The 57,671-nt window shown below is 49.1% G+C and carries 50 protein-coding genes, 1 tRNA gene and 1 pseudogene (1 of these 52 only partly in view); 2 read left to right on the top strand and 50 right to left on the bottom strand.

What is annotated here, in order from left to right; translation table 11 throughout:
• From DXB18_RS07550 to DXB18_RS07520, 7 genes are all read right to left on the bottom strand, one after another.
• On the bottom strand, nucleotides 1-211 hold the 5' end (the start) of the coding sequence (locus DXB18_RS07550) for an ABC transporter permease (protein WP_118706933.1). It extends 965 nt beyond the left edge of the window; only the first 211 of its 1,176 coding nucleotides appear in the window; it begins with the start codon at nucleotides 209-211; its stop codon lies off the left edge, out of view.
• Nucleotides 195-902, bottom strand: a complete 708-nt coding sequence (locus tag DXB18_RS07545; RefSeq protein ID WP_118543749.1) for an ABC transporter ATP-binding protein — start codon at nucleotides 900-902, stop codon at nucleotides 195-197. The genes DXB18_RS07550 and DXB18_RS07545 overlap by 17 nt, the downstream gene beginning before the upstream one ends.
• Nucleotides 903-1,001: 99 nt before the next feature.
• On the bottom strand, nucleotides 1,002-2,831 hold the full coding sequence (locus tag DXB18_RS07540) for an HlyD family efflux transporter periplasmic adaptor subunit (RefSeq protein ID WP_347560870.1): 1,830 nt from the start codon (nucleotides 2,829-2,831) through the stop codon (nucleotides 1,002-1,004).
• Nucleotides 2,832-2,844: 13 nt separating this feature from the next.
• Entirely contained in the window at nucleotides 2,845-3,942 is a 1,098-nt protein-coding gene (locus DXB18_RS07535) for an S-layer homology domain-containing protein (RefSeq protein WP_118706929.1), read from the bottom strand.
• Nucleotides 3,943-4,102: 160 nt separating this feature from the next.
• Nucleotides 4,103-4,176 (bottom strand) — tRNA-Asp (locus DXB18_RS07530).
• Between the two features lie 135 nt (nucleotides 4,177-4,311).
• On the bottom strand, nucleotides 4,312-4,788 hold the full coding sequence (locus DXB18_RS07525) for a flavodoxin (protein WP_118706927.1): 477 nt from the start codon (nucleotides 4,786-4,788) through the stop codon (nucleotides 4,312-4,314).
• Nucleotides 4,789-4,806: 18 nt separating this feature from the next.
• Complete coding sequence (locus tag DXB18_RS07520) at nucleotides 4,807-5,550, bottom strand: carboxymuconolactone decarboxylase family protein (RefSeq protein WP_118543753.1); 744 nt, start codon at nucleotides 5,548-5,550, stop codon at nucleotides 4,807-4,809.
• 242 nt (nucleotides 5,551-5,792) lie between these two features.
• Between DXB18_RS07520 and DXB18_RS07515 the strand changes: the two genes are divergently transcribed.
• Entirely contained in the window at nucleotides 5,793-6,239 is a 447-nt protein-coding gene (locus tag DXB18_RS07515) for a MerR family transcriptional regulator (protein WP_118543754.1), read from the top strand.
• Between the two features lie 119 nt (nucleotides 6,240-6,358).
• Here DXB18_RS07515 and DXB18_RS07510 read toward each other — a convergent pair whose 3' ends face one another.
• The 14 genes from DXB18_RS07510 to DXB18_RS07445 form a co-directional block, all read right to left on the bottom strand.
• Nucleotides 6,359-7,846 carry a glutamate synthase subunit beta gene (locus tag DXB18_RS07510; RefSeq protein ID WP_118543755.1) on the bottom strand — a complete coding sequence of 496 codons (1,488 nt, stop codon included), beginning with the start codon at nucleotides 7,844-7,846 and terminating at the stop codon, nucleotides 6,359-6,361.
• 12 nt (nucleotides 7,847-7,858) lie between these two features.
• Nucleotides 7,859-12,442, bottom strand: a complete 4,584-nt coding sequence (gene gltB / locus DXB18_RS07505; RefSeq protein WP_118706925.1) for a glutamate synthase large subunit — start codon at nucleotides 12,440-12,442, stop codon at nucleotides 7,859-7,861.
• A 456-nt stretch (nucleotides 12,443-12,898) separates the two neighbouring features.
• Nucleotides 12,899-13,165 (bottom strand): HPr family phosphocarrier protein, encoded by a 267-nt coding sequence (locus DXB18_RS07500; protein ID WP_118533218.1) that lies wholly within the window; start codon nucleotides 13,163-13,165, stop codon nucleotides 12,899-12,901.
• Nucleotides 13,166-13,229: 64 nt separating this feature from the next.
• Entirely contained in the window at nucleotides 13,230-13,895 is a 666-nt protein-coding gene (locus DXB18_RS07495) for an epoxyqueuosine reductase QueH (protein ID WP_118706923.1), read from the bottom strand.
• 46 nt (nucleotides 13,896-13,941) lie between these two features.
• Nucleotides 13,942-15,072: an RNA polymerase sigma factor RpoD gene (rpoD, locus tag DXB18_RS07490; RefSeq protein ID WP_118543758.1), complete on the bottom strand. Its 1,131-nt coding sequence runs from the start codon at nucleotides 15,070-15,072 to the stop codon at nucleotides 13,942-13,944.
• Nucleotides 15,073-15,172: 100 nt separating this feature from the next.
• Nucleotides 15,173-16,111, bottom strand: a complete 939-nt coding sequence (locus tag DXB18_RS07485; RefSeq protein ID WP_118706921.1) for a YegS/Rv2252/BmrU family lipid kinase — start codon at nucleotides 16,109-16,111, stop codon at nucleotides 15,173-15,175.
• A 33-nt stretch (nucleotides 16,112-16,144) separates the two neighbouring features.
• A complete protein-coding gene (gene mutY, locus DXB18_RS07480) occupies nucleotides 16,145-17,260 on the bottom strand; it encodes an A/G-specific adenine glycosylase (protein ID WP_118706919.1) in 1,116 nt (371 codons plus the stop codon).
• A complete protein-coding gene (locus DXB18_RS07475; RefSeq protein WP_118706917.1) occupies nucleotides 17,247-18,227 on the bottom strand; it encodes a biotin--[acetyl-CoA-carboxylase] ligase in 981 nt (326 codons plus the stop codon). Before DXB18_RS07475 ends, mutY begins: the two co-directional genes overlap by 14 nt.
• A gap of 3 nt (nucleotides 18,228-18,230) precedes the next feature.
• Entirely contained in the window at nucleotides 18,231-18,536 is a 306-nt protein-coding gene (locus tag DXB18_RS07470; protein WP_118706915.1) for a DUF6637 family protein, read from the bottom strand.
• A gap of 3 nt (nucleotides 18,537-18,539) precedes the next feature.
• Nucleotides 18,540-19,529: an ornithine carbamoyltransferase gene (gene argF / locus DXB18_RS07465; RefSeq protein WP_118543763.1), complete on the bottom strand. Its 990-nt coding sequence runs from the start codon at nucleotides 19,527-19,529 to the stop codon at nucleotides 18,540-18,542.
• 130 nt (nucleotides 19,530-19,659) lie between these two features.
• The gene (locus DXB18_RS07460) at nucleotides 19,660-20,601 is read right to left on the bottom strand and encodes an SPFH domain-containing protein (RefSeq protein WP_118543764.1); all 942 of its coding nucleotides are present in this window, start codon (nucleotides 20,599-20,601) and stop codon (nucleotides 19,660-19,662) included.
• A 42-nt stretch (nucleotides 20,602-20,643) separates the two neighbouring features.
• On the bottom strand, nucleotides 20,644-21,084 hold the full coding sequence (locus DXB18_RS07455; RefSeq protein ID WP_118706913.1) for an NfeD family protein: 441 nt from the start codon (nucleotides 21,082-21,084) through the stop codon (nucleotides 20,644-20,646).
• A gap of 19 nt (nucleotides 21,085-21,103) precedes the next feature.
• Nucleotides 21,104-21,982 carry an RNA methyltransferase gene (locus DXB18_RS07450; protein ID WP_118706911.1) on the bottom strand — a complete coding sequence of 293 codons (879 nt, stop codon included), beginning with the start codon at nucleotides 21,980-21,982 and terminating at the stop codon, nucleotides 21,104-21,106.
• Nucleotides 21,979-23,994, bottom strand: a complete 2,016-nt coding sequence (locus DXB18_RS07445) for an NAD(+) synthase (RefSeq protein ID WP_118706978.1) — start codon at nucleotides 23,992-23,994, stop codon at nucleotides 21,979-21,981. Before DXB18_RS07445 ends, DXB18_RS07450 begins: the two co-directional genes overlap by 4 nt.
• A 244-nt stretch (nucleotides 23,995-24,238) precedes the next feature.
• Between DXB18_RS07445 and DXB18_RS07440 the strand changes: the two genes are divergently transcribed.
• A complete protein-coding gene (locus DXB18_RS07440) occupies nucleotides 24,239-24,670 on the top strand; it encodes an Rrf2 family transcriptional regulator (protein ID WP_118543846.1) in 432 nt (143 codons plus the stop codon).
• 103 nt (nucleotides 24,671-24,773) lie between these two features.
• On the opposite strand, the gene DXB18_RS07435 is transcribed toward DXB18_RS07440, so the two are convergent.
• The 29 genes and pseudogenes from DXB18_RS07435 to DXB18_RS07300 form a co-directional block, all read right to left on the bottom strand.
• Nucleotides 24,774-27,026, bottom strand: coding sequence for a DUF6449 domain-containing protein (locus DXB18_RS07435; protein ID WP_118706909.1), 2,253 nt, complete (start codon nucleotides 27,024-27,026; stop codon nucleotides 24,774-24,776).
• On the bottom strand, nucleotides 27,001-27,900 hold the full coding sequence (locus DXB18_RS07430; protein ID WP_118706907.1) for an ABC transporter ATP-binding protein: 900 nt from the start codon (nucleotides 27,898-27,900) through the stop codon (nucleotides 27,001-27,003). Before DXB18_RS07430 ends, DXB18_RS07435 begins: the two co-directional genes overlap by 26 nt.
• Nucleotides 27,897-28,268: a GntR family transcriptional regulator gene (locus DXB18_RS07425; protein ID WP_118543843.1), complete on the bottom strand. Its 372-nt coding sequence runs from the start codon at nucleotides 28,266-28,268 to the stop codon at nucleotides 27,897-27,899. Before DXB18_RS07425 ends, DXB18_RS07430 begins: the two co-directional genes overlap by 4 nt.
• Before the next feature lie 135 nt (nucleotides 28,269-28,403).
• Nucleotides 28,404-29,075: a hypothetical protein gene (locus DXB18_RS07420; protein ID WP_118706905.1), complete on the bottom strand. Its 672-nt coding sequence runs from the start codon at nucleotides 29,073-29,075 to the stop codon at nucleotides 28,404-28,406.
• A 104-nt stretch (nucleotides 29,076-29,179) separates the two neighbouring features.
• The gene (locus tag DXB18_RS07415) at nucleotides 29,180-29,512 is read right to left on the bottom strand and encodes a helix-turn-helix transcriptional regulator (protein WP_243035363.1); all 333 of its coding nucleotides are present in this window, start codon (nucleotides 29,510-29,512) and stop codon (nucleotides 29,180-29,182) included.
• Nucleotides 29,499-29,894: a response regulator gene (locus tag DXB18_RS07410; RefSeq protein WP_243103266.1), complete on the bottom strand. Its 396-nt coding sequence runs from the start codon at nucleotides 29,892-29,894 to the stop codon at nucleotides 29,499-29,501. The genes DXB18_RS07415 and DXB18_RS07410 overlap by 14 nt, the downstream gene beginning before the upstream one ends.
• A gap of 66 nt (nucleotides 29,895-29,960) precedes the next feature.
• Nucleotides 29,961-30,176 (bottom strand): annotated as a pseudogene (locus DXB18_RS07405) (transporter substrate-binding domain-containing protein); the annotation flags it as partial.
• Nucleotides 30,177-30,207: 31 nt separating this feature from the next.
• Nucleotides 30,208-31,575, bottom strand: a complete 1,368-nt coding sequence (locus DXB18_RS07400; protein WP_118706899.1) for an MATE family efflux transporter — start codon at nucleotides 31,573-31,575, stop codon at nucleotides 30,208-30,210.
• A 24-nt stretch (nucleotides 31,576-31,599) separates the two neighbouring features.
• A complete protein-coding gene (locus tag DXB18_RS07395; RefSeq protein WP_347560869.1) occupies nucleotides 31,600-32,625 on the bottom strand; it encodes an MATE family efflux transporter in 1,026 nt (341 codons plus the stop codon).
• A gap of 132 nt (nucleotides 32,626-32,757) precedes the next feature.
• On the bottom strand, nucleotides 32,758-34,458 hold the full coding sequence (locus DXB18_RS07390; protein ID WP_118543838.1) for a S8 family peptidase: 1,701 nt from the start codon (nucleotides 34,456-34,458) through the stop codon (nucleotides 32,758-32,760).
• 181 nt (nucleotides 34,459-34,639) lie between these two features.
• Nucleotides 34,640-34,771 carry a hypothetical protein gene (locus tag DXB18_RS16715; RefSeq protein ID WP_279220832.1) on the bottom strand — a complete coding sequence of 44 codons (132 nt, stop codon included), beginning with the start codon at nucleotides 34,769-34,771 and terminating at the stop codon, nucleotides 34,640-34,642.
• Entirely contained in the window at nucleotides 34,768-35,409 is a 642-nt protein-coding gene (locus tag DXB18_RS07385; RefSeq protein ID WP_118706895.1) for a nitroreductase family protein, read from the bottom strand. The genes DXB18_RS16715 and DXB18_RS07385 overlap by 4 nt, the downstream gene beginning before the upstream one ends.
• A 243-nt stretch (nucleotides 35,410-35,652) precedes the next feature.
• Complete coding sequence (locus DXB18_RS07380; RefSeq protein WP_118706976.1) at nucleotides 35,653-37,269, bottom strand: carboxypeptidase M32; 1,617 nt, start codon at nucleotides 37,267-37,269, stop codon at nucleotides 35,653-35,655.
• Nucleotides 37,270-37,388: 119 nt separating this feature from the next.
• Nucleotides 37,389-37,610 (bottom strand): hypothetical protein, encoded by a 222-nt coding sequence (locus DXB18_RS07375; protein WP_207665772.1) that lies wholly within the window; start codon nucleotides 37,608-37,610, stop codon nucleotides 37,389-37,391.
• A 166-nt stretch (nucleotides 37,611-37,776) separates the two neighbouring features.
• On the bottom strand, nucleotides 37,777-39,603 hold the full coding sequence (locus DXB18_RS07370; protein ID WP_118706891.1) for an ABC-ATPase domain-containing protein: 1,827 nt from the start codon (nucleotides 39,601-39,603) through the stop codon (nucleotides 37,777-37,779).
• Nucleotides 39,604-39,772: 169 nt separating this feature from the next.
• Nucleotides 39,773-41,146 carry an FAD-dependent protein gene (locus tag DXB18_RS07365; protein WP_118706889.1) on the bottom strand — a complete coding sequence of 458 codons (1,374 nt, stop codon included), beginning with the start codon at nucleotides 41,144-41,146 and terminating at the stop codon, nucleotides 39,773-39,775.
• A 180-nt stretch (nucleotides 41,147-41,326) separates the two neighbouring features.
• Entirely contained in the window at nucleotides 41,327-41,779 is a 453-nt protein-coding gene (locus tag DXB18_RS07360; RefSeq protein WP_118533268.1) for an NUDIX hydrolase, read from the bottom strand.
• Between the two features lie 115 nt (nucleotides 41,780-41,894).
• On the bottom strand, nucleotides 41,895-44,180 hold the full coding sequence (locus DXB18_RS07355; protein ID WP_118543832.1) for a molybdopterin cofactor-binding domain-containing protein: 2,286 nt from the start codon (nucleotides 44,178-44,180) through the stop codon (nucleotides 41,895-41,897).
• 3 nt (nucleotides 44,181-44,183) lie between these two features.
• Nucleotides 44,184-44,642, bottom strand: coding sequence for a 2Fe-2S iron-sulfur cluster-binding protein (locus DXB18_RS07350; RefSeq protein ID WP_118543831.1), 459 nt, complete (start codon nucleotides 44,640-44,642; stop codon nucleotides 44,184-44,186).
• 1 nt (nucleotide 44,643) lies between these two features.
• Nucleotides 44,644-45,420 (bottom strand): FAD binding domain-containing protein, encoded by a 777-nt coding sequence (locus tag DXB18_RS07345; RefSeq protein WP_118706887.1) that lies wholly within the window; start codon nucleotides 45,418-45,420, stop codon nucleotides 44,644-44,646.
• A 59-nt stretch (nucleotides 45,421-45,479) separates the two neighbouring features.
• Nucleotides 45,480-46,931, bottom strand: a complete 1,452-nt coding sequence (locus DXB18_RS07340) for a penicillin-binding transpeptidase domain-containing protein (protein WP_243035362.1) — start codon at nucleotides 46,929-46,931, stop codon at nucleotides 45,480-45,482.
• Complete coding sequence (locus tag DXB18_RS07335) at nucleotides 46,918-48,243, bottom strand: FtsW/RodA/SpoVE family cell cycle protein (RefSeq protein ID WP_118706885.1); 1,326 nt, start codon at nucleotides 48,241-48,243, stop codon at nucleotides 46,918-46,920. Before DXB18_RS07335 ends, DXB18_RS07340 begins: the two co-directional genes overlap by 14 nt.
• 6 nt (nucleotides 48,244-48,249) lie before the next feature.
• Nucleotides 48,250-50,670 carry a DUF3656 domain-containing protein gene (locus DXB18_RS07330; RefSeq protein ID WP_347560868.1) on the bottom strand — a complete coding sequence of 807 codons (2,421 nt, stop codon included), beginning with the start codon at nucleotides 50,668-50,670 and terminating at the stop codon, nucleotides 48,250-48,252.
• A gap of 189 nt (nucleotides 50,671-50,859) precedes the next feature.
• Nucleotides 50,860-52,677: a cell division protein ZapA gene (locus tag DXB18_RS07325; RefSeq protein ID WP_118706883.1), complete on the bottom strand. Its 1,818-nt coding sequence runs from the start codon at nucleotides 52,675-52,677 to the stop codon at nucleotides 50,860-50,862.
• A gap of 288 nt (nucleotides 52,678-52,965) precedes the next feature.
• On the bottom strand, nucleotides 52,966-53,970 hold the full coding sequence (gene ruvB, locus DXB18_RS07320) for a Holliday junction branch migration DNA helicase RuvB (protein ID WP_118543826.1): 1,005 nt from the start codon (nucleotides 53,968-53,970) through the stop codon (nucleotides 52,966-52,968).
• 103 nt (nucleotides 53,971-54,073) lie between these two features.
• Nucleotides 54,074-54,697, bottom strand: a complete 624-nt coding sequence (ruvA, locus tag DXB18_RS07315; protein ID WP_118706881.1) for a Holliday junction branch migration protein RuvA — start codon at nucleotides 54,695-54,697, stop codon at nucleotides 54,074-54,076.
• Nucleotides 54,698-54,970: 273 nt separating this feature from the next.
• Nucleotides 54,971-55,432: an SseB family protein gene (locus tag DXB18_RS07310; protein ID WP_118706880.1), complete on the bottom strand. Its 462-nt coding sequence runs from the start codon at nucleotides 55,430-55,432 to the stop codon at nucleotides 54,971-54,973.
• Nucleotides 55,433-55,542: 110 nt separating this feature from the next.
• The gene (locus DXB18_RS07305; protein WP_118543823.1) at nucleotides 55,543-55,926 is read right to left on the bottom strand and encodes a VOC family protein; all 384 of its coding nucleotides are present in this window, start codon (nucleotides 55,924-55,926) and stop codon (nucleotides 55,543-55,545) included.
• Nucleotides 55,927-55,969: 43 nt separating this feature from the next.
• Entirely contained in the window at nucleotides 55,970-57,463 is a 1,494-nt protein-coding gene (locus DXB18_RS07300) for a hypothetical protein (RefSeq protein WP_118706879.1), read from the bottom strand.
• Between the last annotated feature and the right edge of the window lie 208 nt (nucleotides 57,464-57,671).

Here is a 57,671-nt window from a genome sequence, read left to right as displayed (position 1 = left end):
CCGACCTGGACGGAAGATTGATCAGATTCACCGTGATCTGGTTTGTTCCCATACTGGCAAAGCTTTCTGTCATATAGGACATATAAGCGTTCACCAGACTTACAAGAATGATCACCGACGCCACGCCAATGATAATGCCGAGCATCGTCAGAAAGGATCGCATCTTGTTGCTCCAGATGCTTTTCATCGCCAGTTTAAATGATTGCAGCATAGTCTTTCACGTCTCCATTAAAATTAATCTTTCCATCCTGGATCCGGACCACATGCTTTGCCTCTAAGGCAATGGAATTGTCGTGGGTGATCATAACGATGGTGTTGCCTTCCTCATTGAGTTCCTTCAAAAAGTTTAATACTTCCCGGCTGGTTTTGGAATCCAGCGCTCCTGTTGGCTCATCCGCCAGGATCAGGGACGGGTTTCCAGCCAGCGCACGTGCAATGGATACTCTCTGCTGCTGGCCTCCAGAAAGCTGGTTTGGCATGTTTTTCCATTTATCTGCCAGCCCTACCCGCTCCAGGGAACGCATGGCGCGCTCCCGTCTTTCTTCTGCCGGAACCTTTGCATACAGCAAAGGCAGCTCCACATTTTCCAGCAGATTGGATTTTGGAAGCAGGTTATACTGCTGGAAAACGAATCCGATCATGCGGTTTCGGATATCTGCCAGCTGGTCATCGCTCATCTGGTCTACATCTTCGCCGCCCAGAAGGTAACTGCCGGATGTTGGTACGTCCAGCGCCCCAATGATGTTCATAAGCGTGGATTTTCCGCTTCCGGATTTTCCCACGATCGCCACGAATTCCCCGCGGAAAATAGTCAGAGAGATGCCATCATTGGCGCGGACTTCTTCATCTCCCATATGATAAATTTTATAGATATCTTTTAGTTCGATCAGAGGTTCCGCCATGTCTGCTCTCCTTTTCCATTTTTACATGTACGGCAGGTCCATCGCACGCAGTCTGCTCGGCAGCACAAAAGCCTGCTCATGTCTTTTTTCATCATAGATTTACGGCATGCCTCCACGGTTACCGCCTCCATTGCCTCCGCGGTTTTCTCCCTTCTGGCCGCCACCGCCGCCGTTTCCGCCTGGAGCGCCGCCCATTCCGCCGTTAGGACCGCCCATTCCGCCCATCTGGAACATATTGGTGGAATTGTTTGTTGCAGCATCGACGTAAACCTCGTCGCCTTCTGACAGTCCGCTTGTGATCTGCACATAATCGTCATTGCTGATTCCGGTTTCCACTTCTACTGCTTTAAAACCGGCCGGTGCATTTCCCTTCTGCTCTGTCACGCTGTCATCCCGCACATAAACGCGGTTGCCGCGCATCAGGGAATCGACCGGGATCATCAGTGCATCATCCACCTGGTCGAGAATGATGGTTCCGTCCACATTCATGCCAGGAAGCAAATCCCCAACCTCATCCAGCGTAACGGTAACCGGATAGTTGGTGACACCGTTTGACTGGGAGCTCTGCAGGCTGATGTTCGTTACCTTGCCCGTAAAGGTCTTGCCCTCGATCGCATCTGCTGTGATATTCACGGACTGTCCAACCTTTACACGGCCCACATCAAGCTCATCCACCGACATTTCAAATGTCACCTCTGACAGATCATAGATCACAGCCAAAGTCGAAGTGGAACTGCCGGAACTGCGGTCGATCTTATCGCCTGCTTTCACGGTCTTGGTGATCACCTGACCGGATATAGGCGCTGTAATGGTATAATTATCGTAGGTTTCCTGCTTGTTGTCGGCATTGCTCTGCGCAGACTCAATCTTTTCCTGCGCCTGGTCTACCGCATCCTGATAGGATTCCAGGATATCTTCTACATCTTTGCTCTTGATCCGAAACAGCGGGGTCCCGGATGTCACATAATCTCCTTCATGGACCAGAAGTTCTTCCACCTCCAGACTTCCGTTTCCGGTGACCGATGCCTTCATGGTTGTATCGGTCACCGGTTCAAAGGTTCCCTCACTGCTGCACACAAATTCCCCGATTGTCACCGTGGCGCTGTGTGAAGTGGTAAGCCCGCCCGGATTGGCCACTTCCATTGTGACATAGCGGACCAGACGGCCGCCGTCCAGCACCTCATCCATATTGCTGACAGCAGTTACCACACCTGAAAGCTGCTCCTCTGTATCTGTCAGCGTCACAGCCGCCTGGTTTCCCACTGCGATCGCAGCTGCCTCACCCGATAAAAACGGCACCTTTAATTTCATGGTCTGGTCATTGTAAAGCTCTGCCAGATCTGTGTTGGAACCAACCTTATCACCAACCTGGATATTCAGCTTCTTGATAAATCCGGTTCTGGTTGACTTATATGTATTTCCGCTGTAATCACGAACGGCTTCCTGATAGTTCTCCAACGCCTGCTGGTAATTTTTATTGGCACGCTGCAGGGAATTTTCCGAGGATTTCAGATCGGATTCCACGGAAGAAGAATCGATCTGGTAAAGCACCTGTCCTTTTGTCACCTGGTCGCCTTCCTCAAAATCCGCAGTCAGCACCGTTCCCTCCACCAGGGACGTGATCGTGTAAGTATCTTTGGGGGAGATCGTGCCCGATGAAGTCAGCTCGGAAGTCAGGGTTCCTACGGTTGCCGTGGCTGTTTTCTGTTCCCCGGCTTTTGTGCCGGTCAGCTTTGTCTTTGTGCTGTGACTATTCCAGAAGATGCCTCCGCCAGCAAGCACAGCCACACCCAAAAGTGCAAGCACGACCCGTTTTTTTCCAATTTTTCCCTTAAGGCGTTTTCCGCCTTTGCCGTTTTTCCCCGCCCCCGTTTCCGTTTCTACATTGGAAGCCGTTCTTCTAAATTTAGCTGATATTTTCTCAAACATATCCGGTCTCCTTTTAATCTTCCACATAATCTACAACCGTATAGGTCGCATCGCCATTGGAGTTTTCACTCTTCTCACAGATCAGGGTAACCCGGTCTCCAACGCGGATAGAACCGTAAACAGAGAACGCAAACTGCATTTCCGAACTGCTCAGCTTATACTCCTGCCCGTCATCTAACGTGATAGACGTCGGCGGCATGACATCGCTGGAGCTGTAATAAATATTTTCCACGGTTCCACGCACCGCACAGCGCCCGGTCTGCACGTCCTCGTCCGCAATATAAGCCCAGATGGTCTTTGCCGTCTGATTATAGTAAATAACCACGTAACTGCTGGAAATATAACTTTTCAAAGCTTCGTAACTGGAAGCATCCCCATTTACAAAGATGCTGGCTTCCTGCACATTAAATGGAACATAATCTCCAAGCTGGGATCCCTTCTTCACGACCTTCGGTCCCTTCAGGTTGGTATCCGCAAGTCCGAGCGGGTTCACCTCGCCGTCGGAATTCAGTTCACAGCCAAGCACAGTTGCATAGGCTTTTCCGGTTGTTTTGCTATCCGTCTTCAGCAGATTATAAAACAGGTTGATGCAATCCGTGCGGGTTAACACTTCATTCGGCTTCCGGTCCAGATTTTCGTTTAACTCCAACGCATAAAACTTCGCCATGCGGGCACTGGAAAGATTGCTGCCAAAGTCCTCGCTGGTATAACCAAGGAGCACCAGGATTCCCCTGGCCGCCTCCTGCATGGTAATGGGCTGGTCCGGCTTGTACAAACCACCAAGATAGCCGGTCACCCAGTTCTGCTCTGCAGCGATGCGGATACTGGAAGCATACTGGGCAGTAGCCGGAACATCGGCATAGACGGAAACATTGCTGGTGGTCGGAAGATAATCCCGGTATGTGGATGCCTGCACCAGCATATTGGCAAATTCCGCCCTGGTAATCTGTTCATTCAGCCCGGTACTGGTGTTGTTCATAATTCCGGCAATGCCGACTACTTTTCTCCGGTAATCCATATTGTTATCCGCAGCCAGTGTGGTCATGGACGGCAGGATCAGCATTCCCGCTGTTACCCCTGCCATCACGGCCGCAAGCTCTCTCATCCTCATAACATGCTCCTCTCTGAATCGGTCTTTCGTTTTTATAAACATATCAGGAGAATGTGTTCATTTTGTGAGAGAATCGGGATTTTTTTGTGAGGGAATTTCAAAATCCGATCTGATTTTGAAACAAAAAAAGAGGAGTCCGCAAAAGACTCCTCTAAAACAGCGACCCGGATGGGGTTCGAACCCACGACCTCCGCCGTGACAGGGCGGCGCTCTAACCAGCTGAGCCACCAGGCCATTTTATAAATTGTATGTATTGCTCATGCAATAACAACATTATATAAGATGACCTTTCTCCTGTCAAGCGTTTTTTTAGGGACCTCCAATTTTCATGCCAATGCTTCTTGATTTTTCAGAATATTTACAGTTTCTTTACAGCGACTTCACCCAGTCTTTTAAGTCAGCTTCCTGGACTCTTCCGTTTAACAGGCGGCCTTCCACGATCTGGGCCGATGCGGAAACACTGTTTTTCAATGCAGAGGCCGTCTTTCCAAAGCCGCTTCTGCCAGAGGTCGCAAACAGCACGATCTTCTTGCCGGAGAAGTCATACTGCTCCAGAAACGTGTTGATGATAGTCGGTGCAACATACCACCAGATCGGGAATCCAACAAATACGGTATCATACTGATCCATATGTTCTACTTTATTCGCGATCTCTGGTCTGGAAGACGAGTCTGCCATCTCCACACTGCTGCGGCTCTTTTTATCCATCCAGTTTAAATCCGCACTGGTATACGGTACTGCCGGTTTGATCTCATGAAGGTCTGCGCCTGCTGCCTTAGCAAGCACTTCCGCTACTTTTCCAGTCACTCCACTTGCTGAAAAATATGCTACTAATGATTTTGCCATGATGTTTTCCTCCTTTGATTACTCACCCAGCTTTGCGTATACTTCATCGGTTACCGGCTCCAGCCATTCATTGGATGTTTCCTCGCCTGGGCACTCAACTGCCAGATGGGAGAACCAGCTTCCGGCCTTCGCACCATGCCAGTGTTTTACCCCGGCCGGAATGGTAACGACATCACCCGGCTTTAAGCTCTGTGCCGGTTTTCCCTCTTCCTGGTACCAGCCCTCGCCGTCTACGCAGACAAGAAGCTGTCCGCCGCCGGATTTCGCGTGATGAATGTGCCAGTTGTTGCGACATCCCGGTTCGAAGGTTACGTTTGCGATAAATACGGTCTTTTTCGGATCGGTCAGCGGTTTTAAATAGCTGTTTCCGATAAAGTATTTTGCATAAGCCGTGTTCGGCTCACCCTGTCCGAAGAAGCCGCCGTGCTCCTCTTTGCCGCAGTCATCCTGGTATACTTCCTTTGCCATGCGGAATGCAGCCCAGGCATTCGGCCATCCTGCGTAAAATGCAATATGGGTCAGGATTTCTGCCATCTCGGTTTTTGTCACACTGTTCTTTCTGGCGCTCTCCAGATGATATTTTAAAGAGCTGTCCACAATGCCTTTTCCGATCAGTGCGGAAATGGTGACAATAGAACGCAGCTTTAAGGAAAGCTTGTCCTCTCTGGACCATACCTCACCAAAAAGAACATCGTCGTTTAACTGTGCAAATTTCGGTGCGAAATCATTTAAGGCATCTCTGCCTGCTGTCTGTTTTACCATACGAATCATCCTCCTGTTCTTCTCTGAAATCCACGCGGGCATATTTCCAGCCCCTGCTGTGTATTATATCCCCTAAAGTTGACTTTACGTCAAGCGTTTACTGATATTTCAGGCATTTCTTGAGTACTAACCGTTTACTCCTGATTAAGAGAATGGTTGACTTTTCTTCTCCCCCATGCTATCGTAACCTTAACTATAACTTTAGGTTTGAATCATTTATTTTTATATAGAGGAGAATGTACATGTATACCATCGGACAGGTATCGGAGATGTTCCACCTTCCCATCTCCACCTTACGCTATTATGATAAGGAAGGACTTTTCCCGTATTTAGAGCGTACCTCCGGCATCCGCCGCTTCAGTCAGCGCGAAATCGATGCGTTGCACCTCATCGAATGCCTGAAACGTGCCGGTGTGGAGCTGAAAGATATTAAGCAGTTTATGGAATGGTGCGCAGAGGGACCATCTACCTACCAGAAACGCAAGGTCTTTTTTGAGCAGCAGAAAGCCTCAGCAGAAAAAGAAATCGAAAAAATGGAGCGCGTGCTCGATATGCTCCGTTTCAAATGCTGGTATTACGACCAGGCGATCGCAGACGGAAATGAAGATCGGATCCACACTATGATGCCAGACAAATTACCGGACGAAATCCAGAAAATCTATGACCATGCACATAAAGATGCGGAATAGGCTGTGCTGTGCGCAGCATCACCAAACAAAAACAGGACCAGGCAAAATCAAAATGCCTGATCCTGTTTCGTTTTCTTTCATTGCATATCGGGAAGTGCCTGTGGCACATCCACTGCTTTTTATGCCAGATTCGTATATCCCATCAGATATTTATCGACTTCTTTTGCCACATCGCGCCCCTCATGAATGGCCCATACGACCAGGGACTGTCCGCGGTGCATATCGCCTGCCGTGAAGACTTTCTCGACATTCGTTGCGTATTTCCCGGCTTCGGTCGCCACGTTGGTGCGTGCATTTAACTCCACGCCAAACGCATCGGCTACATATGCCTGGGCACCTAAAAATCCTGCTGCGATCAGCACCAGATCTGCCGGTACTTCCTTCTCGGAGCCCTCCACCGGCACCATGGACATGCGTCCGGTCTCCGGGTTCTTCTCGGCTTTCAGGCTCACTAAGATGGCTTTTACCAGCTTCCCGCTCTCATCCTTCACAAACTCTTTCACGGTTGTCTGGTAGATGCGCGGGTCATGACCAAACACGGCAATGGCCTCTTCCTGGCCGTAATCGGTCTTTAAAATGCGCGGCCACTCCGGCCAGCTGTTGTTTTCGGCGCGTTTTTCCGGAAGCTTCGGCATCATTTCCAGCTGGGTCACAGATGCGCAGCCATGACGGATCGCGGTTCCGACGCAGTCATTTCCGGTATCACCTCCGCCGATGACGATGACGTGCTTATCCTTCGCGGAGATATAATTGCCATCCTCTAAATTAGAGTTTAACAGGCTCTTGGTGGTAGATTTCAAGAAATCTACCGCAAAGTAAATGCCCTCTGCGTCACGCCCCGGCACATTGATGTCTCTCGGGTTGGAGGCTCCGCATGCAAGCACAATACTGTCATACTCTTTTAAGAGCTTTGCTGCCTTGTAGTTCTTTCCGACATTGGCCCCGGTGACAAAGGTCACGCCCTCTTCTTTCATCACGTTGATCTTACGGTCAATAATCTGCTTTTCCAGCTTCATATTCGGAATGCCGTACATCAGAAGTCCGCCAACCCGGTCTTCCCGCTCAAACACGGTTACATTATGACCGCGCTTATTTAACTGGTCTGCCGCAGCCAGTCCGGACGGACCGGAACCGATAACGGCGATCTTTTTGTCGGTACGCAGCTTCGGCGGTCTCGGACCTGCCTTGCCGGTTTCGTATGCCTTCTCAATGATGGCGTGCTCATTTTCCTTGATGCTGACCGGACTTCCGTTTAAGCCGCAGGTGCAGGCTGCCTCACACGGAGCCGGGCAGACACGGCTGGTAAATTCCGGGAAGCTGTTGGTCTTCTTTAAGCGGTTGTAGGCCTGCGCCCAGTTGCCGGTGTATACCAGATCATTCCATTCCGGCACCAGGTTATGGAGCGGGCATCCGGATACCATGCCGTTCATCATCATGCCGGACTGGCAGAAGGGGACGCCGCATTCCATGCAGCGTGCACCCTGTTTTCTTTGCTGTTCTTCGGTCAAAGGAGTGTGGAACTCATTGAAATTCTTGATGCGCTCCAGTGGTTCTGCCGCCTTGCCGTTTACTCTGTCATATTCCAAAAATCCTGTTGGCTTTCCCATCGTTACTCCTCCTTACTTTCTCTGGTTTGCGTAGAATGCCTCGATCTGCGCCTGCTCACTGCTTAAGCCCTTCTCTTCCATCTGCACAATGGTATTCATCATGCGGCGGTAGTCATGAGGCATTACCTTCTTGAATTTCGGCAGGTACTCGCCAAAGTGATCCAGAATTTCTTTTCCGCGCTCGGAGTTGGTATATGCCACATGTTCCTGGATCATCTCTTTTAATTCCTGGACATCGTACTTGTTGGTTACTTCCTCCAGGGAAACAAGATCTTTGTTCAGGCGCTTATAAAAATCGCGTTTTTCATCCAGCACATAAGCAATACCGCCGCTCATGCCGGCTGCAAAGTTCTTTCCGGTCGGTCCGAGTACAACCACGCGGCCGCCGGTCATATATTCACATCCGTGGTCACCAACACCCTCTACGACGGCGGTTGCACCGGAGTTTCGGACACAGAAACGCTCACCCGCGACACCGTTGATATACGCCTTGCCGCTGGTCGCTCCGTAAAGAGCCACGTTGCCGATGACGATATTTTCTTCTGCCTTAAAGTTTGCTGCTTTTGGCGGATATACGATCAGCTTACCGCCGGATAAGCCCTTGCCGAAATAGTCGTTGCTGTCGCCCACCAGTTCCAGGGTAAGCCCCTTCGGAATGAACGCACCAAAGCTCTGTCCGCCGCTGCCGTTGCACTGGATCGTGAAAGTATCCTCCGGCAGTCCGTCCGGATACTGTCTGGTGATTTCCGAACCGAAGATGGTTCCCAGGGTACGGTCTACGTTGGAGACATCGATCTGGAGGCTCTTCTTCTGTCCCTTGTTCAGGGCAGTCTTTAACTGCTTTAAGAATACCTGCTCATCGATCGTCTGATCCAGCTTGAAGTCGTATTCCAGCTTATCGCGGTAGCCGCGGAAATGCACACCCTCATACGGATTGTCAAGGATATTGCTTAAATCCACTTTGTTTGCACGCTCAGACGAAATGTGTTCCTTCTTCTTTAAGAAATCGGTACGTCCCACCAGCTCATCTACGGTGCGGACACCCAGCTTTGCCATGTATTCGCGCAGCTCCTGTGCCACAAAGTGCATGAAGTTTACAACATACTCCGGTTTGCCCTTGAAGCGTTTTCTCAGCTCCGGGTTCTGGGTCGCAATGCCGACCGGGCAGGTATCGAGGTTGCAGACACGCATCATGACGCAGCCCATGGTAACAAGCGGAGCGGTCGCAAAGCCAAATTCCTCCGCACCCAGGATGCAGGCGATTGCCACATCACGGCCGGTCATCAGCTTACCGTCGGTCTCAAGGATAACTTTATCGCGCAGGCCATTCATGATCAGGGTCTGGTGTGCCTCAGCCACGCCAAGCTCCCACGGAAGTCCGGCATTGTAGATGGAGTTTCTCGGCGCCGCACCGGTACCGCCATCAAAACCGGATACCAGGATGACCTGTGCGCCTGCCTTTGCAACACCGGCTGCCACGGTACCAACACCAGCCTCGGATACCAGCTTGACAGAGATCCTTGCGCGGGTGTTTGAGTTCTTTAAGTCATAGATCAGCTGGGCCAGATCCTCGATGGAGTAGATATCATGGTGCGGTGGCGGGGAAATTAAGCCGACACCGGTTGTGGAGTGACGGGTCTTTGCCACCCACGGATAAACCTTTCCGCCCGGAAGCTGTCCGCCCTCACCAGGCTTTGCGCCCTGCGCCATCTTGATCTGGATCTCCTGTGCACTGACCAGGTAACGGGAGGTTACGCCAAAACGTCCGGATGCCACCTGCTTGATCGCAGAGCAGCGGTTATTGTTCTTCGGTCCCGGAACCAGACGGTCCAGACTCTCGCCGCCCTCACCGGTGTTGGACTTGCCGCCCAGACGGTTCATGGCGATCGCCAGCGTCTCATGTGCTTCCTGGGAAATGGAGCCGTAAGACATTGCACCGGTCTTAAAGCGCTTTACGATGGAATCGACACTCTCAACTTCATCGATCGGGATGCCGCCGTTCTCATCGAAATTAAAATCGATCAGGCTTCGCAGGTTGATGGTCTGCTCCTCCTCATTGAGCACATGGCTGTACTCTTTGAAGATCTCATAATTTCCGGTCCATGCCGCCTGCTGCAGCAGATGAATGGTGCGCGGATTGTACAGATGCTCCTCCTGGCCGGAACGCTCCTTGTGACTTCCCACACTTTCCAGCGTCAGGTCAACGTCCAGTCCCAGCGGGTCAAATGCGGTGGAATGCAGCACATCCACGTCGTTTGCGATGTCTTCCAGCGTGATGCCGCCCACACGGCTGACCGTGTTGGTGAAGTACTTGTCGATGACTTCTTTGGAAATACCGATCGCCTCAAAGATCTGTGCGCCCTGGTAAGACTGGATCGTGGAGATACCCATCTTGGAAGCGATCTTTACAATGCCGTGAAGCACTGCAGAGTTATAATCATTGACTGCTGCGTAATAATCCTTATCCAGCATTTTCGTCTCGATCAGGTAATGAACCGATTCCTGCGCCAGATATGGGTTGATGGCACTGGCACCAAAGCCAAGCAGGGTTGCAAAGTGATGTACCTCTCTCGGCTCGCCGCTCTCCAGGATGACTGCCATGGAGGTTCGCTTTTTGGTTTTTACCAGATGCTGCTGCAAGGCAGATACCGCTAAGAGTGACGGGATCGGCACATGGTTTTCATCGATGTCGCGGTCAGACAGGATGATGATGTTGACACCGTCGCGATGCGCACGGTCTACCTCCAAAAATAACCGGTCAATGGCTTTGGCCAGAGAGGTATTTTTGTAATAGGTAATCGGGATTACTTCAACTTTAAATCCCAGTTTCTTCATATATTTAATCTTCAACAGATCAGTACAGGTTAAGATCGGGTTGTCCACCTTTAAGATGTGGCAGTTTTCCGGAGCTTCCTCCAGAACGTTGCCTTCCTCGCCGACATAAACCGTAGTGGATGTTACGATCGCTTCACGGATCGCATCGATCGGCGGGTTCGTTACCTGCGCGAAGAGCTGTTTGAAATAGTTGAACAGCGGCTGATGCTTTTTCGAAAGCACGGCAAGCGGGCTGTCAGCACCCATGGCAGATACCGCCTCGGCACCGTTCAATGCCATCGGCAGGATCATGGTCTTATACTGCTCATAGGTGTAGCCATAGGTCTTCTGCAGCTGTGCACGCTGCTCTTTTGTCAGTTCCGGCACGCCCTTATTCGGAATCGGCAGATCCTTTAAGTCTACCATCTGGGCATCCAGCCATTCCCCGTACGGCTGACGGGATGCATAACGGAGTTTTAACTCCTCGTCTCCAACCAGCTCGCCTTTCACGGTATCGATGAGGAGCATCTTGCCAGGTCTTAAGCGTTCTTTCTTAATGACATGGGACTGGTCGATGTCGATCGCACCAACCTCAGAAGCCAGGATCACCTGGTCATCGTCTGTAATATAATAGCGGGACGGACGCAGACCGTTTCTGTCCAGCACGGCACCCATGACATCGCCATCGCTGAACACGATGGATGCAGGACCATCCCACGGCTCCATCATGGTTGCGTAATAGCGATAGAAATCCTTTACCTCCTGCGGCATGAACCGGTCATGCTGCCACGGAGCCGGAATCAGGATCATGACTGCCATCGGCAGCTCCATACCGCTCATGACCATAAACTCCAGGGCATTGTCCAGCATCGCGGAGTCGGAACCTTCCTGATTGATGATCGGCAGTACCTTGTACATGTCGGATTTGAAGAATTTTGTCTCCATGTTCTCCTCACGCGCCATCATCTTGTCGACGTTGCCGCGGATGGTATTGATCTCACCATTATGTACGATAATGCGGTTCGGATGGGCACGCATCCAGCTCGGATTGGTGTTGGTACTGAAACGGGAATGCACGGTTGCGATTGCGGACTCGTAATCCGGATCCTGCAGATCCTCAAAGAACTGGCGCAGTTCTTTGACCAGGAACATACCTTTGTATACAATGGTGCGGCTGCTCATGGATACAACATAGGTATCATCGTTACTCTGCTCAAACACACGGCGTGCTACATAAAGACGACGGTCGAAGTCCAGTCCCTTCTCCACGTCCGCCGGCTTTCCGATGAAGCCCTGCATGATGTAAGGCATTTTTTCAACGGCCTTATCGCCAATCTTCTCCGGGTGGATCGGAAGGGTTCTCCAGCCAAGAAACTTCAGTCCTTCTTTCTGGACGATAACCTCCAGCATCTTTTTCGCCTGGTTTCTGGCGAGTTCATCCTGGGGGAAGAAGAACATGCCGATGCCATATTCACGCTCGTCGCCAAGCTCGATGCCAAGCGGTTTTGTCACTTTCTTAAAGAACTTGTGGGAGATCTGCAGCATGATGCCGACACCGTCTCCGGTCTTTCCTTCTGCGTCTTTCCCGGCGCGGTGTTCCAGATTCTCTACAATGTGGAGGGCCTGCTCCACGGTGCGGTGAGTCTTGATGCCTTTGATATTGGCTACGGCACCGATACCGCAGTTGTCATGCTCAAAACTCGGATCGTAAAGACCCGGAAGCACGATCTGGGAAGCAGATTCGTTGGGGGATTTTGTTAAGGTTCTCTGATCGCTGTCCATAATCATTTCCTTTCCTGTAAAATCATCGGATGCGCCATTGGCGTCTCCCTGGCAAACAACGCAATGGTTTTATTTCACAAGATGTCTATGAAATAAAAAAGGGCACGAAAATTCTTTTTTCGAATTTCCGCACCCTTGCGTTTTGTTTTATGTCATGATTTTTGTATTGCCTTTTTAAGCTGTTACGATAATACTACACTTTTTCTCATTTGTAAATTCCTTTTTTATTTTAAATTGTCAGATTATTTGTCATTATCCTTAATTCATGTAATTTATCTGTCAGTTTACCGTATTTGTTTCATCAACCCTACATCACTGGCGCCTCCCAGATATGAACTTACACGGAAAAAGAATTGTTTCATAGGACGCATTTTCCCACGAAAGGAAAAAGGTACTTTCCAGAATTGTGTTCCGGAAAATACCTTTTCTTTATTTCTTTATGTGTACTAAGAAGACTTACATCTCGCCAAGACCGCTCTCGATTGCCTTGCTCACGGTCTCCATAGCTGCTGCCTCGTCCTCACCGTCGCAGATCAGGGTGATCTCGGTACCGGATTTGATACCTGCTGCCATTACGTTTAATACGCTCTTCGCAATGATTCTTTTCTCGCCGCACTCAATGATGACATCACATTTGAATTTCATAGCAGTCTGAGATAAAACTCCTGCCGGTCTTAAATGTAGTCCAGACGGATTTACAACTGTTAAATTCTTACTAAGCATAGTTCACGTCTCCTTTAGAATTGGTTTCAATCTGTATAAATTTTATTACAAATCACGACAAGTGTCAAGGCATTGTGCCGATCTGTGATTCTTTTTTTGTCGTTGCTTCCCGCTGCTGCTGTTCCAGTTTTGAGAAGACACATCCGCAGTAATTCTGCCGGTAAAGTCCATATTCTGCCGACAATTCCACAGAACGTTTGTATCCGTTTTTCTTTTTAAAATCAGACGGAAGATGTTCCACTTTATAGATTCCGGACAATTCTTCTCCGATTTCATTTAGCTTCTGTGCATTTTTCAGCGGACTGATGGTCAGTGTTGTGGCAAAATAATCATAACCGCCTTCTTCTGCCATTCTCGCTGTTTCCTCAAGCCGCAGGCGGTAACACCGGAAGCAGCGCTCTCCGCCCTCCGGAACTGTTTCCAGACCCTTGCTGAAAGCATAAAAGCGCTCAGGTTCATAATTTCCCACAACCAGATGAATCGGATGTCTGACCGGTAATTCCTGAATCAGATGTTTTTGTTCCGCCACCCGCTTTTCATATTCCTCCTCTGGAGAAATATTGGGGTTATAATAAAATACCGTGATTTCAAAATAATCGGAAAGATATTCCAATACATAACTGCTGCATGGAGCACAGCAACTATGTAAGAAGAGCCGGGGGACCCGACTCTTACTCTGATTTTCCTTTATGACTGCTTCCAGCTCACGCTGGTAATTTCTGCGGTTCATAATTCTGACCTCTCTGCTGCGCAGTTCTTCCGCTCTGATCTGGGTTTTACAGGAAATCCCGAATCCGCTTGCTTCGTACCGGATTACGCAGCTTACGGAGTGCCTTCGCCTCAATCTGACGAATTCGTTCACGCGTTACATTAAACTCCTTACCAACTTCCTCCAGAGTACGCGGGTGTCCGTCCTTCAGACCAAAGCGCAGTTCAATAACCTGGCGTTCCCGGTCTTTTAAGTCCTTTAACAGCGCGTCAATGTGCTCTCGGAGCATCACATTTTCCACGTTGCCCTCCGGAGTTACCACATTGCTGTCTGCAACGAAATCGCCCAGATTGGAATCGTCTTCCTCACCGATCGGAGTCTCCAGAGATGCTGGTTCCCTGGCGATCTGCATGATCTCCATAACTTTGTCCTCTGACATCTCAAGCGCATCTGCAAGCTCTGTCACAGACGGCTCATACCCCAGTTCCAAAGTTAACTTTCTCTGCATCTTGGACATTTTGTTGATGGTCTCAACCATATGCACCGGAACACGGATCGTTCTGGCCTGATCCGCGAGTGCACGGGTTACAGACTGTCTGATCCACCAAGTCGCATATGTACTCAGCTTATATCCTTTTGTATAATCGAACTTCTCGACACCTTTAATCAGACCAAGGTTACCCTCCTGAACCAGGTCAAGAAAGCTCATGCCGCGGCCGGTATAACGTTTTGCAATACTTACAACAAGACGCAGGTTTGCCTCGATCAGACGTTCTTTCGCGTACTCATCGCCCTCTGCCTTGCGCTTTGCAAGGGTCAGCTCCTCCTCTGTCGTAAGCAGCGGAACCGTTCCGATCTCCTTCAGATACATACGGACCGGATCCTCTGTTCCAATACCCTCAAGCAGGTCTACTGCATCCAGCTCGATATCTTCGGAGTCTTTCATGAAGCTGTCATCCATATCTACATCATCGTCATCGAGAAGCAGATTGTCTTCTGCAAGGGCAGCATCGTCAATAACAGGGACTACGTCAATATTTTTGTCCTCGAGGAAACTGTAAATCTGTTCCATCTGCTCAGGACCAAGGTTATCCCCTTTGAAAAAGTCATTGATTTCCGTGATGTCCAATGCATTATGCTTTGTTTTGGCAACTTCTACCAGCTTTTTCAGCTTATCTAAAAAATTGTCTTTTTCCACAGTAACATCCTTTCATTTGAAGGTCTATGAAAGCCTACACATCAAATCATTATATAATATCCGGTGTCAGATTTCAACAATTATTTTCATTATTCTCCGCTTATTTTTCATTTTGTACACCATTCCGGCTTTTGGAAGACGACGGGCACAAAATCTCGATCTGCTGCTGCAGATTTTCTATGGACACCTCGGTTCTGGTTCCGCCAAATTCACCGTCCAGTACCCAGTCTACCGGCTCATATGCCTGGATATGCAGACTTTTGGTTTTGAACTTATAAACCAGCTCACTTTTTTCTTCTTCCCGCATCAAAAGACCGGTAACAATGCCGCTGAGTTCCAGAGGAGTCTTCGGAGTACGGATCAGAAGTACCTCAAACAGTCCATCATTCAATGCCACATCCTGGGTTACCAGCCCTTTAAAGCCACCAACGCTGACCGTGTTCGTGACCATGCCGTAGATAAATTCTCCTTCCAGCGTTTCTTCCGGACTTGTAATTTTCATCGGATACGACTTGATCGAAGCGAGGCTTTTCACCCCTTCCAGCACATAAGCCTGATGCCCCAGCAGATTTTTCTTATCCTGCGGTGTCAGATAGGATACTTCCGTGAAAGCACCAAATCCGGCTACATAAACAAAATACCGGTCCTTACAGAACCGTCCGATATCAATTGCGCCTGGTACTCCGTTTACTGCATTCAGCGCAGCCGGCATCATCTGTTTCGGCAATTTTAAGCTGGATGCAAAATCATTGGTAGAGCCGGCAGGAATATATCCCAGCCGCACAGGCTTTTTCAGTTCCATCATTCCCGAAATGACCTCATTGAGCGTACCATCTCCGCCGCTGCATACGATCAGGTCTTTCCTGGATCCATATTTGAGTACGGCATCACGTGCATCCAGTGCTTTCTGGGTCACGTAAACCTGGATCTGATATCCCGCGCCTGTATAGGCATCCAGAATATCCAGAAGTTTTAAACGGATTTTCTCTCTGCCCGATCTTGGATTAATAATCAGAAGCATCTGTTTTTTCTTAACCATAGGAATCGATCTGCCTCCTTCTCATCATTATCCTCATTTTATCATCTTTGTATACCTGCCAAACGCATTCGGCAGTGCATAGATTGTTTTCAGCTCATTCTTACCAGCTGCAATGTAACTGTCTGGAATTTTTTCCTTTAATTTTACCCGGTAGCCAATCATATGCCATTCTACGTGGGAAAAAATGTGTTTTGCCGGACCGATTTGTTCCAGTTCGACGATGTTCTCCGGATCCAGTCCAAAAGCCTCCGGCACGTCCTCCGCTTCCAGATACCCTTCGCAGTTTGGCAGTTCATAAAGCGATGCCAGAAGCCCGGTATCATCCCGTTTTTTCAATGCCACCTGACCGCCGCATTCCAGAATACACACCGTCTTATCTTCCAGACGTCTTTTTTTCGGTGGCGTTTTTACCGGAATTTCCGCGATCAGGTTTTGTTTTTTCGCCAGGCAGATGGATTCCAGAGGACACTCCCCACAGTGCGGCTGACCGTTTGGCACACATACAATGGCTCCAATTTCAATGAGTCCCTGATTGAAATGACTTGCCCGGTCCTTCGGCATCGTTTCGCGCAGATGCTGTTCCATCCACTTTTTGGTGGACACCTTTAAAATATCTTCCCGGCTGGCTGTCACCCTCGAGATCACGCGGAGTACATTTCCGTCTACCGCCGGAACCGGATGTCCAAATGCAATGGAAGAAATTGCTCCTGCCGTATAACTTCCGATTCCAGGCAATTTCAATAACTCCTCATACGTTTCCGGCATTTTCCCGCCGTACTCTTCCAGGATGATTCCGGCAGCTTTCTTTAAATTGCGCGCCCGGTTATAGTAACCGAGGCCCTCCCAGAGTTTCATCAGCCGGTCATCTTCCACCAAAGCCAGCGATTTCACATCCGGCAGCGCCTCAAGAAAGCGTTCAAAATATGGTTTGACCGCCTCCACCCTGGTCTGCTGCAGCATAATTTCGGAAATCCAGACCCGGTAACCTTCCGGATTTTCTCTCCATGGAAGAATTCTTGCATGCTCCTCATACCAGGAAAGCAACGGACCATTCATGGCCCGCAGCCTGGTATCCAGATCCAGCATTTCATTCTCGCGCTCAGCGACCTTCAGACGGTCATATAAATGTTTTGCATCATACATATCCATAAATTCCTCTTACCGACACCTCGCCGGAATTCACTTCCCGGATGGTGCCGTCTGCAAGCTCTACGATCAGCTCTCCTGTGTCATTGATCCCTTTGGAAATCCCTGTGTAATCGCCGCCAGGAGCAAGCACTTTCACTTTTCTTCCCACATTGACCAGTTCCTGATTATAAAGCTTTTTCAGCTGACTTAAATCCAGCGTCTCCTCGAATATCCGGTAATACTCCTCAAAGGCACACATAACGCCATTGATCAGCTCTGTCCGGCGCACCGGATGCCCCAGCTCCAATGCCAGTGATGTTGCAGTAGTCCGGATTTCTTCCGGGAATTCCGGTGTATTGGCATTGATGCCGATTCCAACTACCACATAACGGATAGCATCTTCCTCCGTACTCATTTCCGTAAGGATGCCGCAGACCTTTTTCCCATTTACTACAATATCATTCGGCCATTTGATCTGGCTTTCCAGACCCGTCGCATCTTTCACCGCTTTCTGCACTGCCATGGCTGTCAGAAGCGTCAGCATAGATGCATATGTCGGTGCAAAATCAGGGCGCAGCAGAAAACTGTGCCAGATTCCGCTTCCTTTTGGAGAACTCCAGCTTCGCCCTCTTCGTCCTTTTCCTGCAGTCTGGATTTCCGCCACTGCAAGCGTCCCGGAAGGGGCTCCCTGTTCCGCCATGCGGCGCACTTCGTTATTGGTAGAATCAATTTCCTCCAGGAATTTTACCGGATGCCCCAGCCACTTTGTTGTCAGTGCTGCACGGATTTCTGCTTCATTCAGGATATCTGCACTGTCATGCAGACGGTATCCGCGGTTGCGGACAGCTTCGATCTCATAGCCTTCTGATTCGAGCTGCCGGATTGCTTTCCAAATGGCTGTGCGGGATACCCCAAGGCGTTCACAGAGTTCCTGTCCGGAGACATAACCATCTGCCTCTTTTAAAAATTTTAAAATTTTGTCTTTCAAACCTTACCTCCAGATACTGACGGCGCTTAACACGCCCAGCGTTATAAGAACTGCCGCCAGCAGGCACTGCAGCGCTCCTCCTGCCTGTTTTTTCCTATCATGCCCGCTAAAACGCAGCCGGAATCCGCCCATCACACCGTTCAGTACAGCAGCAAGCCAGAAAATCACGGGGAACAGAATACTGTTCCCCTCCGGATCCAAAAACGCTAATATGGCACAGATAACCACAAGAATACCGATCACGATATGCAGCAGATCCAAAACCAGCGCGCTGCTGCGCGGATTGCGTTTTTTCTCCTGTCCTGCCATCTTTTATACTCCAAGTGTTGCCATCATCACTGCTTTGATGGTGTGCATACGGTTTTCTGCCTCATCGAATACTCTGGACTGTGCAGACTCAAATACCTCATCCGTTACTTCCATATCGGTAATGCCGAAACGTTTGCCCATCTCAGCACCGATCTTGGTCTTTAAATCATGGAATGCCGGCAGGCAGTGTAAGAAGATCGCCTGTTCCCCTGCATTCTTCATGACATCAGCTGTTACCTTGTACGGAGTCAGTTCACGGATACGCTCCTCCCATACTTCATCCGGCTCACCCATGGATACCCATACATCCGTATAAATAACATCGGCGTTTTTGGTTCCCTCTTCCACATTCTCGGTCAGGGTAATGGTAGCACCGGATGCCTTTGCATATTCCTCGCACTGTGCAACCAGCTCTGCGTTCGGGAAATACTTCTTCGGTGCACATGCCACAAAGTGCAGACCAAGCTTTGCGCAGACGATCATCAGGGAGTTACCCATATTGTAACGGGCATCGCCCATGTAAACCAGCTTTACACCTTTTAATCTGCCGAGCTGCTCACGGATCGTCAGCATATCAGCAAGCATCTGGGTCGGATGATATTCGTTGGTCAGACCGTTCCATACCGGAACGCCTGCATACTTGGCAAGTTCCTCCACGATTTCCTGTCCAAAGCCACGGTACTCTATACCATCATAAATACGTCCAAGAACACGTGCCGTATCTGCAATGCTCTCTTTCTTACCGATCTGGGAACCTGACGGATCCAGATAGGTAGTACCCATTCCCATATCGTGCGCTGCTACCTCGAAGGAGCATCTGGTTCTGGTACTGGTCTTTTCAAAGATCAGTGCTACATTTTTTCCTCTGTAGTTATCTACCGGGATTTCCTCTTTTTTCTTACGTTTTACTTCCGCTGCAAGATCCAGCAGATACAGGATTTCCTCCGGTGTGTAATCTTTCAATGTTAAGAAATGTCTTCCCTTTAAATTCATAATCATCTCTCCTCTGTACATTTTTATGTTAATTTTAATAACATGCTTTTGGGAAACCGTCATTCCAGAATGGTTATCTTTTTCAATCTTTTGTTTTCTGAACTTTCCAGTTTTCTATATTTCCAGGTTTCTATTCTTGCGCCTGTGTCGATGATGTCTTTGCGATCTCTGCCACAGAAGTCACCAGACCAGCCATATTCTGGATTTCCGACGGAATGATGATCTTGGTTGCCTTGCCGTCTGCTGCCGCTGCAAATGCTTCCAGACTCTTAAGCTGGAGCACTGCCGCATCGGCTCCGGCCTCTTTTAAGAAGCGGATACCATCTGCCTTCGCCTGCTGTACCTTTAAAATTGCCTCAGCTTCACCTTCTGCCTCGCGGATGCGGCGCTCTTTCTCTGCCTCAGCATGAAGGATTGCAGCCTGCTTATCCGCCTCTGCATCCAGAATTGCGGATTCCTTTTTACCTTCCGCAACCAGAATGGTGGACTTTTTCTCACCCTCTGCACGCAGGATTGCCTCACGGCGCTCTCGCTCTGCCTTCATCTGTTTCTCCATGGCATCCTGAATGGCTGCCGGAGGGATGATGTTTTTGAGCTCCACACGGTTAACCTTAATGCCCCACGGATCGGTTGCCACATCCAGGGATGCGCGCATCTTGGTATTGATGGTCTCGCGGGAGGTTAAAGTCTGGTCCAGTTCCAGGTCACCGATGATATTTCTCAGTGTCGTTGCAGTCAGGTTTTCGATTGCCATGATCGGATTTACCACACCGTAAGCATACAGTTTCGGATCTGTGATCTGGAAAAATACCACGGTGTCGATCCGCATGGTAACATTATCTTTTGTGATAACCGGCTGCGGATCAAAATCCACAACCTGCTCCTTTAAGCTGACCTTTTTTGCGACACGGTCAACAAACGGGACCAGAAAATGCACACCTACAGACCAGGTGTCAAGATAGGCGCCAAGACGTTCCACGACCAGAGCCTGCGCCTGCGGGACAATGCGGATGCAGGATGCCAGAACCGCTAAAATTACGATCAGTAACGGAAAAATGAACAGAATACCCATTAAGATTCCTCCTTTACGATTTGCCGCAACTGTTTGCTTTTCTCACAGTCGCGCTTTTTCATTGCTTACAATCAGTTTCACACCCTGGATCTCACGGATCCAGACTCTGGTTCCTTCCGGATAAACCACATCCTCCTCTGCGGAACGTGCCGTCCATTCCTGCCCCTGGACAGAAACACTCCCGCACTCTTTTGCATTGTTGATCTCAGCCGTTACCCTGGCTTCTTTTCCGATCAGGCTGTCCACATTTGTTTTGACGGTAGAAGTATTGATATACTTCACAGCCAGCGGACGGGTCAGGAAAAGTAAAATGAATGAGATCACCACAAATACCAGAAGCTGGACCGGTACCGGTGCACCAAAGACAGCCGCAAAAAAGGCGATCACGGCACCTCCTGCAAACCAGATCGTTGTCAGGGCTGTGGTCATGATTTCAATGCCCACCAGAATCACAAATGCAATGAGCCAGTAAATCGCTGCCATAACAAACTCCCCCTTATTTTTATTGTTTTATTGTTGTTTCTCTTCCAGCTGTTCCGGCACTGCGGCGCTGCCGCGCTGCCTCAAACATGAGAACCGAAGCCGCGACTGCAGCATTTAAAGATTCCACACGTCCCTCCATCGGGATGCGGACATACGTGTCTGCCATGGCTGCAGTTTCGTCGGTCAGACCATTGCCCTCGTTCCCAATGAGAAATGCAGTATTCCCGGTATAATCTTCCAGGTCGTACGCCTGTTTTCCTTTTAAATGAGCCGCAAACAGCCGGATATTCCTTTTTTTCAGTTCCTGCAGCGTTTCATGAAGATTCTCCACATAAACAAATGGCATACGGAGCACAGAACCCATCGTGGAACGGATTACCTTTGGGTTATAAATATCGGTGGTGTTTGCGTCCATCACCACCCCGGTCACACCGGCACCCTCGCCTGCGCGAAGGATCGTTCCCAGATTTCCCGGATCCTGAATCGTTTCCAGCACCATGAGAAGCGCCGGTTTTGTCTGCATTTTTTCCGCTTCATCTGGTTTCTGCGCCGATACCCCGGAAACTTCTTTCGAGTTTTTTCCAACCACCTCGTCCAGCGTATAATGATACTGCTTCACCAGTGCCAGAATGCCCTGCGGCGTCTGTGTGTCGGAAAGGCTCTTAAACACATCATCCGTCACCAGTTCGACATGTTTTACCCCTTCCTTAAGTGCCTTGCATTCCTTTGTCCTGCTGAAGCTTTCCGATATATAAAGTGTGTGAACGCGGTCCTTCGGAATTTCAGTGCACATGCGGAGTCCCTCTGCCACGAACAGATCTTCCTCTCTTCTGGTTTTTGCTTTTTTCACCAGGGCATTCACAAATTTCACCTGTTTGTTGGTTGTACTGCTGATCACGCTTTTGTATTCTCCTTTAATTTGATGCTTTCTAAATCATCCATCCAGATCCGCCTTGCTGCGTCACTCGGCATGCGCAGATCGCCGCGCGGGGAAACTGCCACGGAACCTACCTTCGGACCATCCGGCAGACAGGAACGTTTAAACTGCTGTGCAAAAAATCTGCGGTAAAAAACGTTCAGCCATTTGTAAATGACTTCTTTCTCATATTCTCCCTCAAATGCCTGCAGAGCCATCCGGTAGATTCTGGAAGGCTTAAAGCCAAATCTCAGCACATAGTAAAGGAAGAAATCGTGAAGCTCATATGGTCCCACCAGATCCTCTGTTTTCTGGGAAATGACACCATTTTCCGGCGGAAGCAGTTCCGGACTTACCGGAGTATCCAAAACATCCAGGAGAACTGCTTTCAGTTCTTCTTCCCCGCACACATCTGCATAGTAACGCACCAGATGGCGCACCAGGGTTTTCGGCACGGAAACATTGACACCGTACATGGACATATGGTCTCCATTGTAGGTTGCCCAGCCAAGCGCCAGCTCTGACATGTCTCCGGTTCCGATGACCATGCCGCCCACCTGGTTTGCAATATCCATGAGAATCTGGGTACGCTCCCTGGCCTGACCGTTCTCATAAGTCACATCGTGAACCGTAATGTCATGACCAATATCTTCAAAATGTCTTGTTACCGATGCCTTGATATCAATTTCTTTTAACGATGCCCCCAGCTTTCTGGTCATCTGGCAGGCATTCTGGTACGTCCGGTCCGTGGTTCCAAAACACGGCATAGTGATCGCATGGATCTGGCTGCGCGGAATATCCAGCATATCAAATGCTCTCGCCGCTACCAAAAGCGCCAGCGTGGAGTCCAGTCCGCCGGAGATTCCAAGCACGACGTGACTGCAGCCGGTATGCTCCAGACGTTTTTTCAGTCCCATAGCCTGAATGGTAAAAATTTCCTCACAGCGCCGGCTGCGCTCCCGCATATCGTGCGGAACGAAAGGACGGTTATCAATATAGCGGAGCAGCTTTTCATCCGTCTGTATGTCAGAAACAGCTTTGCCGGTTTTCTGCTGGTCCTGCCCGTTTTTACATTCGCTGCTGCGCTCTGCTCTGTTTCCAGCGCCAAGAGAAAAACGGATTGTCTGGTAAGCACTGCGGTCCGGTGCCGGATACGTAGTCGTGCGGCGCCGCTCTGCGTTTAAGCGTTCCAGATCCAGGTCTGCACAGACTGTTTCCGGCGCAAAGCGTTTGGATTCTGCCAGACGGGTTCCGTTCTCCGCAATGATATTGTGACCGCCAAACACCAGATCCTGCGTAGATTCACCTTCCCCGGCATTCGCGTAAACATAACCGCAGATGAGTCTTGCAGACTGTCCGCAGATCAGTTCTCTCCGGTAAGAATCCTTTCCGACCACTTCGTCACTTGCGGAACAGTTTACAATAACCGTTGCACCTGCAAGTGCGTGGCGGATACTTGGCGGACACGGAACCCATACATCCTCGCAGATTTCTGCTGCCACGGTCAGTTTCGGGTACTCTTTGCAGGTAAATAAAAGATTGGTTCCCATAGGTACCTGGGTATCCAGCCAGTCTGTCATAACCGGAGTTTCCATACCCGGAGTAAAATGACGCAGTTCATAAAATTCAGAATAGTTTGGCAGATTTGTCTTTGTAACCAGTCCAAGAAGCTCGCCGCCGCAGATCGCTGCAGCTGCATTATAGAGCTTGCCTTCATGCTCCCACGGGAGTCCCACAAATACCAGCATATGCCGGTCCCTGGTAAACGATACGACCGTTTTCAGTTCGTCTTTCACCTGTTCCAGCAAAACCTCCTGTAAAAACAGGTCGTTACAGGTATATCCGGAAAGGCACAGCTCTGGAAATACCAGAAGCTCCACGCCTTTCTTTTCGGACTCTTCTATGATCTTGCAGATTTCCTGCCGGTTATGGACCGGATCTGCAACCTTAATCTTTGGTGTGGCTGCCGCTGCGCGGATAAAGCCGTCTCTCATGTTCATTTCCTCCTGACGGAATGTATATGCAAGAAACAGATCCATTTCAGTGCATACTATTGCAGACAGTATAGCATATCCTGCATCAAAAATAAAGCATGAGAAACTTTCAATTCCATTTACATTCCGCACATTTTCCTGTACAATGACATACGATGATTGCCGTTGCTGTTTGCGTAATGCGTGGGCAGCAACACTTGCCGGGCACATACACGTGAACGGCAGCATACAAGGAGGAATAACCATGAGAGTATCAACCAAAGGACGTTATGCACTGCGTATGATGATCGAATTCGGACTGAATCCGGATGAGTGCACCAAGATCAGTCAGGTGGCCGCACGCCAGGGCATTTCCGATAAATATCTGGAGCAGATTGTTTCCCTTCTTCATAAGGCTGGCTACGTGCGAAGCATTCGCGGGGCCCAGGGCGGCTACATGCTTACCAGAAAGCCGGAGGAATACACGGTCGGCATGATTCTCCGCGCTGCCGAGGGAAGTCTCGCACCGGTCTCCTGTCTGGACGAAGACATCAACCACTGCGAGCACGCCGGGCGCTGCACCACCCTGACTGTCTGGCAGAAATTAAAAGATGCCATCGACGACGTTGTCGACCACACCACACTGGCTGACCTGATCGAGGAACAGCGGAATATGCCGGAAGCCAACCTGATGTAAATTTTATCAGCTGCATAATTATGCAAAATTTAATTCCTATGCAAAGCAATCCAAAAGGAGTACCGCACTGCGCCAGCTGCGCTTTCTGCGATACTCCTTTTTCTTAAAATCCCATCCGTTCTTTTACAATAGCAGGAATCTCTCCTTTTTTGAAAAAGCTGTAATAGGTATTCTGGATATCATCTTCCTGTTCTGTTTTTTCCGATGTGTCTGCCACAGTCACTTCTACATCAAAATCCTCCTCCTCATACATCGGATCATAATACAGCAGCCGCTCATTCCGGGTTATATCTCCAAGCGCGCTGATCTCTAAAGGATCCGTAAACGTGATTGTCTGATACTGATCACTTCCCGGTGCATACCCACGCACCGTCACAGAAACGATTCGGTCAGAAATACTGTCATCCGCAACGGATACGCCTGCCTGCTTCAGCAAAGCCATCGTTTTTTTGAAAGAAGGATAAACCGGATAAAATGCTTCATTCCGCACATCATTACTGTACAAATACTTCGATGGGTACATTTCAATCTGACTGCGGTTTTCTTTCTGGTTCCACCACGCGATCGCCTGTTCTTCCTCTTCTGTCGTAAAACGGATCAGTCCTGTTGGCATCTCTTTTTTCATCTCGTCAAGTGTCAGGGCGGCAAACTCCTGCTGATACGTGTGGAGCAATTCCTCACGCTGGGAAGCAGTCAGATTTTTCAGATTCTGATCTCCCGTAGAACGGCTCTTCCGATAGCGGACGCTGACAAACTGTTCCGGTCTGGCAGCAAGAAGCGGATAAGCTGCATTCTGGTACTCCTCATCCTGTTCCAGCTTTTTCAGCAATTCATAACTTTTTGTCATATCAATCGTATAATTCCGGCTTACCACGCGTCCACTCTTTAATGTATAACAGATGGTTGCCATCGTGTACAGCGGCCGGGTGTACGTTTCGGCTGTTTCTGCCGGAACTGCCAGTTCTGCCGTACCCAGAGTTTCAACGCTCCGTGCACCTTCTTCATTCCACGCTTCCTTCAGTCTCCGGTTTTCTTCAATGCCTGCTGCCGCAAGATTCAGAACCGTATTCAGGTCCGTACATTGCATGTGTTTTGCAATGTAATTTCCGGACAGTTCATCTGCATATGTGTAGCCCATATTCGGTCCGTCATTTTCTTTCTCAACGGATCCGTAAGAAACCCAGCGGTTCAGCATGCTGACATCCACTGCCGCATACTGGACTTTTGTGGCGGACGGCAGATATGCATCATAACCGAACAGATCAAACCGGAACGAGAACACTACAGCGAGTGCTGCTGCCGCGCAGCATATAAGCTGCAGTTTATGCGCAAACAGCTTCCGGAAATCAAAATGATAAATACTTTCAACCACGCAATGGGCAATGATGCTTCCGCAAATAACGCCAAATGCCATCCACCCGTTCGAGTGCTGCATCGACCAAAGGAAACCACCCATGCCAAGTCCGCTTAGCACGGTAATGAGTACCCGGATAACCGGACAACTGATTGAAAAAGCCATAGCACGGCCCGCTGCTTCCGACCGGCGTTTCCGGTAAAGAAACAGCGCTGCTGCTGCAAGGATCACGGAAACCAGAAAAGCGGCTCCTGCTGCCGGCCAGACCGGTTTCCCATCCGTATAGCAGGATATGGAGTGGATATATTCCATGACAGGAGAAACGCGGGAGAAGGATTCGGTTATCCCGTTATGATTTTCGTAACTGTAAGACAGAAAAAACGTGTTGAAAAACGTTTCCACAATTACCACTGCCAGAGGTACATAAAACATCAGTACCATGCTCCCGAAAAATCCTACCACCAGATGCCCCGTCAGCATGGACGCGATCACCACAGTCGTATAACACAGGATATAATAAATCAGGTGAAGCAGATAAGCACTGACTGCCGTCCCGCACAAAAGCTCTGTGCTGATTCCGTTTGCCGCACAGACGATCACGGAAGCAATCATCGCAACCGCGTATGGGATTGCCGGCATCAGGATCCCGTCCAGATAATGCACAAGAAACAGTTTTTCGCGCCGTACCGGAATACTGTGGTAAAAATCCACACGGCTTTTCGAATTCAAATAGGAAAAGCTGCTGAGTCCGCAGATCAGGGATATAAGCACAACACCAAACACCGTCATGCCATTTTCAAAGGACAGCCACTGGATTGCTTCCGTTGTAAACCACCGAAGCCCTGCCTCCACGGTATCATATTCCCGCAATGCCCTTCCTGCCAGAAAAGCCAGAAATACCGGATAGAGGAAGAAGCAGCCAAGCGCAATGAGAGCCGGTGCCCACAGGCGGTTTTTCCAGTCCTCGCGCATAAGCTTAAAATATAAGTTTTTTGACGTCATAACCGACTACCTCCGTTTCGCTGATAAAAATTTCCTCCAAAGACAAAGGGATGGTCTCATAAAATACCGGCTCTGCCTTTTGCATAAGATATTCCACACGGCTTAATTCCCCACGCACCGTCAGGGTCAGAAGCTTTCCGCGGCGCTCCGTTTTTAAGATTTCAAGACCGTCTATATCTTCCGGCTTTGCGCCTTCTTTTAACACACACTGCACCTTATGCAGATTCATCTTCATTTCATCGAGGTCGCGGCTTAACAGGATACCACCCTTGTGGAGCAGTCCGACATGATCACAGATGTCTTCCAGTTCCCGCAGGTTGTGGGAAGCAATGATCGGTGTTAAGTTCCGCTCTTCCATATCGTTGGCAAAAATACTCTTGACTGCCTGGCGCATGACCGGATCAAGGCCGTCAAACGTTTCATCGCAGAACAGATATTCCGTTCCCGCACAAAGACCGCAAAGAATGGAAACCTGCTTTTTCATGCCCTTGGAAAACGTATTGATCTTGCGGTTTTTCTGCAGACCAAAACTGTTCATAAGGCTGTCAAAGCGGGATGTATCAAAGTTCGGGTAGACAATCCGGTAATAATTCATCATGTCCTGCGGCGTCGCATTTCCAAAGAAATACTGATCATCGGAAATATAGAAAAACTTCCGTTTCGCTGCCTCGTTCTCATAAACCTCCATGCCATCCACCGTAACGGTTCCTTCATCCGGCTTTAAGACTCCTGCCGCCATACGCAAAAACGTACTCTTTCCTGCTCCGTTAGTTCCGATCAGCCCAAAGACATTTCCCTCCCGGATTTTTGCGCTGATATGATCCACTGCAAGAATATCATCAAATTTCTTCGTGAGATTGGTTGCTTCTATCATAATGCTTCTCCTCCAAACTGCTCTTTTGCCATACGGACAAATGCTTCCTCATCCATCCCCAGGCTCTTTGCTTCCTCTGCAAGCACAGCCACCTTTTCTTTCAGTTCCCGCTGCTTTGCTTCCCTAAGTCTGCCAATGCTTCCCACAAAGCTTCCGCGCCCCTTCACGGAATAAAGAAAACCATTCCGTTCCAGTTCCGCGTAAGCGCGCTGTATGGTGTTGGGGTTAATGGACAGTTCCGTGGCCAGGGAACGCACAGAAGGCATCTGGCTGTCTTCTTCCAGAACACCGAGAATCATCAGTTCTTTTAAGCGGTCCGCCACCTGCTCATAGATGGGACGGCTGTCTTTATAGTCCAAATGAATCATTCTGCTTCACGCCTCTCCTTTATGATATAAGTGTATTAATCTTCTTAATACACTTATATCATAAGTCCTATCGAAATGCAACCACATCTTTCCTAAAATATTATGATATTCCACCCGTTGTACGAACAATCATCTCTAAAACCTGGTCTGAACCAGTTCCCGGTAGAGAGACTGGCTGCAGCTTAAATCGATCTTTCCCATTTCGTCCGAGAGCAGTCCTGGTTCATAGTTTCTTCCAAAATCCAGATCATGGACATAATAAGAGATTTCCCCTCCCTGGTCGCGCATCAGAAGTTCCAGAAGGTGTATGATATGGTCTTTCACCGGGACCGGGATTTTTTCTTCGTTTCGCAGTGTTTCCAGAATATTGACAAATTCCGTTTCTTCCACCGGCGGTTCCGAGGCATCCATTCTGCGGTAAATCACCTCTGCCGGTTCCTGCCCGCAGATAATCAGCATAGTGTCTGGATGGAGCATGCCTCCTGACCACAGTTTTGGTCCGCCCTCATTCACCAGATAGCAATATTCTTCTGCATTCAGCTTTTTTAGTATTTCCGTAAGATCTTCACTGCCAGACCAGATTTCCGTAAGTTCTGAAACGTTCTTCACCGTCTCTTTTTCCTGTTTCTGGACAAAACGCACCACAAAACAGTCAAATTCATATACGGAGCGGAAACCACCATGGCGGAAACAATTTACAATATGCATACCTCCCCCAGTCCTTACCGGGCGCATATCGCAATCGATTTTGCGCGTCACATAATAGGTTCCGTCTTCATCTGCATAAATCAGTCTTCCTTTTTTCATAAAAAAACCTCCTGTCATTACCAAATCGGTTATGACAAGAGGATAAAACATTTGTTCACTTTTGTCATTGGACGGATAGTCCAATACCTGTTCCGTTTATGCTATTATACCGCTTTCCGAAATTTTCCAAGATAAGACAACAGATATTGCTTTTCCAGAAAGATTTCCCCGCAAACAGGATTTTCTCCACCGTCTGCCAAAAGTTCTTCCATATGTACCCCAAAAAGGCGGCTGAGTGCATAAAGATGATCCACGGACGGCAGCGCCTTGCCACGGAGCCAGCGATAAACCGGCTGGGGACAGGAAAGGACAAGATAATCCTGAATTTCCCGGACGCTGAGTCCTGACATGTTCATCCGGTAACGGAGCAGGATTCCGCTCTGTTTTAAATCCAGACCCGGATAGGATCGCATTTTTTCCATATTACCTGTTTTCACCCTCCGTTTCTCCTTCATCTGTCGTAATTTCCTGTCCGAAGATCTGATCAAGCATACGCATGATTGCTTCCCGGTTGATCGGCTTTGAGATATGAACATTCATACCTGACTCAAAGTCCTTCTTTTTATCTTCCTCAAACGCATTGGCCGTTACAGCAACAATCGGGATATTGGCCTTTTGGTTATCTCTGAGTGTCCGGATTTCCCTTGCAGCCGTGTAGCCATCCATTTTTGGCATCTGAATATCCATGAGGATCAGATCATAACGGGATGCTTCCACTGTTTCCATTCGTTCTACTGCATCGGTTCCATCTTCCACCGCCTCCACATAACCCTTGCGGATGGATGCAAACAGATCTTCTGTTGTCGCAAAACAGTTCACCTGCTTAACCTCTGGAAGGCTGGAGTCGATCTTGTGCAGAAAAAGTTCTGCCGCCCTTGTCGTAGCCTAAACACCAATTTTCTTATCCGCGAGATCGGCAAACGTCTGAACAGCACTCTCTGTGCTGACTGCAATCACCTGGCGACTGTACAGATATGGTCCAGCCCACTGATAATCTGCTTCGCGGTCATTCATGGAATAGCAGCTCCAGATACAGTCAATCGTTCCATCTGCCAGATATTGATTCTTCTCACTCCACGGAATGATCTGAAACTCTGGTTCATAACCATATTCTAATTCTGTATTTTTTCCATTACTTCTCCTTTTCCATGCGTTTCAGCTCCGGGAGCACCGTGCAGAGCATTGTAGCAAAACACAGACTTCCGCCAATGACATTCGATACCGGTTCCGCCAAAAACACACCATCCGTTCCCATATGCAGCACATACGGCATAAAATAAGTGAGTGGAACAACAATGAAAACCTTTCGAAGCAGCGAAAAGAAAATCGCATGCTTCTTTTTATTCAGGGACTTAAATACCGTCTGCCCCAAGTACTGCAGATCCATAAAGATAAATGCTGCAAAATACTGTTTCAGCGCCGGGACCGCATCCTGCAAAAGGACCGGATCGGAACTGAATATCTGGATCAGAATATCCGGTACCAGAATGATGACACTCCACATAACTGCCGTATAGCAAAGCATCATGAACCCCATCACAATCCCTGCCTTTTTGACGCGTGCCGGCCGGCGGGCGCCATAATTATAGCTCAGAATCGGTGAGGAACCATCGTTGATCGCAGAGATTGGCGTTTCGACCAGCTGCCGTACACTGGAAACAATGGTCATGACCGAAATATAAATATCGCCTCCTGTGCCGGAAAGCACATGGTTGCAGCAGATCGTTACCAGGCTGTTCGTCAGCTGCATCACAAAACCGGCTGTGCCAAGGCTGACAATATCACGTGCATAACCGGCACATGGTTTTATCTCCCGTTTTTGAAGGAAACGTACCTTCAATTCTGACTTCCTGGTCAGGAAAAACAGGACAAAACCTGCAGATATGTACTGCGAGATAACCGTAGCGATCGCGGCACCGCTCACACCAAATCCAAGGATAAAAATAAACAGCGGGTCCAATACAAGATTGGCTGCTGCTCCGATCGCAACCGAAAGCATTCCAATCAGGGAGTATCCCTGCGCATTGATAAACGGATTCATGCCCACTGCGATCATAGAAGGCAGCGTGCCGAGCAGATAGATCATCATATACGGATGCGCATAAACCATAGCGCTTTCGGAAGCGCCAAACAGCGCCAGAATCGGGCGCATAAACAAAAATCCGGCAAACATGAGCACAATGCCAGTTAAGCAAAGCATGGTAAACGAGGTATTCATGATCGCGTTTGCTTCACATTCTTCTTTTTTGCCCCTGCGGATAGAAAATAAAGGTGCGCCGCCGCTTCCATATAAATTGGAAAATGCTGTAATGATCACAATCAGCGGGAAGCACAGACCAACCGCGCCGAGTGCCGCTGTTCCCACTTTTGGGATGCGGGCAATGTAGATCCGGTCTACAATGTTGTAAAGCAAGTTAAGCAGCTGTGCTACCAGCATGGGGACCGCCGCCCCAAGAATATTTCCTGTCACCGTGCCATGTTCAAAATCAATTCGTTTCATTTTTTAGTAAATCCATCCATTTTCTCAAATTTTTCTGTTTTTCTCCGATACTTTTGCTGCCCATACTTTTTTTCTCACAAAGTAAAAACATAACACCTGCATCACAATGGTGATAAACCAGGAAGCCGGATAAGAAATAAACAATACATATAAGGACCTGTGCTGCGGGAAAACACCAAAAATCCAGATCAGTCTTGTTCCAACGGTTCCAAGCACAGACAAAATCATCGGTACACCAGAATGTCCCATGCCGCGCAGGGAACCTGGGAACAGATCCATAATCCCGCACAGGAAATAGGGAATTGTGGTAATGGACAGGATCTCCATCCCGTACCGGATCACTTCTTCTTCCTCCGTGTACACGCCAAGAACCTGCGGACCAAATGCATAGGCAAAGGTCCCCATCACGCCTGCGGTAATCACGGTAAAGATCAGGCAGTCTCCCAGTACCCGGTCCATTCGCTTAAATTTCCCTGCGCTGTAGTTCTGACTGGTAAAACTCATGCAGGCCTGTGTCACAGAATTCACCGAAACATACATAAAACTTAAAATATTGTTAGCCGCCGTATAGCCAGCCATTGCGGTAGCGCCGAAGGAATTGACCGATGACTGCAGCAGTGCATTGGAAAGATTGATCACGGTGCTCTGGATTCCGGCCGGAATTCCAACCTGAAAAATCTGCTTCAGGTAATCGCCCCGGATCTTCAGCTTTGCCAGATGCAGCCGGTAACTGCTCTCCGATCTCATGAGACAGGACAAAACCAGTACACTGGAAATCAGCTGGGAAATAACCGTTGCAATCGCTACCCCCGCCACATCCAGATGAACGCAGACTACCAGAACTACATTTAATGCCGCATTGGTCACGCCGGAAATGATCAGGAACAGAAGCGGCCGCTTCGTATCTCCCACCGCACGCAGAATCGCGGCTCCATAGTTATATAACATAAAAAATGGCATGCCAAGAAAATAAATCCGCATATAAAGAACAGATAACCCAATCACGTCCTCCGGAGTTCCAAGGATCTCCAGTGCAGGCGGCAGCTCCAACTTCCGAAATCCGTGCAATATTGATACATTTTACCACATTATACAACAGATTTCGTATTTGGGCTACCTGGATAGGAACTGCTGCAAAAATTTTGTTGCCGGGTTTTCTGCTGCACACAGAAACATAAATCCTTACATTTTGGGCAAACTCTGCTCCACACAGAGTCTCCCATACCCCACCATCGGATTCGGATACTCCGTAATTCCTGGTAATTTTCCTGCCCCTCTTCTCAAATATGCTTTTACTTTCTCCCCATACAAAAACAGGTCATTTCCATTCACAATCCCCCACTGCATCAAAAGCGCTGCCGAACCAGCGACAACGGGTGTCGCAAACGAGGTTCCTGTGACGGACTGGTACCCTCCATTTACCGCCGGAGCCATGATCCCGACTCCCGGAGCTGCAAGATCCGGCTTGACCTGATTCGTCAGACGTGTAAACCCGCGCCCGGAAAAATCTGCATAGGAATTGTAATAGCTGTTATACGCGCCCACCGTGATGACCTTCGATGCGGTAGACGGAATCGTCAATGTCGTATCGGGTGTCGGCCTAAGGAAACGGGTGGCTGTATTTAACCCCCCGGCAGAGGGAAGCCAGAAATCGTATCGCCTGCTTACGAGACTCACCGGTCTTAAAAAGAACGTCCAGATTCCTTCTTCTACATAGGTTCCCTCATCCGGAATAAAATCGAAATAGATTTCCTGTTCTGTGCTGAAAGGTCCTGGTTTTCCATAATACAACAAGATCTGTGTTCGGCGGTAACGAAAACGTGCCGGACCCAGATTTTCTGAAAACGGACCAAACTGCTCTCCTGACGGTGCCTGCAGGCTGATCTCAAACTGGTCGCTGTAGGACTTCCAGAGCTGGATGCTGAAGCTGCTCTCATAAGAAGAAACCGTAAATTCTACCGTTTCCGTGGTCCGCAGCTGCAAAATGCCGGAAGTATGACCACTCGCAGCGCCTTCGTTTCCGCTTCCCACCACAATCGTCGTCCGACCGTAATTGCCAATGTCATCTAAAAAAGTTTCCAGAAGACTGGTTCCATCGTGAGAGCCATAGGTATTTCCAAAGCTGATATTGATCACCAATGACAAAAACCGGTCTGCGGCAAACGAAACCGCGTAGTTCACGGCCCGCATTAGCTCTGTCGTCCGCGGAAAGCCACCGGGTCTGGCCGTTCCAAGCTTCACGACCAGAAGATCGCTTTCATAGGCGATTCCGCGATATGCTCCATCGAGACCCGCCGCGATCCCCGCAACCGCTGTTCCATGGCCGCTCACATCCACAGAAGGAACGATCTGTCTGGCTGCAGCCCTGTTCCCGCTTTCCAGTGCCTTGTTGATTTCTTCCGATGTATAAATTCTGTTCTGGATCTGATCCCACAACTCCAGAATTCTTGTGGAACCGTCCTCCTTTCGGAAGGCTTCATGAAAATAATCGATCCCGGAATCCAGCACAGCAATCAAAACTCCGCGCCCGCTTAAGTTCGGTGGTGCTTCCTGCAAAATATTCACACAAGAGGCTGCCTTTGCCTGATTGATGGCAAAGAACAGCCTCTTCGGTTTTTCGATATATTCAATTTGTGGAAGCGCACTGATGAGTGGTATCTGGCTTTCTTTCACAGTAAGAATCGCATATTCATTGCGCATTTCTTCCACGATCGCGCCAAGACTTCTCACCTCATCCAGATTTCCCGAGTACTTCACGATCAGCTCCCAGGTGTTTTCTTCCGGATTAAAACCAGTTTCTAATTCCGAGGAACGGCTTCGTTCCTCCGCATTCGTATCCAAAGCAAGATTTAAGAGGTTTTCCAGTTTCTGATCAACAGACATCGCAAATGCTCCGTTTTTCTAACCATCCTATTCATGCCTTTTCGGAAACATGACACCGTTTCGCCGCACATCCTCCTGATTTTTTCTTTTGCGAAATCATGAAACCCGCAAATATGAGCAGTACGCCGAACACGGATACCGGTGTTGCCTTTTCATGCAGGATCAGCAAATGCTTCATCTGTCACGCCTCTTCACTCCGGTCCGGCATCTTCGATGTCAGATCGATCGTCTTTTGCAAAACCCCGATCAGAATCTTTCTGCTTTTTTCAAAATCAGCCGCCAGCTGCTCAATCTGTTCTTTTGCGCCCATCATTTTACCTTATGTCCGGTAACAACCTCGAAATGATACTTGGCGATTCCAAGATCAATTTTAGAATAAAAACCTCCGAGTGATTTCGCTGTTACCGTTCCATCTTTCAGTTCAAAGAAAAATTTCTGCTGGTTCATGGCTGTCGGCGCAAGGCAGACTGCTTCCATGCCTTTCTGAAACCAGTCGGTCTCCTGGTCTGCACGGCAAAGCGTTTTCACATCTTTGCTCTTATGTGGAACACCTTGATTTTCCCCATATCCAAGAGACAAAATGATGAGAAGTTTCTCACCCATTTTCTTCTCCACACGCGCTTTTCCATGGGTCATTGCTACCCAGCAGGTATTTAAGCCAAGCTCCTGACATTTCAAAACAAGCTTTTCTCCATAATAACCGGCCTTTTCTTGCTCGCTTCCCTTTCCAACAATCACAATGTAATTGTTCACATGCGAAAATTTTCCGTAATGCGCCATAAAAGAGTCAAAACACTTCGGCTCATCATAAAACACCTGGATGTTTAAGCCACTCTCCGCATTGATCTCCTGGATACAGGAATCGATCTGGACCCGTTTTGAGGGTTCGATTGCCTGTTCTTTGTACTGGCGGACGCTGTGTCTGCTTTTTATGATCTCTAACATTTCCATAGGATAGCCTCACTTTCGTTGATTGGTTTAAACCAATCATACCACAGATTTGGAGAAAAGTTTCCATTCCTTTCATCGGCGCCATCAGCCATATTACACTGCGCGTGATCCTCTCCTGGATCCTGATCAGGCAGTATCAGCTGAAGGCCATGGCTGTCGCAAGCGGAATCGGTTGGATGCTGGTGAACGTCTTCTGGAGTGTGATACTGAGACGAGGTAACAGTATAAGTATATGACAAATTGTTATATTGCGTACAGCTTCCTATATTTTTCTTCGAGATACTCCACGTAATACCGCGGCTGAAACTCCTCCCCGGTCATATCCCTTAAAATTTCCCGGCTGGTCTTCATCTTTCCATAGCGGTGTACATGTATTCTCAAATACTCCCGGATCACATCCAGCCGTCCTTCCTCCAGAAGCTTTTCAAAATCCATTTCTTTTTTCATCTGTGCCAGCATCTGTGCGCCAAAGGCACTTCCAAGAGCATACGACGGGAAATATCCGAAGGATCCCTGCGCCCAGTGGATGTCCTGCAGCACACCTTCTGCATCATTTTCCGGACGGATACCAAGATATTCTTCATATTTATCAGCCCAGAGTTTCGGAAGTTCTTTTACATCCAGATTTTTCTCGATCAGCATTTTTTCCAGTTCATAACGAACCAGAACATGAAGACTGTAGGTCAGCTCATCCGCTTCGGTGCGGATCAGACCCGGCTGTACTTTGTTGATGGCGCGGACAAACATTTCCCGCCCTACGCCCTTTAACTGCTCTGGGAACAGCTCTTTCAGCTTGCCGTATACCGGGATCCAGAAAGCTTCGCTCCGACCGATAATATTTTCGAAGAAACGGGACTGGGATTCGTGCATCCCCATAGAAGTTCCCTGCCCTGCCGGTGTCTGGCTCAGCCGGTCATCGATACCAAATTCATAGATGGCGTGTCCGCTCTCATGAATCACGGAAAATGCCGAGGAATCCACACGGGATTTGTAGTGCGTCGTGATGCGCACATCACGGTTATGAAGGTTGGTTGTAAAGGGATGTGCACTGACTGCCAATACGCCTTTGGAAAAATCAAAGCCCACATAGTTTGCCAGATACTCTGCCAGCTCGCGCTGTTTTTCTTCCGGATAATCTCCATCCAGAAAATCGTCCTGGATGCGGACTGGACTTTCCATAACCTGTTTTAAGAGCGGAACAATATGCTCTTTCAAAAGACCAAAGAATTCATCCAGCTTTTCCATGGTAAACCCTGGTTCAAACGAATCCAGCATGACATCGTAAAGCTTCTGCCCTTCTTTCTGACGGTAAGAGGCGAATTTTTTCTGGTAATCGATGATTTCCTGCAAAACCGGCGCAAAAGCTTCAAAATCGTTTTCTTTCCGTGCTTTGGTCCAGATACGGGTCGATTTTGCAGTCAGTTCCTGATAAGCGCGGTATTCTTCCGGCGGAATGCAGGAGACTTCCTCGATCTCGCGCTTTGCGGCTTTCAAGATAGCACGGCGGATGTTTTCTTCCGTAAGTTCTGTATCATCTGTCCTCGTGGAACATGCCGCTCCATTTCCTGCCGTCTGCAGATGTTCTTTTTCTTTCGTTTCCCCGTCCGAAACCGTTTTTCTGCTTTTCTCCAGTTCATCTAAGCATCGGTCCACCAGTTCTTTCACCCGCGGATCCATCATGATTCGCTGATAAGAAGCGGAGAGCACGCCCTGCATCCGGGCAGTGCGGCTTCCTGCTGCTTCGGGAGCCAGCGTCTCATCGTCCCACTCAAACAGGATCAGGGCAGTCTGATATGCCTGAGCCTCTTCTAAATACTTCATCAGTTCTTCGTAATCTGAATTTTTGTTTTCTGTATTCATATCGTCCTCCTGAGCCATCATCATCCAATGTTTTTATTTTTTCCTTCTTCCACTGATCCTATTCTGCTGTAACATCGTTTCTGCTGTTTGCAAGCTCTGATTCTGCTGTTAGCGGTTCCTCAAGCGTCTCTTTTGTCGCTTTTCTTCCGGAAAGCACTGTTTTGCCGGAAGCTGAGGTTGTTTCCGCAGTTCACAAGCACGGAAAAAAATGCCGCACTGACCGAAATATGGCGTTCTGAAAGCCGGTAGCCCGCTGCATTCATCCGGGATGCAAAGCTGTCCCAGTAATCCATCCGCATATATTCCAGCTCATCACTGACCGCTAAGACCAAACCAGCCAAAAGTGGAAGGAGCAGCCTTTCCATTTTTTGCTATTCTTCATTCTTGTCCTGCCTGGTTCGGTCTTGTCCAGTACTGTTTTGTAGTACACTTTTAATCTTATCTCTTATGTTGTTCCACATGGTAAATCAGAAGACGCTTCTCTGACGTCTTTTCGTCATGCAATGTTTATCCCCGGTATCGGTTTAGTGCTGCAAACACCTCCTGGATTCTCGGCCTTGCAAGTCCACCCGGCACATAGGATCCGGTTAAATGGTTCCAGCCCTTTGCCGCATACTGTGTTTCCAGTTCTTTCGCGATCTGGCACAATGTCCTCTTTCCGTCTGCAAGCTGCTCCAGCGCATAGCGGGTCAGATAGGCAAGCGCCGCGGTCTGCTCTGAGTCCGCAAGCTGTTCTACATAGCGCAGGTCTACGGTTTCGCGGTCGAGCGAGAACGAATCTTTGCCGAATATTTTCACCTTGCTGCGTTCCTGTGTACGACCTGCACCGTGTCCACGTTTTCCGCCGCGTTCCTGTGCTACATCCACGCTGCGTCCACTTTTTTCGCTGTGTCCCTGCATATAGCCTGAGCCTGCCTCACCTTCTCCCATGCCCTTCGCATCGCTCATTGTCCGCACTGCACCGGAAGTTTCTTTCCCATACGCCACCGTAAACTCTGGCAATACAAAACCAGGCGCCTCCGTTCTCGGTGCCTTATGCTCCTTGCAGAGTGCCTTCACCCGGTTTGTAATATCCACCGGGCGGTAGCAGTCCATCTGAATGATCTGGTCTGCAATATAGAAAAAGGCTCCGGAGCTGCCTGCTACCAGAATAGTTGAAATCCCGGCCTTTTCATATAAATCCCGTGCCCGCTCCAGAAACGGGGTGATCGGTTCTTTTTCCCGGCTGATGACCTGCTGCATAAAGTCATCGCGCACCATAAAGTTGGTTGCAGAGGTATCTTCGTCGATGAGGAAGAGTCTGGTCCCGGCTTCGATTCCTTCCACAACACCCGCCGCCTGGGAAGTGCTTCCGCTGGCATCGGTGGTGGAAAAGCTTCTGGTGTCCTTGCGGTTTGGCAGATCGTTGATAAATAATGAAATATCCGTATTTTTGATGGAGCGTCCTTCCTCTGCCCGCAGCTTTACTGCCGTGTCATCCGCCAGGACAAACTCCCGTCCATCTCCCGCGATGTGGTTGTAAACGCCCATCTGCAAAGCAGAAAGCAGAGTTGATTTTCCATGATAGCCGCCTCCCACGATGAGGGTAATGCCCTCCGGCACCGCCATCCCGCGGATTTCGCCGTGATGCGGCAGCACAAAAGAAGCTTCCATGCTCTTTGGGGAAAGGAACGGCACACTTTCCTTCATAGGCTGGTCGGAAACACCGCTTTTGCGTGGTAAGATGGCTCCGTTTGCCACGAATGCAGCCAGCTTTCGCTCCCGCAGCTGTCTGCGCAGTTCCTCCTGGTCTTCTGCTATCCATACGGCCTCCTGCACTGCCCGGCGGTCCAGATTCTTTGCAACAAAGCTCTTTTCCACTGCCTTTGGCAGAAACTCAAACAGGATCTTTTCCAGCCCGCCCGCATCGATGGTACGTCCAAATGCCGGAAATCCCACATGAAAGCGCACCGTAATGGTGTCACGTCTGATCTCACAGGCACTGCGCTCTAAAACCTCCTGACCGCAGCGGCTGATAGAAATCAGACCGCTCTTGCCAGAGCCCTTTGTCTGGAAGCTGAAGCGCTCTGTCTGGGCATAAAACAGCCTCGTCAGATGATCCTGCAAAGCAACACGCTTGCACACCCGGTCCCGCAGGTTTTCCGCAAAGCCAGATACCTTCCACGGGATTTCCACATGAACCGAAGAAGGGGACGCAAAAGGATCTCCCTGGACATGGTCGATCACCAGAATATAGCTTCCAAACTGATATGCCCCGGCCAGTGCTTTGTATGCCGGATAGCTTTTCCGGTCAATGCCCCGCAGCATCGTGCGAAGTTCATTGAATGATTTCATACTATTCTCCTCATATACGCGATTACCGGACGTCTGGCTGCAGAATTCTCTGCTTTGCACAAACGTCCGGCAACCATTTTTCTGATCAGAAGTGCAGCAAAATTCCTACCTGTAAACAGTAACATTTTCCCAATATTACAACCAGGGAAAACCGCACTTCATCGATCTTTTATAAACTTTCTGCAATCTTTCTTGCTACGTAAACGCCGCTTGCCGATGCATGGGACAGGGAGTGGGTCACACCGCTTCCGTCACCGATGATGTAAAGGCCTTTGTGGCGGCTCTCCAGATTCTCATCGACATCTACTTCCATGTTGTAGAATTTGACCTCGACACCGTAAAGTAAAGTATCGTCATTTGCGGTACCAGGTGCAATCTTATCCAGTGCATAGATCATCTCGATGATGCCGTCTAAGATACGCTTCGGCAGTACCAGGCTTAAATCGCCCGGAGTTGCAGATAAGGTCGGCATAAACATATTCTCCTCGATACGCTTCTGGGTGCTTCGTCTTCCGCGCACCAAATCACCGAAACGCTGTACGATAACGCCGCCGCCCAGCATGTTGGACAGACGCGCAATGCTCTCGCCGTAGCCGTTGCTGTCCTTGAACGGCTCAGAGAAATGCTTGGATACCAGCAGCGCAAAGTTGGTGCACTCGGTCTGCTTAGCCGGGTCCTCGTAGCTGTGTCCGTTTACGGTTACGATACCGTTGGTATTCTCATTTACGACAATGCCTCTCGGGTTCATGCAGAAGGTACGCACGTTATCCTCGAATTTCTCGGTGCGGTACACGATCTTGCTCTCGTAAAGCTCATCGGTCAGATGAGAGAACAGAACCGCCGGAAGCTCTACGCGCACACCCAGGTCAACACGGTTGGACTTGGTCGGAATATCCAGTTCCTTACAGATCTTCTCCATCCATTTGCTTCCGCTTCTTCCTACGGAAACAATACATTTCCCACAGTCGTAAGACTCTTCTCCGACCCATACGCGGTAAGTGCCATCTTCCAGGCTTTCAATGTGGCTGACCGGGGACTCGAAATAGAAATCCACCTGGTCCTTTAACTCATCATAAAGCTGGCCCAGAACAACCAGGTTGATATCGGTACCCAGATGACGCACAGATGCATCCAGCAGTTTCAGACGGTTCTGGATACATACCTTCTTTAATCCGGTTCCTGCGGTAGAATACATCTTGGTACCCTCTCCGCCGTGAGCCATGTTGATCTCGTCGACATACTCCATCAGCTCCGTTGCTACTTTTTTGCCGATGTACTCGTACAGCGTACCACCGAAATCGTTGGTGATATTGTATTTTCCATCAGAGAATGCGCCAGCTCCGCCAAATCCGCTCATAATGGAGCAGGATTTGCACTTGATGCAGGCCTTGATCTTATCTCCATCGATCGGGCAGTGACGCTTCTTCAAAGAATAACCGGAATCGAACACTGCGATCTTCTTGCCGCTGCACTTTTTGGTAAGTTCATAAGCGGAATAGATACCGCCCGGACCTGCTCCTACAATGATGACATCATACTTCATATTTCTTTCAAAACTCCTTCTTATACTTCTCCGTTTTCTTTGCTATGCGTCACGTATGCAGAGGTAAAACCTGCTTTGCGGATCTTATCTGCTGCGCGGCAGTCCTCAAATGTAGTCATACCGCATTCGTCGCGCACAAAAACAGAGAATCCATTGGATTCCCTGTTTTTATAACCAGTCTTAAAAATACTTCTTGCTGCCCCAGAGGTTCGCCTTTTTTAAATCCCGGTACTCGTTGTAGGCTTTTTCCAGGATCTGCTTCTCGTTGGAGAATTTCAGAAGATGGTACGCCTCATAAAACTTGTAATACCCGGAATCCACAAAATGCTCTTCCCGTTGTGGTTTACTGTAATAGCTGTCTGCCATCATCAGATACCAGTGTACGTCTTTCTCCACCATATCCTGCGGCGTGTTAAAGGAATAAGAGCTCTTTCCGATATACTTGATAATGGAAGCGCTGACACCGGTTTCTTCTTTGACCTCGCGAAGAGCGGTCTCCTTGTATTCCTCTCCTGCTTCTACAGTTCCCTTTGGAAGGACCCAGCCCTCATACTTGTTCTTGTAATTCTTATAGAGAACCAGGATCTTGCCGCGAAATATAACCACACCTCCACAGCTCGTTGCTTCTATCATTGCAATTCCTCCTGTTGCACCGTGTCACAAACACGGTGTTGGTGTGTCGCATAGACTGGCTTTAGTATACCTCTATTTCGGACAACTTGCAAGTTTCTTATTGCGTTACTTTATTTTATTTATGAAGCTCACGGAAAATCTTCTCAGGTGTGACCGGAAGCTCACGGATCTGCACGCCGGTCGCATTGGCTACCGCGCCTGCGATCGCCGGGGATGGCGTGTTGATGACAACCTCACCGATGGATTTGACACCAAACGGTCCGGTCGGCTCGTAGCTGCTCTCAAACTCCACGCGGATATTGCCGACATCGACACGGCTCGGAAGCTTGTACTGCATAAAGGAATTCTCATAAACCTGTCCTTTTTCGGAGCGGGTCACATCCTCAAACATCGCCATACCAATGCCCTGTCCCAGACCACCTTCGGTCTGGACGCGGACCAGTGCCGGGTTGATCGGGGTTCCACAGTCTACGACTGCCACATAGTTGACCAGCTCAAAGTCACAGGTTTCCTTGTCCATCTCGATTTCCGCGATACCAACCATAAACGGAGGCGGAGATACCGGTGAAGAATGGCTTTCGGTCACCTCGAGTGCCTTTCCATTGTTCGCCATGGCACGGTTTCCGATATCTTTTAAGCTGATCGCAGCGGAGCCGTCCTTTGCCATCACCCGTTCGCCGTCAAATTCTACTTCCTCTGGCGTTTTTTCCAGATACTCTGCTCCCTTTTCGGTGATCAGACGGATCATGGACTTCGATGCCTTCACAGCTGCCATACCAGTGAGGTACGCGGTACTGGACGCATAAGAGCCGGAATCGTACGGAGAAACATCCGTATCAACACCATGGGATACGATATTGTCAAGATCACACCCCAGCACATCTGCCGCAATCTGGGCCAGTGTTGTATCGCAGCCGGTACCCATGTCGGAAGCACCCAGCATCAGGGTGTAGAAGCCGTCATCATTTAACTTCAGGGTAATGGAACCCACGTCACAGTTCGAAATCGCAGAACCCTGCATGGACATCGCCACGCCTACGGAACGCACCTTTCCATTGCCCATATCGCGGCACGGGTATTTTTCATCCCAGTGGATCAGTTCCTTGGCTCTTGCCAAACAGCGGTCCAGCGCACAGCTGTTTGCTGTTTCGCCGTAATAGGCCGGCATGAAGTCACCCTCATGTACCATATTTTTCTCACGAAGGACCGTCGGGTCCATATGCAATTCCCGCGCAAGCTCATTGACTGCAGATTCCAGTGCAAAAATGCCCTGCGTCGCACCGTAACCGCGGTACGCACCTGCAGACATGGTATTGGTGTAAACCACATCATAAGCGAATCGATATGCTTTGGTTGTGGAGTACAGCGGGATTGATTTGTGTCCGGACAGACCAACCGTGGTCGGTCCATGCTCGCCAAATGCTCCGGTATTCGACAGAGTATAAATGTCAATTGCCTGGAAAATTCCATTTTCATCGGCTCCGAGCCTTACATGGACCTCCATCTCGTGACGCGGGGAGGATGCAATCTGGGACTCATAACGGGTGTAGATCAGCTTCGCCGGTTTTCCGGTCTTCCACGTAACCAGTGCCGGATACACCTCGGTCACAACCGTCTGCTTTGCACCGAAGCCGCCGCCGATCCTTGGCTTTAAGACACGCACCTTTGATTTTGGGATATCCAGCGCATGTGCCACGATCCGACGCACATGGAACGGAATCTGTGTCGAAGAAGTAACATTTAAGCGGCCATATGCATCCATGGTCGTAAAAGTACGGAACGTCTCCATCATCGCCTGCTGGTTTGCTTTGACATGATACGTATGGTCAATGACATGTGCACAGCCTGCTAAGATAGCATCGACATCCCCGTTGCTATCCTCGGCGGAAGCACAAAGATTCCGTTTGTTATCTGCACCGACCGGGCACAGACTTTTCCAGCTGTCCTCCGGATGTACCAGGATCTTATTGTCCTTGGCTGTGTGAAAATCCAGAACCGGCTCCAACACCTGATATTTTACCTTAATCAGACGCAGTGCCTTATCAACCGCTTCTTCCGTCTCACCTGCCACAATCGCAACTGCATCTCCAACGAAACGGACTCTCTGGTCCAGGATCAGGCGGTCATACGGACTTGGCTCCGGAAAAGTCTGACCCGCCATGGTAAAACGCTTCTGGGAACAATCTTTATAAGTCAGGATCGTCTCGATTCCCTCTACCTTCAAGGCTCTGGAAAGATCGATCTCTTCGATCCATGCATGCGCATGGGGGCTGCGCAGCAGTTTCACGATCAGGCAATCCTTGGGAGCAATATCATCGGTGTAAAGAGGTTTTCCGGAAAGAAGTGCTTTTGAATCTTTTTTCACCACTGAAGTTCCTACATATTTTTTCTTTGGTTCCATGGTCTACGCCTCCTTTTTCCGGTTTAAGTACTTTTCCAGTGCACGCAGCTGACTGGCATATCCGGTACAGCGGCATAAATTTCCAGCCAGATACTCCCTTACTTCATCCGTCGTCGGGTTTACCAGTTCCCGCTCCATGGCCAGCACATTCATGATCAGGCCCGGGCTGCAGAAACCGCACTGGTCAGCACCTTCTCTCGCGAGAAAGCCTGCAAATTCTTCGGATTCCTTCTGAAGCCCTTCCAGCGTGGTGATTTCGTGTCCGTCCGCTCTTGCCGCAAGGACCGAACAAGAAAGCACCGGCTTTTTGTCCAGCCATACCGTGCAGAGACCACAGTTCGATGTCTCACATCCGCGCTTTACGCTGTAACAGCCCTTTTCGCGGACCAGGTCTAAAAGCAGGGTATCGGCCTTGATCTCTGCCTCAGTCTTTTTTCCGTTTAATATCAGTGTGATCTTCATCTTATGCCTCCTCCCCATTTAATGCTTCCATCAGCCGTCTCACATAGATTTCTGCCAGAGACTTCCGGTAATCTGCGCTGCCTCGCAGATTACTGCCAAAAGAAAACAGGCTGACTGCTTCCTTCGCCTGCTCCGAAAGTTCACAGCTGGTCTGCACCGGCCGTACCACAAGCGCTGCTTTGGAAGGTCTTGCACCCACAGAAAGGTACCACATATCGTCTTTTTTTGCTGCCGCAACCGCGATCAGTGGGAAATCGGTCTTGGAACGGCGCTGGCTGACATAAGCGGCTTTTCTGCCGTCCTTTTTGATGATGATACGAACCAGGATATCCCGCTCATATTTCATCTTTGCAAATTCTTCCAGGGAAACGGTTCCACCCTTGTATAACTCCACATACGTATCCAGAACCATCATGCAGGTTAAAATATCCGAAAAACCGAAACGGCCAAAAATACTGCCGCCCACAGTAGCGCCGTTGCGGAACTGGGTTCCCACGATCCAACGGGTACATTCCCTAAAAACTCCGCCAAAATACTGGTTTAACCTCTCATGAAGTTCCAGATCCCGCAGACTGCACATACAGCCGATCCGGAATTCTTCTTCCGTCTCCTCGATCTGACCGAGTCCGAGACCACTTAGGTCGATCACCGTATTCCGGTTTCCATTTCCCATTTTGAGCCACATCATGCCGCCGACCAGAACATTGCTTTTTTTCTGGTTCAGCGCGTATGCCTGCTCAAGGCTTTCTGCTTTCACATACTCCTTTGCATGAAACATGCGCCTTCCTCCTTCGTCACTCCTAAAGATTATTTCTGTAAACGGTATATCACTCTATTTTATCTTGAAAAATAGGTATCAAAAATTGTTCTGGCGATCGGTGCTGCCACATGACCGCCCGAGCCCGCCTCTTCCACCAGGACCGTTACCACCAGCTTCGGATCCTCCGCCGGGGCAAATCCGGTAAACCATGCGTGGGTTTCTTTTCCTGTTTCAAATTCCGCAGATCCGGTTTTCCCGGCTACGGAATACGCATCCGTGCGGACACCCGAACCGGTTCCATCCGTCACTACGCTGCGCATAAACATCGCCAGGGTATCCGCTTCCGCAGAGGTCATGAGATTTCCATAGGAAGAAGGCAGGAATTTCTTTACCTCTTCTCCTGCTGCGGATTCCACATGGTCGATCAGATATGGTTTCATCAGCACACCGCCACTGGCAATGGCTGCCGTGATCATGGCATTGTGAAGCGGCGTCATCTGGGTGTTGCCCTGGCCGATGGCGGTCTGCAGCCGCTCCCAGTCCGAAGCACCGGGTCCCATCGCAAAAGAACTCTTGCTGTAAGCCAGGGACAAGGGAAGGTCCCGGTTAAACAAAAGCTCATCCGTTGTGCGCTTCATGCGCTCCAGATCCATGGTAAGCCCAAGGCTGGCAAACGCACCGTTGCAGGAATTGGCAAATGCCTGCAAAAGGGACTGGTGCCCATGGGCGGTTCCATGGTAACAGGAGATCTTGTAGTCTCCATATTCATAACTTCCGTCACAATCGAAAGTAAAGCCTTCCCAGGTGTTCGGATGCTCCCGGATGTATTCCAGAAGCGTAACGATCTTAAACGTCGATCCCGGCGGATAAAGCCCCTGGGATGCACGGTTTAACAGCTGCGCCTCGGTATTATCCCCGGAGATCAGGCTCTCCCACTGACTGCTCAGCTGGTTCGGATCAAACCCGGGCTTCGAGACCATGGCAAGGATCTTTCCGGTGTCCGGCTCCATTACCACAACAGCGCCCTTCCGGTCTCCAAGCGCATCCGAAGCCGCCTGCTGCAGCTGCACATCCAGCGTGGTCACCACCTGATCGCCCAGATTTTTTACATCCGAAAGCTCATTGACTGCCTGCTCCACTAGATTCATGTGGGAGCTTAGCAGATAAAAGTTTGCCAGCGATTCCAGACCGGTTTTTCCCTGGTCAGAATAACCGACCACATGGGCAAATAAACTGCCATACGGATATTCCCGCACCTCGGTTCCATCCTCCGCGACATTGGTTTTCGCTAAGACGGTTCTGTCGCTGCTTAAGATTTCTCCGCGGATGATCCGGTCCGAAAAACTGTCCAGACGGGCATTGTAAGAATTGTTGATGACCGTCTCACTCTGCACCTGCAGAAAATAGCCGAAATAGCCCATCAGACAGACAAACAGCCCCACCATCACATAAGTAATAAACAGGATGTTACGGTCTGTCCGCTTTTCCTTCAGGCGTTTTCCTGTTTTCTTCTTTTCAGTCGATTTCATCGTAGTCCTCCTCATCATTCCGCTTCAGAATGTAAAGGCCCTGAATCACCCCGAAAATGATAAAGGTACTCAAGATAGAACTTCCGCCATAGCTGACAAACGGAAGGGTCACTCCGGTTGACGGGATGAACTTGGTCACACCTCCAACCGTCAGAAAAATCTGGACTGCATATACCATGGCAAGCCCGAACGCGATCAGCTGAAAGAACAGCGCCTGCATCTGCGCTGCCAGAAGCACAAACTGCAAAAAGCAGCCAAGGCAGACAAACAGCACACAGAGGGCAAAAATTCCGCCCAGCTCTTCCGAGATTGCCGCAAAGACGAAGTCCTTTTCCACGACCGGGATCTTATACGGCATACCCTGGTAAAGTCCCATGCCAAACCAGCCACCCGTACCGATGGCAAACAGCGACTGCGTGATCTGGTAGCCGCGGTTATCGATGTCTGCCCACGGATTTTTCCAGGCCGCTACACGCGTCCGCACATGGGCAAACAGCTGGTACGCAACCACTGATGCCCCGCACCCGCTGATGAGTCCGGAAAAAAGGTAAAGCCAGCTGCCCGTTGCCACAAACAGCATGGTCAGATACGTCAGAAAGAAGATCAGCGCACTTCCAAGGTCCTTGGAGAGCACCAGCACCAGCACATAGGCAGCCGCCATGGCGGTTGTCTCTGCGATGGTCCGAAACTCCGTATCTCGGTAAAACATGCATGCCACAAAAAATACGAACAGGATCTTAACAAACTCCGATGGCTGAAATGCAATGCCCGCGATGTTCACAGAAAGCTGCGCTCCAAAGCTGTTGTTTCCGATCACCCACACCACGATCAGCAGTGCCAATCCCGCAAAGCCGTACACCCACGGGATTTCTGCCAGCTGCCAGACCCGCTCCAAAATAAATGGAATGATCCAGGTCACCAGTGCGGAAATAGCAACGATCACAAACTGACGGATCGCCTTGTCAAAATCCAGACGGGTCAGAATGATGAATCCGACACACAGCAGCATACACATGTTATTGACTAAAAGTCTTGACCTCTTTGGATAAAAAATCTTGTAAAGCCCCATGTAAACGGCCAGAAAGATCACCTGGGCCAGATAAAACAGGAGCACCCGCTCATCCTCCGATTTTAAAAACAATACCGCATATGCGACAAAGTGCATCAGAAACATCGCGATATTCTGCCGGATGCAGACACTTCCCTGCCGGTCCGAGTCATGAAACCGGAAATAACTGAAATTCCAGTAAGTGTATGCGGCGATCAGAAGAATCATCAGGTATTTGGATACTTCAATTACAATATTGATCATAAACGGTTATTCTACGCCTCTCTTAAAATGCCCCCGTGTAAAGTCTTTCAGCGGGTCCTTGGTATCTTCTCCGTGCAGGAAATGATCCGCGAATGCATCCAGGATTTCTTTCATCTGCTCCGGTGACTCCATGGTAAACGCCAGACGCAGCGCCCCCGGCTGCAGACGGCTGACCAGCTTTTCCTGACCGAGCAGCGAAAGCGGGCTCGGATTGTAGATGGTGTTGTAGCAGAACCGGCAGAAATTCTTTACCGGAAGCTCTTTTCCAGTGCGGTCCTTCATCTTTAAAAGCTCCGGCTTTTTCGTGCAGCCCTTCGTTGTGCGCACAATGCACTGGGCCGATACCATAGCCGGAAGGTAACCGTACACAAACAGCTCCATCTGCTCACATCCCAGTGTCTCCAGTTCCCTGCTGTTTAACTCCAGCGGAAGGGTCATGCGGGAAATGCCAAGCTGCTCCATCTGCTCTCTGGCCAGATGGTTCATCACATAAAGGTTTGCATCGGAAACCAGGGGGATTTCATCCACTCCCTGTTCCTTTAAGAAGAAGATCTCATCCAGGGATTTTACCACCAGTTCATCAAAGCCTGCTGCCTTTAACGCAGCCATATGCTTCTTAAAATAGGTTTCCGCTTCCGTGCGGAAAATATGAGGCAGCATCAGACTGCACTGTTTTCCCTGCTCATGGCATTCCTTCACAGCCGTTTCCCAGGTCTCCGGTCCGAAGCTGCAGGAATCCAGATAGATGCGGCTGACATCCGGATGGGCAATGGCCGTGCTTAACAGACGCGGCTCCTCAAGGGAAATGTGGAGACCGGTTCTGTCCGTGGCTGCTTCCTGGGCTTTTTCCTGGGCTGCTTCCACGATCCGGAGTGTTTCTGAATCCTGAATGTTTTCTGATACCACGGCAGTTTCTGCGGTTCTTCCTGTTTCTGTTTTGCCGCATGTTTCTGTTTTATCACAAGTTTCTGCGGTTCTGTCTGCACCAGACTCCTGCTCTGCCACTCTGGAAAAAGGTGCCAGCAGTTTCTCTTCCATCTGCTCTAAGGCTTCCCGGCGCAGTTCATTCAATGCCTGTACCGGTACAAAACAGTTTCCAGAGATTTCCGCAGTCAGATTTTCAAAATAGAACGGTGTATTTCCCGTCTTGTTCAACTGCTTTAACAGTTTTTCCTCGCCCATTGGCTGGTTCTGCGCCGTCAGAACCTCTGCTCCCGTAACTTCCACATACGGATTCTGGTCAGCAGCTTCTTCCAAAAGCAGCTCCGGCTCTGCACACCAGAGTGCAAACTTCAACGGCTCACCTTCCTTTACCGTCACATGACCGGAAAGTGGCTCCTGCTTCTTTTTATTCACATAATCGCGGTCCAAACGGTCAAACAATGCCTGGTTTCCTTCACGAAACGCCGGTTTTTCTTTTAATGCGACCATCTCCCGGCCATTGTGATGGAGGTAGTAACCATCCGTAAAGCCACCACGGTCAAACAGATCCAGCAGCATTTTCCGGTCAGCCGGATCTACCTTATAGCCGTCCCGGCCATGTTCCAGATAATAATCCGCATATTTGCGGTAAATGCTCACGACACCGGCCGTGTAACGCGGACTCTTCATTCTGCCCTCGATTTTTAAGGAATAGACGCCGGACTCAATCACATCCGGGAGAATGTCGAGGGTGCAAAGATCCTTTAAACTCAAAACATAGCGATTATCTCCTGACTTTTTGTCATTTTTCTTCCTGTTATCCCATGTTTTCGCTGTCTTTTTTCCCTCGGCCATCTGGTGGATCGCACCTTTCAGAGGTGTCCCACCTACCGTCAGCACATCGTATGGAAGTCTGCACGGCTGTGCACATCTGCCACGGTTTCCGCTCCGTCCGCCAATGAGACTGCTAAGCAGACACTGTCCGGAATAGCAGTAGCACAATGCACCATGGACGAAGCTCTCGATTTCTACATCCACATGATCGCGGATCTGCGCGATTTCCTGCAAAGAAAGCTCACGCGCTGTTACCACACGGGTCGCACCAAGCTCCTTTAAGATTTTTGCGCTGCGCCATCCTGTCACCGTCATCTGTGTGCTTGCGTGGATCGGAAGATCCGGGAAATGCTCGCGGATAAATTTCCACACACCCAGATCCTGAACGATCACCGCATCCAGTCCCCGCTCATAGTACGGTTTTAAAAAATCATAAAGCTGGTCCAACTCCTCTTCCTTAACCAGCGTATTGACTGTCATATAAAGACGGCAGCCATGCAGATGTGCGTAATCGATCGCTTTCAGGAACTGATCCTCTTCTGGATTATCTGCATAGGCGCGGGCACCAAACCGGCTGCCACCCATATAAATAGCATCCGCTCCCGCATGGACCGCTGCCATCATACTTTCCATTGACCCAGCCGGAGCCAGGATTTCTACACGTGAATTCAAAACTTCCTCCTATTAACAATTCCAGGGCAAAATCCAATCAGCGGATGCACCTCCGGTGCTTTCCTAATATGCAATGCAAAGAAAGGGAGTCCCGATCTGATTCGAAACGTCCCTCCTTTCTTGCCCCTGTATATCTGATATCATTACCGTTCACGCGTTGCGCAAAAAGGAACTCTAATATTGGATCCTTTAACGGATAAAATGACGGTTTGGATGTGTTGCTGCCGCCAAAGCCGCCCTAAATGCCGCCTGCTTTGCCAGGTCGTCTGCCTCTTTTTGTTCTTCCGGTGTTTTTACTGCCTTCGGAAGAACGGAAGCTACCTGCTCTCTGGCCGCTGCAGATGTTACAGTCCCTGTTGCCTGCTCTGGCTTTTTCTCTGCAGTTGGTTGTACTGTTGGCACTCCCTGCTCTGCAGTTGAAGCAGCCTGTTCTACCGGCTGAACTGCTGATGCTGACTGTTTCAAGGTTTCCAGTTCCAGTCTTACACTCTCGCCATCTCTCTGTGCTACTTCAAGTTTGATCCGCATCTGCTCTGTTTCTGCTTTCGCCTCAGCGAGCGCTGCTTTTAATTCTGCCTCGGTATGCTCTGCTGCTTCCCGGGTCTGTCTCAGTTCACGGGCTGTTTCCTCTGCAGTCGTGCGAATGCTTTCAAGCTCGCCGGCTGCTTTCTGCTTCTCCTCGCGTGCCTCATCAAGCTCCATAACTGCCATTTCCGTTTCGTCATGTGCCTGGGAAAGCTCTTGTTTTGCGGTCTCTGCCTCGCTCTTTGCCTGGGAAAGCTCTTGTTTTGCGGTCTCTGCCTCGGTTCTGGCCTGGCTAAGCTCCTGCTTTGCAGTTTCCGCTTCGGTTCTGGCCTGACTAAGCTCTTGCTTCGCAGTCTCCGCCTCGGTTCTGACCTGGCTAAGCTCCTGCTTTGCAGTTTCCGCTTCGGTTCTGGCCTGACTAAGCTCTTGCTTCGCAGTCTCCGCCTCGGTTCTGGCCTGGCCAAGCTCCTGCTTTGTAGTCTCCGCCTCAGTCCTAAGCTGGGACAATTCCTGAATCGAAGAAGCATTCTTCAAGTGAGCCTGCTGCAACTCATTTTCTGCTGCGCTCTGCTCAGACTGCAGCTTCGCAAGCTCTTCGCGTACTGCCTCCAGTTCCTGTTTCAACTGATCTGACTCTGCAGATTTTCCTTCCAAATCTTTTTTCAGTTGTTCTGTTTCCGCAGTCTTTTCTTCCAGATTCTGCTTTAATGCTTCTGTTTCCTGCTGCGCATTCTCCGCTTCCGCCTTCGCGTTTTCGGCCTCAATTTTTACGGTTTCTGCTTCTTCCTGTGTAGCTTCTATTGCATTTCTTGCAGTTTCCGCTTCTGCCTTTGCATTTTCCAGTTCCATTCTGGCATGCTCCAGGCTTGCTTCTACCGTCTTTGTTTCCGTTTTTGCAGCCTCTGCTTCACTTCTCGCTAACGCAGTTTCCTCGCGTGCCGCTTCCGCTTCCGCAACCGCAGCTTCCTGCGCTGATACAGCGGCTGCTTTTTCCTGACGTACTGTCTCAGTCTCTGCTTTTGCCGCAGCAAGTTCCTGCCTTGCAGCCTCGCAGCGATTCTTCAAATCCTCAATCTCCTGCCCGGCTGTCTCCAGCTTTTCCTTCACAGCTTCCAGCTCTTCCCGGTCTTTTAACGGGGCAGCCTTCGCCATCTCCAGCTCACGGGACTGCGCATCCAGTTTCATCTGTGTGGTGATCAGCTCATGCTTTAAACTGTAAGCGTCCTTCTCCAGTTCTTCCTTCTGCTGTTCCAGGCCGTCTGCACGCATCTGCTCTTTAAAATAATCATCCGAAAGGTTCAGCTGAATGGTCAGATTCTGGTATTCCGGGCTTTGTCTGGAAAAACCATCTAACTTCCGCACTTCTCCAATCTTTTCATTTAAATACGCTGCAACCTGTCTTAAATACGCTTCATCTTCCTCGCCGCCCAGCGTAAAAACGGTTCCATCTATAAACACTTCCGTGTAATTTTTCTTTTCCATGAAATTTCCTTATATAATAAATCGATTAATGTTAAAATACTGTATACATATTTCTGTGAACTCGCACTCATTTTAACATATTCCATCCATCTCAACAAGAGTGTTTCCTCCAGTTTCTCATTTTTGTATCATTATGATTTCTTATGAAAAAGCACCCGGAAGCCCAAACATTCCTGATGCCATCTCATATTTTTTCTGTTCTATTTTCTGATTTCGAATTGGATCCTGTTACAACTCTTTTCCAAAGCCGCCAGCCTTTTCTAGACAAATTCCAGAATCCGAGCTGCATCAGCCATGTTCCGGATAAGGGATGTCCAGATGCTGGTAAGCTAACGGAGTCGCCACACGTCCGCGCGGGGTCCGGTTTAAAAAACCATTCATAAGAAGGTATGGCTCGTAAACATCTTCCAGCGTGCCTGCATCCTCGCCGAGAGCCGCCGCCAAAGTCTCCAGCCCTACCGGGCCGCCTCCGAATTTCTCAATCATCATGAGAAGAATGCTCCGGTCGTTATTATCCAGACCAACCTTGTCCACATCCAGAATGTCCAGTGCAAAATCCGCCACCTGTTTGGTGATGACGCCGTCATATTTTACCTGTGCGAAATCGCGGACCCGCTTTAACAGGCGGTTTGCGAGACGCGGCGTTCCGCGGGAACGTCTTGCGATCTCCGCAGCACCTTCCGGATCAATTCCGACACCAAGCACTGCTGCCGAGCGCTCTACGATCACCTGCAGCTCTGCCGGTGTATAAAACTCCAGCTTCTGGACCACACCAAAACGGTCACGCAGCGGCGCTGTCAGAAGTCCGGCTCTTGTCGTTGCCCCCACAAGGGTAAAATGTGGAAGATCCAGCCGGATAGAGCGGGCAGAAGATTCCTTTCCCAGCATAATATCAATCGCAAAATCCTCCATAGCCGGGTAAAGCACCTCCTCTACCTGACGGTTCAGACGGTGGATCTCGTCTACAAACAATACATCTCCCTCCTGGAGATTGTTTAAAATAGCCGCCATCTCTCCCGGCTTTTCGATCGCCGGACCGGAAGTCACCTTCATGTGTACGCCCATCTCATTGGCAATGATGCCGGAAAGCGTTGTTTTTCCCAGTCCTGGCGGTCCGTAAAACAACACATGGTCCAGAGATTCGCCGCGCGCCTTTGCCGCATCAATGTAGACCTTTAAATTATTTTTAATTTTTTCCTGCCCTATGTATTCGTCTAACAGCTGAGGACGGAGATTGGGCTCTATGACCTTGTCTTCTTCCGTCACCTCAGTGGTAATGATCCGTCGTTCCATTTCCTGCTCCAATACTGATTTTTAATCGTTCTGCACCTGCATACCTGCATGATTTTGGTGAACTGCACCTGCATTGAATAACCAAGGATTCCCGCTTGTTATCCTAAAATGCCAGAAATTTCAGCGATGCCTTCAGCACAGCTTCTGCGTTCATGCCTTCCTTGATTTCTACCTGACGAACAGCTTTGGTTGCTTCTGTCGGTGAGTAACCAAGAGCAACCAGTGCTTCAATCGCCTCTTTTCCTGCTCCATCCACACCAGAAGCCGCTGCAGCAACATTTGCCTCTGCCGGTCCACCCGCAAACTGCAGCGGGAGCACATCGTCCATGCTGATCTTGTCCTTCAGATCCAGGATCACACGCTTTGCTGTCTTCGGGCCAATGCCCGGTGCCTTCGCGATTGCCTTAGCATCCTCCGCTATGATCGCCATGCGAAGATCGTCCGGGGTGAGGGAAGAAAGAATGCCAAGTGCCGCCTTCGGGCCGATGCCATTTACGCCGAGAAGCTGGTTAAACATCTTTAAATCCTGACGGCTTAGAAAGCCGTAAAGCGTCATGGAGTCTTCTTTCACCTGAAAGGAGGTATAGACCTTCATCTGCTCCCCCACATGAGGAAGCCGGTCCAGCACAGACAGCGGAACGTGAATGTTCCACCCAATGCCTCCCGACTCAATTACCACCGTATCTTCCCAGTATTCTTCTAATGTTCCTTTGATATATGAAAACAAATGCTTGTCCTGACCTTTCCTAATATCCTTTTATCGTGCTTCTTATTCTAGCATATCAGACTGCCAGGCGCAAGGCAAATATCGAACAGACATTCTATTTTATCTTTATGGCAAGCACTTTCAGGAGCTGCCGAAGTTCGTAACTGTTCAGTACCTTCACAGTCACGAGCAAAAATCCCATTGCCTGCGGCAATGGGATTTTTGCCTGCCATCCTATGTTTTCTTACGGTCAGCGCAGTAAATGCGCAGACCTACTGAACAGTTACCAAATTTCTATGAATCCCCCAACACGATCTGAATCAGGTTTTTGTTTAACATCATCGTGCGGTTCCACGGGTTAATAATGACTCCTTCGATTTCGTTCACCGTCAGTGCTGTCCGGAAAATCTGCTCCAGATCAGCCAGAAACGTGGACTTCACCTGATCCGCACCACGCAATTCCTCTTCAAAGCTGGTAAATGCCACCCACCATGCTTTTCCATCTGCAGTCTGCACTGCCTGAATCTGCATCGGAGCTGCTGGATTTGCCATCATCTGCGGCATTCCGCTCTGATCCTGCGGCATATCCACCGCCAGAATAACCTGTCCCTGTTCCCGCATCCGCCGGCGGAGCACAGTCAACGCGTGAGCCAGTAGTTCTTCGCTCGGTTCCTGCTGCAATGCAGCAATTGCTTCCTCAATTTTTTCATTTCCGATCAGGCCTTCATCCTTTTTCGTGTTCTCTGTTGTATTCATCCTATTGTCCTGCTCTTTCTTATCCTGTTACTGTTAAACAGCAACGGATTTTGCCAATCCTCCGCATTTCAAATCGGCAAAATCTGCTGCAATAACTGTATTTAACGATTTTACACCGTAATCTCAATCTGGTTCTGCTCAATGGCAACGATACAGCTTTCGTAGTAGCCGTCTCCCGTTGTTCTCGGTCCACTGATCACTTCGTAGCCAGCATCCTGCAATTTGGCTGTAATTTGCTCCACATTTTCCTTGCTGCCAACACTGAACGCAATATGTGCGTAGCCTGTCCGGTCTAGATTTTTCGGTAAATCTGACATTTTCGGTTTATTCATAATTTCCAGTCTCGCCCCATCATCAAAAGAAAGAAAATAAGACCGGAATCCTGTCCGCATATTATAATACCCGTCATTTGATTTTGCACCCAGGTATTTCACAAAAAAATTCCGCGTCTTTTCCAGATCATTCACATACAGTGCGATATGTTCTATTTTCATAAACGTAATTCCTCCACCTGTTTAGATAACTCATGTAACCCAATCACACAATTGGAACGACTTCTGCCTTCTGCCAACGATACTCATTCGGGATATCCCCGATTTTCCACCCGGAAGATGTCGTTTCCACATAGTAATACTTTTTCCCATTCCGTTCATAATAGCTTCCCGGAATATCCGTGCCTGCAATACCAAGCGCCATATGATCGGGCATGATAAGGATAACAACATCGTATCCCCGTTCTTTCAGAAGTCCTGCAAGCAGGAATGTTTTGTCTTCACAATCCCCGCACTGATCAACCAAGGTCTCATACGGATATTTGTACCATTCCTCCTGCCCTACCGATTCCTCATCGGTCTTGTATGGAATCGCCTGTACAAATGCAACCGTTTCCTGCACCTTTGCCCATTCGCTGCTCATGTTTTCTTTTTCACACAGCTCATCGATCGTCTCATTTGTGCGTTTTAACATACTGACCGTGTATTCATCAGAAATATAGTTTTTACAATCGTTGGAATATTGGCGTGGTAACCCGCGATAATACATATAGACACCCATATTTAATTCCATGGTCATTCCATTTTTCCATGATCCAGAAGGAGATTCCCATTCGTATTGTATTTTTACGTTTTCTTCAGAAACACGATTTGCCAGTTGCTGCATGTCCGGCTGACGGTCATCGAATAATGATTTTGCTGGCATGGTATTCCTATCTGCAATTTGCTGCGGTATTGCGTTATCCATTCTTGCCGTTGTATTGGTATCACCCGCTGCAGACTGATAGGTATTACTCTTCCCGGTATTCGAAATTTTCAAGATAAAGACCAGGCATATCACAATTGTTATCTTGAAAAAATTCCATAGTTTTCGCCCGCCATGATTGTGACGAACATTTTTCTTTGTTTTTATATTGCTGTTCTTTTTTTGATCAAATGCAGGCTTCGCCCCATTCGGTTTTCCAGAATTATTCGCTGCAATGACATGCTTAATAGTCTGCGGCAATCGATTGTACTCTTCCGCCGTTGCAAGCATGGAGATCGTATCTGCAAAAAACTGTATGTATTTCGAAAATATGGCATATGGAGTTTTATAATACCGGTCCTCATAAGCCAGCTCCGGGATGTTATTCATATGGCGGTCGATCATTTGTCCATCGTACGTCCGCTCAAAACGAATCGGATCTACATTAGACAAATACGCAATACTATCATGGATCAAAGATTTCCTCAAGGTTTCCAGATATCCTTTGCCAAGCAAAGGATCATCTGGTTTTATGATACTCATTCTTTTTTCTTTTAATGACTTAAGCGTCCCAATCTGCTTATGAATTTCTTCCAAATGTCTTTCATAAATTCCAACTGCTTCGCCCCTCGTATCTTGATCTGTATCCAGCATGACCATATAGATATTGTTTAGATAATTATATGCACTGCCAAGATCTTTCTCCTGTAAATACGTCTGAAACCGCTCAAAATTTACAATGGATTGCAAATACTGCAGTGGCGTCTTATCCTTTATGTAAAATTCTTTTTCCACAATTCTTCCTCCTGATTTCATTATATACGGATATTCCAATTGCCGCCACCACTTTTCTTTTTGAGACCGCAAATCAGCGAACACACCACTTTTTTTCAATATGCTGTGCCAAAAAATGACCCTGACCAGAGATTTCTCTCCCCGTCAGGGTCATTCTGTGAATAAATATGCCATTCCATCCAGTCTGCCTGTGCAGTGTAAGAAACTG

The organism is Clostridium sp. OM02-18AC, assembly GCF_003481825.1.
GTDB lineage: Bacteria > Bacillota > Clostridia > Lachnospirales > Lachnospiraceae > Brotaphodocola.
This window is presented reverse-complemented; position numbering and strand designations above follow the sequence as displayed.

What these genes read in the sequence shown, in the direction of transcription:
- ruvB (WP_118543826.1), bottom strand. Translation starts at nt 53,970, where the DNA reads ATGGAACGACGGATCATTACCACTGAGGTGACGGAAGAAGACAAGGTC.
- DXB18_RS07425 (WP_118543843.1), bottom strand. Translation starts at nt 28,268, where the DNA reads ATGATTCATTTGGACTATAAAGACAGCCGTCCCATCTATGAGCAGGTG.
- DXB18_RS07460 (WP_118543764.1), bottom strand. Translation starts at nt 20,601, where the DNA reads ATGGGTATTCTGTTCATTTTTCCGTTACTGATCGTAATTTTAGCGGTT.
- DXB18_RS07535 (WP_118706929.1), bottom strand. Translation starts at nt 3,942, where the DNA reads ATGAGGATGAGAGAGCTTGCGGCCGTGATGGCAGGGGTAACAGCGGGA.
- DXB18_RS07435 (WP_118706909.1), bottom strand. Translation starts at nt 27,026, where the DNA reads ATGACGTCAAAAAACTTATATTTTAAGCTTATGCGCGAGGACTGGAAA.
- DXB18_RS07310 (WP_118706880.1), bottom strand. Translation starts at nt 55,432, where the DNA reads ATGAATACAACAGAGAACACGAAAAAGGATGAAGGCCTGATCGGAAAT.
- DXB18_RS07325 (WP_118706883.1), bottom strand. Translation starts at nt 52,677, where the DNA reads ATGGAAAAGAAAAATTACACGGAAGTGTTTATAGATGGAACCGTTTTT.
- mutY (WP_118706919.1), bottom strand. Translation starts at nt 17,260, where the DNA reads ATGGATATGTATGATGCAAAACATTTATATGACCGTCTGAAGGTCGCT.
- gltB (WP_118706925.1), bottom strand. Translation starts at nt 12,442, where the DNA reads ATGGACAGCGATCAGAGAACCTTAACAAAATCCCCCAACGAATCTGCT.
- DXB18_RS07470 (WP_118706915.1), bottom strand. Translation starts at nt 18,536, where the DNA reads ATGGCAGGACAGGAGAAAAAACGCAATCCGCGCAGCAGCGCGCTGGTT.
- DXB18_RS07495 (WP_118706923.1), bottom strand. Translation starts at nt 13,895, where the DNA reads ATGAACCGCAGAAATTACCAGCGTGAGCTGGAAGCAGTCATAAAGGAA.
- DXB18_RS16715 (WP_279220832.1), bottom strand. Translation starts at nt 34,771, where the DNA reads ATGATGGGCGCAAAAGAACAGATTGAGCAGCTGGCGGCTGATTTTGAA.
- DXB18_RS07380 (WP_118706976.1), bottom strand. Translation starts at nt 37,269, where the DNA reads ATGAATACAGAAAACAAAAATTCAGATTACGAAGAACTGATGAAGTAT.
- DXB18_RS07545 (WP_118543749.1), bottom strand. Translation starts at nt 902, where the DNA reads ATGGCGGAACCTCTGATCGAACTAAAAGATATCTATAAAATTTATCAT.
- DXB18_RS07510 (WP_118543755.1), bottom strand. Translation starts at nt 7,846, where the DNA reads ATGGGAAAGCCAACAGGATTTTTGGAATATGACAGAGTAAACGGCAAG.
- DXB18_RS07345 (WP_118706887.1), bottom strand. Translation starts at nt 45,420, where the DNA reads ATGTTTCATGCAAAGGAGTATGTGAAAGCAGAAAGCCTTGAGCAGGCA.
- DXB18_RS07520 (WP_118543753.1), bottom strand. Translation starts at nt 5,550, where the DNA reads ATGGTAAAACAGACAGCAGGCAGAGATGCCTTAAATGATTTCGCACCG.
- DXB18_RS07360 (WP_118533268.1), bottom strand. Translation starts at nt 41,779, where the DNA reads ATGATAGAAGCAACGAGCTGTGGAGGTGTGGTTATATTTCGCGGCAAG.
- DXB18_RS07500 (WP_118533218.1), bottom strand. Translation starts at nt 13,165, where the DNA reads ATGCTTAGTAAGAATTTAACAGTTGTAAATCCGTCTGGACTACATTTA.
- DXB18_RS07385 (WP_118706895.1), bottom strand. Translation starts at nt 35,409, where the DNA reads ATGGAAATGTTAGAGATCATAAAAAGCAGACACAGCGTCCGCCAGTAC.
- DXB18_RS07370 (WP_118706891.1), bottom strand. Translation starts at nt 39,603, where the DNA reads ATGAAATCATTCAATGAACTTCGCACGATGCTGCGGGGCATTGACCGG.
- DXB18_RS07305 (WP_118543823.1), bottom strand. Translation starts at nt 55,926, where the DNA reads ATGAAAATAGAACATATCGCACTGTATGTGAATGATCTGGAAAAGACG.
- DXB18_RS07515 (WP_118543754.1), top strand. Translation starts at nt 5,793, where the DNA reads ATGTATACCATCGGACAGGTATCGGAGATGTTCCACCTTCCCATCTCC.
- argF (WP_118543763.1), bottom strand. Translation starts at nt 19,529, where the DNA reads ATGAATTTAAAGGGAAGACATTTCTTAACATTGAAAGATTACACACCG.
- DXB18_RS07525 (WP_118706927.1), bottom strand. Translation starts at nt 4,788, where the DNA reads ATGGCAAAATCATTAGTAGCATATTTTTCAGCAAGTGGAGTGACTGGA.
- DXB18_RS07365 (WP_118706889.1), bottom strand. Translation starts at nt 41,146, where the DNA reads ATGAAGTATGATGTCATCATTGTAGGAGCAGGTCCGGGCGGTATCTAT.
- DXB18_RS07400 (WP_118706899.1), bottom strand. Translation starts at nt 31,575, where the DNA reads ATGAAACGAATTGATTTTGAACATGGCACGGTGACAGGAAATATTCTT.
- DXB18_RS07455 (WP_118706913.1), bottom strand. Translation starts at nt 21,084, where the DNA reads ATGGCAGCGATTTACTGGCTCATTGCATTTGTGATTCTGGTGGGCATT.
- DXB18_RS07420 (WP_118706905.1), bottom strand. Translation starts at nt 29,075, where the DNA reads ATGAAAAAAGGAAGACTGATTTATGCAGATGAAGACGGAACCTATTAT.
- DXB18_RS07540 (WP_347560870.1), bottom strand. Translation starts at nt 2,831, where the DNA reads ATGTTTGAGAAAATATCAGCTAAATTTAGAAGAACGGCTTCCAATGTA.
- DXB18_RS07440 (WP_118543846.1), top strand. Translation starts at nt 24,239, where the DNA reads ATGAGAGTATCAACCAAAGGACGTTATGCACTGCGTATGATGATCGAA.
- DXB18_RS07430 (WP_118706907.1), bottom strand. Translation starts at nt 27,900, where the DNA reads ATGATAGAAGCAACCAATCTCACGAAGAAATTTGATGATATTCTTGCA.
- DXB18_RS07485 (WP_118706921.1), bottom strand. Translation starts at nt 16,111, where the DNA reads ATGGTTAAGAAAAAACAGATGCTTCTGATTATTAATCCAAGATCGGGC.
- DXB18_RS07355 (WP_118543832.1), bottom strand. Translation starts at nt 44,180, where the DNA reads ATGGAACCAAAGAAAAAATATGTAGGAACTTCAGTGGTGAAAAAAGAT.
- DXB18_RS07445 (WP_118706978.1), bottom strand. Translation starts at nt 23,994, where the DNA reads ATGAGAGACGGCTTTATCCGCGCAGCGGCAGCCACACCAAAGATTAAG.
- DXB18_RS07390 (WP_118543838.1), bottom strand. Translation starts at nt 34,458, where the DNA reads ATGTCTGTTGATCAGAAACTGGAAAACCTCTTAAATCTTGCTTTGGAT.
- DXB18_RS07350 (WP_118543831.1), bottom strand. Translation starts at nt 44,642, where the DNA reads ATGAAGATCACACTGATATTAAACGGAAAAAAGACTGAGGCAGAGATC.
- DXB18_RS07335 (WP_118706885.1), bottom strand. Translation starts at nt 48,243, where the DNA reads ATGATCAATATTGTAATTGAAGTATCCAAATACCTGATGATTCTTCTG.
- DXB18_RS07340 (WP_243035362.1), bottom strand. Translation starts at nt 46,931, where the DNA reads ATGAAATCGACTGAAAAGAAGAAAACAGGAAAACGCCTGAAGGAAAAG.